Below are 57,671 nucleotides of genomic sequence, written 5' to 3' on the forward strand. Positions count from 1 at the left end.
CTCGACTTGCATGTATTAGGCACGCCGCCAGCGTTCGTCCTGAGCCAGGATCAAACTCTCCATAATAGTTTGTTTGATTGCTCATTTTCCATCTTTTTTTGAAAGGTGTATGGAACCTTTTATCTAGAGTGTTAACTCTAGGAATTACGATTGACTCGCTTGGCGTTTCGTTTAGTTTTCAAAGAACAAATTTGACGATTGCTTTAAAAGCAACTCAGTTAATATAGCACATAAGTTCATTCTTCGTCAACAACAATCTTTAATGTTTTTTTAAAGAATTATTGTTGAGTGCGATATAAATAATAATTTACCACCGATACACATATATGGTCAACTGGAAATGATAGGTAATGAACGCTGTGAATTTTAGTCATTTAATGTTTTATGTTCACGTAAAATATCTTAATGAATTAATATAGGTGGTGTTATAAATGAAAGAAGTAAACATCCCATCTTATTTATATTTACCCCTCAAAATAAGTACAAACTCAAATATTTTATTTCATTATACGAATATCGATGCAATCTTTAGTATTTTCAAACAAGAGAAACTTTGGTTTTCAAAAAGCGATTTTCTGAATGACCCATCAGAAATACATTATATTCAAGATGTATTGAATGAAGTGTGTGATCAATTACAATTAAGTATGGGCGCAAAAGAATTCAAGCGGGAAATTTCAAAATTATTCTCGAGGGAACATCCACTTCCAAAGGATGTGTATATATTATCTTTAACAGACAATAGTGATTCCTTAACGTTATGGTCCAATTACTCTGAATTTGTAGGGTACAATATCGGGTTAAACATTTCTTCTTTAATTTCATCATTGGAAAACCAACATATTTCGTACAATCACGGAAAAGTAGTCTATGATAGGAAAAATCAAAAAAGGATTATTGAGCAAGAACTTAAAATATTCTATAACTATTGGTCGATGATAGACTCTAATCAAAAACTTGAACAACTTCAATTATTAAATGCGTTATTTAATAGGATGTTCATTTACTCCATCTTTTTTAAAAAATCTCCTTTTTATCAGGAAGAAGAATATAGAGTCGCACTTCTGTTTGATAATGTAGCGACTAATAACAATTCAAATAACCACCATAAATTCCCCGTCTGTTTTAGAACATTTAACGAAGTGTTAATTCCATATATTGAAGTACCAATATTAAATAATGAAGGATTTTTACCTATTGAAAGCATCACTATTGGACCAAAAAATACAATAGACATTGCTACTGAAGGACTTAAATACTTTTTAAAAGTCAAAAAATACGACTTTGTAGATGTACAAAAATCAAACATACCATTAAGATATTAATTAGTACTAGAAGGTAAAAAATAAACTGAAATTTACTTAAACGAGGAGGCAAAGAGATGAAAAAAATCATCTTAACAGGTGGCGGTTCTGCAGGACACGTGACTCCTAACTTAGCGCTCATCTCCAAACTTAACGAAGAGAAAAAATGGGAAATTCATTACATCGGCTCTAAAAATGGTATTGAACGAGAATTAATTAACGAAACCAAAATTCCTTACCACCCCATCTCAAGTGGTAAATTACGACGATATATCGACCTCGAAAATATTAAAGATCCTTTTAAAGTGTTAGCAGGTGTTGCCCAGTCTTATCGACTTATTCGAAAATTAAAACCTCAAGTTGTTTTTTCTAAAGGTGGATTTGTTTCTGTCCCTGTTGTAATAGGGGCTTGGTTAAACAAAGTTCCTGTCTACATACATGAATCAGACTTAACGCCTGGTTTAGCTAACAAAATTGCAATGAAATTTTCGACGAAGGTTTTTACTACATTTGATGAAACAATAGCTTATTTACCAAAAGAAAAAGCCGTGCACACCGGCTCTCCTATTAGAGAAGCAATTTTGAAGGGCAACTTAAAAAGCGGTCTCTCCTTCTTGGACTTCGATAACAGTAAGCCCATCATAACAATTATGGGAGGTAGCTTAGGTTCACTGAAAATTAATGAAATAGTTCGAGCTGCATTACCTGAATTACTAAAACATTATCAAATCGTTCATCTATGCGGAAAAGGAAAAGTTGATGAAGGATTGAATAATACAGTTGGTTATCGACAATACGAGTATCTCGGAGATGAATTGCCAGACATATTAGCTGCTACAAATTATGTAATATCTCGCGCTGGATCTAATTCAATTTTTGAATTTTTAACATTAAAAAAGCCAATGTTACTCATCCCTCTGTCGCGAAATGCTAGCCGTGGTGATCAAATTTTAAATGCAGAATCTTTTAAAAAGAAAGGCTTTGCATCTGTAATTGAAGAAGAAGATTTAACAACTGAAACATTAATTAAAGAAATGAAAAACTTACATGACCAAAAAGTCACCTATATCGATCAAATGTATAAATATGCTCCATCAAATGCAATTGAAACGATTGCAAATTATTTAAATGAGAAAAATTAAATTGGAGTGCCTTATTAATAGGTACTCCAGTTTTTCTATCAGTTCCACTTAAATAAATAGCTAGCTGCAGCAAAAGAAACGATTAGCCATCCAAATAAGAAAAGGACCTCTAAACCTAGTGCTGATAATGAGCTGCCAACATTCATAACTTCTCTCATAGCTGTACTTAAATGCGAAATGGGTATTGCTTTAATAATAGGTTGAATAAATTCTGGCATATCATTAATTGGGAAAAATACCCCTCCTAAAAACATCATCGGAAAAGAGAGAAATCCTGCAATTGGCCCAGCACTTTCAGCAGTCTTAGAAATAGCAGCAATGATAAACCCAATTGACATAAAAGTTAACGTTCCTAATATCACAAAGAAAATTAACGTAAACCATGAACCTTTTACAGAAACATCAAAAACTAAATTCGCAATAAGTAAAACGATTAATGCTTGTGTTGCATTCAAAATAAGTCTAGCCGTTATTTGCGCACTAATAAAAGTTGATGCTTTTAATGGCGTACCTTGCATCCTTCTTAGTATTCCTCTTTCTCTCCATGATGCGATCTGGCCTGCCACCCCGTTCATATTATTGCTTAGAATCATTAAAGCAACAATTCCTGGTACTAAAAAGTCAATATAACGAAGCTCAATAGCTTTAATACCTATTGTATCCGTAGTGATAACAGGCTTATAGTCTACTTGTTGCTTACTAATTGAATCAATAATTCCACTTATTACAGCTAAACCAATTTGTGATACAGACATCTCAGTTTCATCATAAAAAACTACCAATTTAAACGGCTGTTTATCCTCTTCATTATGTAATAAATGTTCCTCATAGCCTTTTGGGATAACAATAACTATTTGTTGATTCCCATCCTCCAATTCAGCTACTGCCTTGCTTTCATTTTTTTCAGTTGTAATCGTTAAAGTCTCTTGCTTTTCTAAAATGTCTACTAATTGCTTAGACTCTAAAGATTTATCTTCGTCTACAATTGCTATATCTAGACTTACCCCATTTCCATCAGAAAAGATCGAGCCAAAAATCAGCATTAAAAAGATAGGAAATAACAATGTCCAAATAAGAACTTGTTTATTTCTCATGAATATTCGAAGTTGAGCTAATGTTAGCTGTTTATATCCCTTCATTCTTCACGAAGCCTCCTCCCTGTTAATGAAATAAACACATCTTCCAAAGTTGCCGCACGAATATGTAAGTCCTGAAAAATGATTGATTTTTCTTTACATATAAATAACAAGTGAGACAACGTTTCTTGGAGATTACTTGAATAGATATAGATGTAATTTGATTTTTTTGTTACTTTCGTTACATTTGGTAGTTCATTCCAATTTAATTCACCTTCTATTACTCGAAACTCAATCGCATTATCAGAGTGTAATAGTTTTACTAATTTTTCAGGCGTATCAAGCGCAATAATTTCTCCTTGATCGATAATGGCAATTCTATCGCACAACACATGCGCTTCATCCATGTAATGTGTAGTTAAAACGATGGTTTTACCATCTTCTTTAAGCTTTAAAATAATATCCCAAAGTACTCTTCTTGCTTGGGGATCCAACCCAGTTGTAGGTTCATCCAAAAAAACCACGTCAGGATCGTGTACTAGTGCTAGCGCAATGGCTAATCGCTGTTTTTGCCCACCAGAAAGATTTTTAACCCTATCTGATTTCTTTTCTAATAACATCATTGATTCTATTAAATGCTCAATATCAACTTGCTTTTTATAAAAACTCCCGTACATTTCTATTAATTCTTCAACTGTTAATAATTCAAATAAGGAAGTAGCTTGTAGTTGGACACCCATTACTTCTTTCATTTTCCCAACATCTGTTACTACATCATAGCCACCTAATGTCGCACTTCCTTCATCTGGCTTCCTTAAGCCTACTAACATTTCTATTGTAGTCGTTTTTCCAGCACCATTTGGTCCTAACAATCCAAAGATTTCACCTTTATTAACAGTAAAATTAACGCCATTAACAGCGGTCAATTTTCCATACTTCTTTATTAACCCTTTTACTTGTATCAACTTACCCTCTCCTTCTCTATTTGAAATTCATCTTATTGTTCTCTATATTCTAGGTTTTTACTAAATACCCTTTTTCGCTATCAATCTACAAAAATATACAATATTAACTTGTAATAATTCTGTAATATAGATATTTTATATATAGGGGGAATTAAAATGAATATACTAAAAAAACTATCACTTGCTGCAATTTCTTTTGTAATTTATGTTTCTGTACCGACTTTACTTTTATTAAGTGTTTTCCAAAGTGTTATTTTCGAGGATAAGGTGATTTCCAATTCGATGGAAAAAACCGGGTTATATGAACGCACAACCGAAGGGTTAGTAAGTGATTTAACTGTAACTCGTGAAAATTTCATTAATGAAGAATCAGAAGCATATAAACGTGCTCCTGAAAAAGTTAATGCTAAAGTTGACCAATATGTATCAACAATTAATGGGATTATTGAAGAAACAGTAACTACTGAATGGATGAAACAAAAGTTTTTAGGGCTTGAAGAAGAAATTCTTTTAGCTATAAAGGGCGAAGAAAATATTAATCTAACAATTAATATCGCTAATTTAAAAGAAGATATATTAGTGAAATTTGACGCTTCATTTACTGAAGAAGAGAAGAATGAAGAATTTCACCAAGAAGTAAGAGCAAGTTTATCTAAAACTCCTACAACTATTGATGTCAAAGAAGCTGGTTTAAATACTAGTGGAATTGAAATGCTTCAAACATATTATAAGGAATATAACCAAAATAATTTAATGGTAAGTGGTGCACTCATCTTATTATTTATAATTGGATCTTTCATTGCCTTTAAACTAGGAGAAACATTCCGCTGGACAGGTACTACAATTACTTCAACAGGTTTAAGCATTATTTTCTATTATTTAGGATTAAAGTACTTCCTTACAATTTTAAGTAAAATTAACATCGCTATCCCAAGTGCTGGTGGCTTATCTTCGCAGCAAATCGAGAATGTAATGTCTTATATTACAACTTCATTAGCTGACAAATTATTACCATACGGAATTGCCGTAATTGTAATTGGGTTAGTAATTCTTGTTATCAGTTTTGTCCCTAAATTTAAAAAGCAACCAATTTCAGAGAAACAAGCAGCATAGTTCAACTAGATATTTTAATTACAACATTAAATCATTTACTACAGTAAAATACATAGAGGTGACCAGAAGACACATTAGTCATCTGGCCACCTCTTTTTTTGCAAGTAAAATGCCAACCTTCTATGCGTTATTTCTTCTTCAATTTAAAAGCCCACATATTGCCATCTTTCCAGTAACTCTTACCTTTTGTGAATTTAGCAGATGAGCGTTTTCTTGAACAACGGCGTTTAATTTTTGTACGTGATGTGCATTTGCTCAATTTTCGAGATTTGCACTTGCTTGTTCTTTTCTTCGAGCGCTTACTTGACTTTCGCCATGTGCACTTACTTGATGTGCGCTTTGAGCGCTTACTAGATTTTCGTGATGTGCACTTGCTTAATCTGCGCTTCGAGCGCTTACATGTTTTTCGCGTTGTTCGTTTCTTTGATCTTCTTTTCAAATGTTTGCAAGATTTACGTTTTGAATGTTTTTTAGATTTTTTAGATGAACGTTTACTTAGCTTACGCCATGTGCACTTACTTGAAGTTCGTTTTGTGCACTTGCTTGAAGTTCGTTTTGTGCACTTACTTGAAGTTCGTTTTGTACACTTACTTGAAGTTCGTTTTGTACACTTACTTGAAGTTCGTTTTGTACACTTACTTGAAGTTCGTTTTGTACACTTGCTTGATGTGCGCTTACAACTTGAAGATGAAAGTCGATATTTTCGCGTCGAACAACGAATACCAGTTACAAAACGTTTCTTTTTGCAACTAGTAGTGTAGTGGCGTTTTGATTTGCACTTACGAGATGTTTTCTTCGACGTTCGCTTACTAGTATTCTTACATGGCTCTTGGTACATATAATATCCATCACCACGAGAAGAAACCCGTTTTGCTGCCTTTTTAATCTCTTGTTCACTGTAGTTATACATGAAGTCCCTCCTTATTATCATTTTTAGAACAGGAATGATTCGCTTCATTTATTAGACAGACTTTTCCTAGTACACTAGTAATTTTTCATTCCTAGTCTTATTAATAACGTACGGTAACCAAGCGTGTTTTGCTTTAGTCAATCGCATATTTTTAAGAAAATGGACGTTTCCATCATGTGTCAAGGTTGTCATGCTTTTCATACGATTTAATAAACATTAAACACATTTGAAAGGTGTAGCACTCATGACAAATCATAATTTACCTATATATAAAGTGTTCATCCACCCGAAAGATCTTTCTGATTTAAGAAAAGAAATATGGAGTGATGAACCAGTACCTGCATATTTAACTCCCAATCAAAGTAAGAAAAAGTACGATATTGACATTGTTTATCGAGGGTCACATATTAGAGAATTTGTAAAAAAGTCATACCATATTAAGTTTTACAAACCGGAATTCTTTCATGGTCTAAAGGAATTTCACTTAAATGCAGAATATAAAGACCCTTCGATGATCAGAAATAAATTATCATTCGATTTCTTTTCAAGCATTGGTGTATTAGCACCAACGTCTAGACATATCCTTCTCGTCATTAACGGGAAAACTGAAGGCGTTTATCTTCAATTGGAGTCCGTCGATGAGCAATTCCTGACTAAACGGAACATTCAAAATGGAGCAATTTTTTATGCTATAGACGGAGATGCTAACTTCTCTTTAATTAGCGACTATGATAAAGGTCCTAAGAAAACGTTGGATCAAGGCTATGAGATGAAATGTGGTAACGAAGAGGACTTATTAGCACTACAGGAATTAATCTTCAAAATAAATACATTAACAAAAGATGAATTCAATCAAGAAATTGGAAGTTGCGTCAACATTGAAAAGTATTTACGTTGGTTGACTGGAATCACTTGCACGCAAAATTATGATGGATTTGTTCATAATTATTCGTTATATAGAAACCACAATACAGGATTATTCGAGATAATGCCTTGGGATTACGATGCTACTTGGGGTAGAGATGTTAATGGAAAGGTAATGGATTACGATTATTTAAGAATTCAAGGATTTAATACACTTACTGCCCGAATATTAGATAACCCCATTTACCGGAAATTATATTGTAATATTCTTGAAGAAGTGTTAGACAAAAACTTTACTATTGAAAAAATGCAACCGAAAGTAGAGCGTCTTCATTCATTAATTCAACCAGCTATTATTGAAGATCCTTACAAGAAAAAAGATATAACGACTTTTAACAATGAAGTAGAATTCATCCTTACCTTTGTAAGGGATCGTAATAGTTATATAAAATCACAAATGCACAGACTAACTAACTAATTATCTAATTATTTCACCTAAAATTTAGGTATACGTTTAGTTTGTAGAAAATAGGCGCATGAAAAGGATCAATGTACCCTCAATAAACGTATAAATGCATTATATATGACCCAAAAGTTATTGAGGAGGCTATAAAATGAACAATACAGATAATATTGGACTTAAAAAGTCCCCTTTCGATGATTTTATAGATTCATTAAAAGGTAAAGTTGTAAAAATAAATAGAGGAGGTCCTGAGTCAAAAGAAGGTATATTATTAGATTATCAAGATGATTACATTGCATTATTACCAAGTGCGGAAGATGATAATAACTATGAATATGAAAAAAACGATGGTCAAAGTAAAGATGAGCAAGAGCCAGTAATTTATTATCAAATTAAACATATTAAAAGTATTATTGAAGATTCTAAAACAAACTCAATTCAAACTTTAGATAAAGAAGACTTAGAGGTTGACTTTGTTCAGGCAAGTAATTTAATAGGTATTGTATCTGAGTATAAAGATAAATATATTCAAATAAACCAAGGTGGTCCTGAATCAAAAAAGGGCTTAGTCTTAGAAGTATCCAACGACTATATAGTTCTTTTCACAGAAGATGATGGCGTTGTATACTTTAATACACAACATGTCAAAAGCATTTGTGAAAGTAAAGATATAGATAATAAAGAAGAAACGAAAACACTGCAATTCCTTAATGGTGACACCTTCCACAAATTGTTTAGTGAATTACAACATAAGTGGGTTTCCATTAATCGTGGTGGACCAGAAGCTGTAGAAGGTGTTTTAGTAGAAGTCACAAACGGTCATTTTACTCTTGTTAGTAATGAAGAAGTATTACGAATACACCCATTCCATATAAAGAGTCTTAGCAGTGGCCCTAAAGGATCATTAAAAAAAAACAAAACTAATGGCGAAGTGGTAGAATTACTAGAAAAAAGTGAGAAACAAGAACAATTAGTGAATGAAAAACAATTAGTAAAAGAAGAACTATTAGTAAAAGAAGAACTATTAGTAAAAGAAGAACTATTAGTAAAAGAAGAACTATTAGTAAAAGAAGAACTATTAGTAAAAGAAGAAACATCTCATGATGAAGATAAAGAAAATGAAACTTATCCATACAAGGATGAAATAAAAGAAGAAATTAATAAAGATAAAGATGAAAATAATAATGAAAATTTAGAAGACTATAAGTTTGATAAATCATATAGATTATGCAAAAAATCTAAGGATCCAAAGTCAAAAAACGAAAAGTGTTCAAGTAGAATTTCGAGAGAAGATGTTGTGAAGACCATTGATTATAAATGGAGTCCAAGAAATAGATGAGGTTAGTACAACAGTGCATTGATATCATTTCAATGCACTTATCACTCATGTAAAGCTGGGTACAACGGAATGGAAAAAGTGTTTTTCTCTTCATTCATGAACGCATTAATGCAACACGGTATGGATACAATTTTGCAGTCATAATTCCTTTTTTTATTGCCGGGTCATTCTCCATTATTAGTTGAGCTTCATCATCACTTTCCGCTTCAAAAATAACAATACCAAAACCTTCTTCACCAATAGACAATGTTCGGCCAGCTAATATTACAATTTTTTCTTCAGTCAATATTTGCAACCGTTTAAAATGTTCTGTAACAATATTAGAATCTTTTTTGGTCCAATTTGCTTCTTCTTGTAAACGAGGTATTACCTTTAGCTGATAAATATATTGATTTCTCTCTCTCATTTCTCTTCATCTCCCTTAAATACCTATCTTATATTCTTCTATTATTATCGTGCAAAGAAGTTAAGTTTGCCAGTTATATGTAAAAGTGGTACTATTTTTAATTAATCTAGTCAATTATACAAAATCTATGATGCTCAATTAGAATGAATTAAGAGCTTCCATTGTCTCAGAAACGTAATCAATAAAAGATACATATGAGAGAGTATTTAATGCTTATTTTCCATATAGGGAGGGAAAAAATTGAAATTCAAACAATATAACACGATTAATAATTTTTGGACAAGGTATGGTGAATTAATAAAAAAGTATGAACTAGAAAATACGTTAATGGCAGGCAACTGTATTAATATGTTAAAAGAAGAACAAGAGGATGCCTTTTATGCTTCAATTGATGATAATAAAGGAAATACTTTGTTAGCTTTAATGGTTCCTCCTTATCCAATTGTCTTATTTGCAACAGGAGAAGTTGATGAAAAAGCGTTTGACTTGTTAAGCGATTCTCTTATGACGCTCAATATCTCATTTACTTCTGTTGTTGCACCTAATCATTTGGCAGAACAATTTGTACATAAGTTACAAGAAAAAGAGTTTTATCAAGTGAAAGAGCTAACAAAAATGCAATTTTTCCGATTAGAGAAAGTTACCAACATAAAAAGAAGTAAAGGCAAATTAAGATTAGCTGAAAGAAAAGACTTATCATTTCTAAAAACTTGGGTACCCGATGCAGTAATTGAGATGCTAGGAGACGAAATTGACGGAGAGAAAAAGGCGCTTTCTATGATTGAAGAAGAGCGATTATTTTTATGGATCGATGAAAATGACATTCCTGTTTCTATGGTGGCAAAAACGAGACCAACATTCTCTGACATAACGCTAGCAATGGTTTATACTCCAAAAGTGTATCGGAAACAGGGTTACGCTTCTGCTTCAGTAGCGGCATTAAGTCAAATGCTTTTAGATGAAGGATACCGATATTGCACTCTCTTTACAGATTTGGCTAATCCTACTTCCAATAAAATTTATAAAGAAATTGGTTATGAAGCTATATTAGATTACTACGAATATGATGTTGAAAATATAGTAACCAAGTAAAAAAGAGACATGATGGTGGGTTCACCATCGTGTCTCTTTTACTTTTGTGGCATTTTTGTTGGAGTAGGATTTTTGTATCCTTTTTCCGTATAATACGTGTCAATTGTTGTTCTAATTTCATAGAGAGATTTACCTTCATTAAACATAGCAACAGAAGTTTTAGCAATTTCTAAACAAGTCATACACTTTGCACCGTGGTTATCCCAAACGATACTTCCATCTTCACGGATTTCTGAATAAAAACATGCTGAACTATCTTTATGCCCTGCAGAAATAGAACATCCACAATAACATGGCATATACCTTAATATTTCTGGATGTTTCGCTGCAGATAAATAGATTTCTTTTATACTATCATCTTTTTCGGCTAACATTGTAGGTAATGTCTCAATAGAGCTCGTCTCTTCTCTTAAGTCTCCTCCTACATGCCAATGTTTAGGTTCATCTTGAGTAGTCGATTCTGTCGTGTTACAAGCTGAAATCAATACGATCATGCAAAGGAATATAATAAAGTTAAGTAATTTAAACATAAGTATCACCCTAACTAGTATTTTAATATCTCTACTATACTAAATTTGGGCGAAGATTGATATTGTTTAATGTTGGAGATTGTTACAAAAATGTGTCCCGAAAAGCCCATATTGTACACTTTTTAAATGAAAGGAAAAGAAGTCATTTCTATAAAATGTTAAAGACGTTCAAAGAAAAAACAGCCATTCTCATTCAAGAATAGCTGTTTTTTTTGTTATTTTGATACGACCACATTACTATCAGAACTTTCATATTTGTTATTTCTATATAAAGCAATAAAAATGACGTACACTGTAGAAATCGTTCCAAAGATCAATACCATTACTTTAAATCCAATTGTATCTAAAAAAAGTCCTGTTAAAAGCATCAATACTTGGAATAAAATATTTTCTAGCATCCCCTTCATCGAGAAGAATCTTCCATGGTATTCACTCTCAATTTCAGTTTGGAAAATTGTTGTAACAACTGGGAATAGAGCACCTGCCGCAATCCCAAACATTGCAAAGGAGATGATTGATGTAACTCTCATATCCGCAAAGTATAAAGATAATTGTGAGATTGATATGACAAATGATAAGAAGATTAATGGTTTTAATGTCTTTGAGTTATTAAAGAAGCGCTTCGCTAAAAACGTACCAATAAAAACACAAGTTCCTTCAACTGTATAAATAATTCCTTTTATACTAGAATCAGCTTGAAGTTCGCTTATTTCGATCATCATTAGGTTAAACCCAGATAAAAACAAAAATGCAGGAATAATGAGCAATATCCCGCTTATTACTTTTGGTTTTCCAGTAATTATAGGTCCTAGTTTTTTTATAGATGTAAGTAAACTTTCCTTCACTTTTTGTTTATTTTCTTCTGTGAAAACTTCTTCCACTTTTAAAAATAAAGTCGTTGCAAATGTAAGGATAAAGGCAATCATCATAACAAAGTACAACATGTTTAATGTCATCATTTCTAATAAAAGGGCACCCAATGCCGTTCCTACTATTCTCGCACCTGTAAATATATTAATATTTACACCGTTTGCTGCAATTAACTCTTCTTTATTCACTACCATCGGGATTAATGTTTGGATTGTCGGGTTAATAAATGCTCCTGATATTCCCATTAAAAAGGTATATACAAGCATCCACCAAATTGAATTATATTCTATGGCAAGAAACATAAAGATAACTGCTGAAATTCGAACAGCCCAGCTAACTAATAATACATTCTTCTTAGGTTTACTATCTATGATTCGCCCCGCCCAAGGAGCTAAAAATACTCCAACAATAAAACCAGCTAAAATGATTAGCGCTTGAATAAATGACGATTCTATATTTTGTTGCAAAAATTCTAGGTTCCCAATAATTCCGACCCACATACCTGTAGCGGAAATTGCCACCCCAAGCATTAATATTATAAAGTTATTATTCTTCCACATAAGCTTTCCCCTCTTCTTTACCCTAAATCATTATACATTGGATAGCTTATCTATTAGAAGAGAAAAGTTTCGAAATCTGAAATAATTATTATAGACCTTGAAAACTTTCTAATAGTCACTTTCTCTCGGTTACTTTATCTGTTACAGAAGCTTTTGACCTCCCTAAAAACTCTTTGTTGGGAAATGTATAACAAATAAACACTGTTAAAACTGTCATTTTGCCATCATATTTCCCAATACACAATCCAGTCCTCCCCATGTTAAGATTAGTCTGAAAATTCAGTCCAATCAATGAAAGGGGTTTTAAAATGAAAAGGATTTTCGTAAGTTTATTAGCAATGACTTTAGTATTTAGTACTTCCGCAGTGTTTGCAGCAGATATGGGTGTTGCCTATATCAAATATAATGAAGCAACAGATACTCCAATACTAAAAGGAAAAAAGTTATTAAACTGGAAGGCTGGAAAAGATACACCGTCTTTTATTTATGGAGATCTTTCAACTAAGACTTATTCAGATGTATTTTCAGTAAAAGAATTTATTAAAGAAAACACAAAAACTTTTAAATTAAACCCTGCCAAAGATTTGACATTAATGGAAACTACGACAGATGAAGTCGGAATGACACATTATCGCTTTATTCAATCAGTAAAAGGCGTACCCATTGAAGGTGCAGAGTTTTTCGTTCATACAGATAAAGATGGTTATGTGAAAGCTGTAAATGGGAATCTTGTGACTAGTGCAAAACAATTTAAAATGCCTAAACAAAAGGTTTCTGAAGCAAAAGCGATTCAAAATGCTTGGAGCCATATTAATTTATCAAAAGAAGATACAATCGTGGAATCACATGGACCTAGCGTACATGGTAATCATGTTGAAAATACTGCAGAAAAATCCAAGTTAGTCGTATATGAACATGAAGGTAAGTTTTACTTAACACACAAAGTCCAACTTCAATTCATTGAGCCGTACGGTGCGAACTGGCAAGTTTTTGTAGATGCTACTAACGGAGAAATTGTAGATAGTTTTAATGCGGTAACACATGGAGCGACATCAGGATATGGCTACGGAGTTCTTGGCGATTACAAAACGCTAAATACTTATTACTATAATGGCTGGTACTATTTATATGATGTTACTAAGCCAATGAATGGCGTAATTGAAACACGCGATGCAAATAACGGCACCACTCAAGGTGGTTACTCTGTTGATAGTAATAATGCGTTTACTTCATCCGGTCAAGCAGCTGATGTTGACGCACATAAATATGCTGGAATTGTTTACGATTACTACTACAATACACATAACAGAAATAGTTTTGATAACGCAGGATCTACAATAATTTCAACTGTTCACTACAGTACAAATTACAACAATGCATTTTGGAATGGAAACCAAATGGTTTATGGTGATGGGGACGGTACAACGTTCATAGCTTTATCAGGTGCATTGGACGTAGTGGCTCATGAATTAACACATGCAGTGACAGAAAGAACTGCTGGATTAATCTATCAAGATCAGTCCGGAGCATTAAATGAATCGATGTCTGATGTATTTGGATATTTTGTTGAACCAAATGATTACCTAATGGGTGAAGATGTTTATACACCAGGTATATCTGGAGATGCATTACGTAGTATTTCAGACCCAACGGCTTATGGCCAGCCAGATCATATGAATGATTACTATTACACTTCTTCAGATAACGGTGGCGTGCATACGAACAGTGGAATTCCAAATAAAGCAGCTTACAATACAATTGTAAGCATAGGCAAAACAAAAGCTGAAAAAATTTATTATCGTGCATTAACTGTATATTTAACATCTTCGAGTGACTTTAGTGATGCTCGTGCAGCCCTTCTTTCATCAACAGCTGACCTTTATGGTTATGGAACAGAATATACAGCTGTAGAAAATGCTTGGGATGCTGTAGGTGTTTACTAACTTTTTTTGGTAAATAAGAAAAGCGTCCACTCATTTAAGAGTGGAGCGCTTTTCTTTTATTCTTGGCCAGAATGAACAACATTGCAGGCACTAATCCAGTTCCCATCTCTATCCTGAAATCCAAAACCACCTAATCCTTCAGGACCAACATTTAATGGACCTACTTCTACCCCATTATCAATTAAGAAGTTATAAAAACCTTCGAGATTTGGCGTAAAAAAATCAATTATGCTATGTACAACGCCGTTATTTGTGTTTGTAAATGAAACGCTATTAGTATCAGCTGTTTCTACAAGATACACTGTTGGAACTCCTTTACTTTCATTAAAACTAAGCATTGCAGCTTTCTCAAGCTCAACTAAACACTTCATTCCTAACATATTTCCATACCACTCAATTGAAGATTTAAGGTTAGAAACTGGAATTTCAACCGTTGCAATTCGCTTCACCAAGTCATTTTTCATCATCAATAGGCACCTCACATATATAATTGAGTACAAATGGCTATTATTATTTTCGCCATAACGCTGATAAATCCTTTTATAAATTACAAAATGAGTTGTTTATTAGTCAACCTCACTAATATCCCTTATAATAGGTAGCGTTAACATGTTTCGGGAGGAATTAATAATATGAATATTACAATTACAAAACCAGCATTACAGTGGTTTAAACGTGAGATAGATTTAACTGAAGGAGAAGGTGTACGAATTTTTGCTCGATATGGAGGGTGTGGTGATGTGCAAACAGCTTTTTCATTAGCTGTAACTAAAGCAGAGCCACTTGATGCAGTTGCTCAAACTATTGAAGATGGCATTACATTTTTCATTGAGCAACAAGACTCTTGGTATTTTGATGGGAAAAGTCTAACAATAAAGTACAGTCGAAAGTATGAAGAGATCGAATATGTTGTTGAATAAATAAGGAGGCTTTTTATGAGAATAGCCGTAATTAATGGATCAAGTCGCGAAAATGGAAATACAGAAAACTTAACGAATAAAGTTATTACAGATATAGAATTCACCAATTTCGTTCTAAGAGACTATTCAATCCAGACTATTGTAGATCAAAGGCACACTGAAACGGGATTCCAACCCGTCAATGACGATTATGATCAATTAATTGAAGCAATACTTAATCATGATATTATCATTTTTTCAACACCGATTTACTGGTATGGAATGTCTAGTCTTATGAAAACTTTCGTTGACAGATTTTCACAAAGTTTGCGTAACACCAAGTATAATTTTAAAGAACTAATGCAACAGAAAACGTTCTATGTCATTACATGTGGTGGTGATAAAGCTCGAATTAAAGGAATGCCACTAATCCAACAGTTCTCCTATATATGTCAATTTTTTGGGGCAGAACTAAATGATTATATAATCGGTGAAGCTAATGCACCTGGTGATATTGAAAGAGATGAATATGCATTAATGAAAGCGAAACAATGGAATCAATTTTTCAAACGAAATATAAATCAAAATCAAATCAATAGAAATTAGCGAAAAAACATAAATTCAATTTTATGTTTTTTCTTTTTTGTTTTTCGTTTCAACGAGATACTGAATTTCTCTATACATTTATCCATTTTTTTTATTCAAATTACGGTACGTGAAATTATGCAATTCGGATGTTTGTTCTGTTTTACAAAAAATGTGCTATAATCCTAAGAATGAGAACATGAACTTACATAAAGGATGTATCACATTGAAAGAAACTTCTAATTACCTCCAAAAAATTAAACAATTTTACTTAATTATGGTGCCTATATTTATAGCCCAAATTGGTAGTATGCTCATTATTTTTTCCGATACGGTTATGTCTGGAAGAGCTGGTGCCAGTGATTTAGCAGGTGTGGCGATTGGCTCGTCTCTCCTTTTTCCTTTCATTGCTGGTTTTACAGGTATGCTTCTTTCGATTACACCTATTATTGCTCAACATGTTGGTGCAAAGCAAAAGGATAAAATACCAGAAACCGTGCAACAAGGAATATATTTGTCGACACTTTTAGCTTTACTCGTTCTTCTATTAGGGTTTTTATTCGTCAAACCAACTTTAAATTTATTAGATTTAACAGTATCTGACTACAATATTGCTAAAGATTATTTAATTGGGATATCGTTTGGGATTATTCCTCTGTTTATTCACACGGTCTTCCGCTGTTTCTTTGATGCATTAGGTGAAACTCGTGTAACAATGATTATTACACTTATTTCATTACCGATTAATGTATTCTTTAATTACTTACTTATTTTCGGAAGCTTTGGTTTCCCAAAACTAGGTGGAGCTGGAGCGGGTTATGCCTCTGCGATTACCTATTGGATAGTCATTATAATCGCAATTTCTATCTCAAAGCGTTTTGATCCATTTAAACCATATCAAATTATGCGTAACTGGGTAAAAATTTCATTAAACGCCTGGAAGGAACAATTGAAAATCGGGGTACCGATCGGTCTATCTATTTTCTTTGAAGTGAGTATTTTTGCAGTTGTGACTTTATTTATGAGTGAATTTGATACCTTTACTATTGCAGCACATCAAGCAGCAATTAACTTTGCATCATTGTTGTTCATGATTCCTTTAAGCATTTCAATGGCATTAACGATAGCTGTTGGGCATGAAGTTGGCGCAAACAGACTTGATCATGCTCGACAGTATAGCAATATTGGTATATCAAGTGCAGCATTAATTGCTTTTCTTACAGCTATCATCCTATACTTGTTTAATGGAGAAATCGCTAGTATATATACGAATAATCCACAAGTGCTAGAGTTAATGAAACATTTTCTGTTGTATGCAATATTCTTCCAATTTGCTGACGCCATTGGCGCACCTGTTCAAGGCGTTCTTCGTGGCTATAAAGACGTTAACATTTCATTAATGATGACCTTTGTATCTTATTGGTTAATTGGAATCCCTGTTGGTTTGTTAGCAGAAAATTATACGAATTTGGGACCTTTTGGCTATTGGGTTGGGTTAATTACTGGTTTAACAGTCGGTGCTATCGGTTTAACCACACGACTAGTTATAGTTCAAAGAAAACATAAAAATTCTATACAAGTTCAGTAAAAAACAAAGCGCATTCCTTCACTTGGAATGCGCTTTTCAAATCATTATTTTTTCAAAACAAACGTACTTTTCATGTCCCTTCACTTTTTCTGCAAAGTTAACAGAACCCACCTCCTTATATCCTGCATTTTTATAAAAAGAGAGTGATTTTTCATTTCCAGAGAACGAATCTAATCGTAATGAACTATATTGACTTTCTTTCGCCATTTTGTCTGAAAACTGTAAAAGAGCCTTCCCAGCTCCAATGTTTTGCTTAGTCGGATGAATGCATAGCATATGGATGATTAAAGGATTGTCTCCATGCCAGTTAACTTCTTTCCACTCTGGAGATTGCCATTCATTTAATACAACTGCTCCATATATACCGTTTGTATCTTCTATAACAAACAATTCCTTCTCCTTTAAATGATACGAAATATGCTCTTCTGAAGGGTAATTATAATCCCATTGCATTATTTTTTTATCTAATAAGTCCGTTGTACAAGTGTAATATAATGCCTTTAATGGCTCAAAGTCATTTTCAATTGCTAACCGTATTCGCTTCATTGTCTATTTTCCTTTCAATACCTCAATTAATCTTTCTTCTAATTTAAAACGAATGATTTGATCGGTTATCCCCTCTTTTTGTAATATTTCTAATTGGTTCTCTCCTAATAAATCAAAGTGAGGATAGCCGTCTCTATTATGGATCCATTCTTCTTTAAATCCGTATTTTTTTCCCCAATTAATGAGCTTTTTAATGTCAGCACAGCCAGCTTTCGTAACAGTTTTATATTGTGGAAATCTAGAGTCATACCAAAAATGCGTTAGGAAAGCTATTTCCCCGCTAAGAACATCTCTTTTCCACTTAGTTAATTCCTCGCGTTTCACACCAAACGCCATCATTCTACCTGCTTTTCTTGTTGTTTTTTTGCATTTTCATAAGCTTCATGCCAATCAGGGTAATGTTTTCGAATAATAATTGGTCTAAATGTATCTTTTTTGACACAAATATGATGGGATTTTCCAGTCACACATAAATCGTTTTCTTCATTATAAATTCCATACCCATAAACAACACGAAATCCATCATATTTATCAATCCAAGTTTTCACAATTGCTGTATCACCATATGTTAGAGGTTTTTTGTAAGAAGCTTCTATATCAGTGACAGGTGAGACGATACCATCTTTCTCCATATCAGCATATTTAAAACCTAGTTCTTCAATTAGCGCTGTTCTTCCAAGTTCCATCCATACTAAATAATTTGCATGATAAACAACACCCATTTGATCTGTTTCTTGATAACGTACTTTCACTTTCGTTTTAGAAATTATCATCTTTATCCTCCTCAATGCTATTTTGAAGAATGTTTCGAAAATCTTCTTTGCTGAGGTCATTTATATTGTTATCGTTATTTTCAAAAATTCTTATCGCTTGTTGCTGTAATGTTTCTTCAATTAAGTTAATCGCAAACCGCCCATTTCCTTTAGGTTTTCTTTCCTCAAATGTCTTCGATAAATATTCTTTTGCATCTTCAGCAATTTCATAACCAAATTTACTAGCATGATTTTCACAGATCGTCAGTAATTCTAAAGAAGTATAGTCAGGAAAATAAAAGTGCTTTTGGAATCGTGAAGCTATCCCTGCATTTATTGTTAATAAATTGCTCATCTCATTTTCATATCCTGCTAAAACTACAACAAGGTTTTCACCATGTTTCGTCATTTCATCAACGAGTGTATCAATTGCTTCTTTCCCAAAATCTGCCTGAGTTAGTGAAGTAAGAGCATACGCTTCATCTATAAATAAAACACCACCTAGGGCTTCTCGTACCTTTTTGCGCGTTTTTAGTGCCGTCTGACCCGAATATCCCGCTACTAAATCCGCTCGGCTGGCAACTACTAAGTGTCCTCTTTTTAAATAACCTGTTTCTTTTAAGAGCTTTGCGTACAATTTAGCCACTGTTGTTTTACCAGTTCCTGCATTCCCTGTAAAAACTGCATGTAAATGGACAGGCATGGTAGGTAACTGCCGCGCTTTCCGCACCGCTTGCATAGTAATAAAGGCATGTAATTTCTTCATTTCTTGTTTTATTGTAGGAAGTCCAATTAAGTCATTTAACTCTTCTAACGCTGGCTTGTTCTTATCTAGATTTTCACTTATAAAATCGTCTTTATGTAAGATCGTAAAATCTGCAATGGAAGGTTTATTATCTTCTTTTGCAAGTTTAGCGCCTTTTTCATAAATTGCATCTAATATTATATTTTTCACCGTTCGAGCATTTCCAAATGATTCGTCTACTCTTTCTTTTTCAATCCTACTTTTAAGGGCTTCCTTCGTATCTTTTGCAAGAAAATAATCATTTTCCTCTGCTACACTTTCGGCTATTTCTAGTAATTCATTTATAGAGTAATCTTCCAAATAGATATGATTGCTTTCTGGGAAGCGGCTACGAAGTCCTGGATTAGCCCAAATAAATTGACGCATTTCTTCTGGATATCCAGCTAATATGACTGCAAACTTTCCCGTATAGTCACTACTAGTCATTGCAGACACTAATGTGTCAATTGCCGTTTGTCCATAATCATTCCCAGACTGCCCTTCTCGCTTTAAACTGTAAGCTTCATCAATAAATAGAACACCACCTTCTGCTTTATTAATGACAGCCATTGTTTTTTCCTCGGTTTGCCCTACATAGCCACCTACTAAATGCGAACGATTTACTTCAACTACATTTTCATTTTCAAGAAAGCCAAGTTCGTAATAAATCTTTGCAAAAAGACGTGCTAATGTCGTTTTTCCTGTTCCAGGGTTACCTGTTAAAATCATATGTAAACTGATATCATCTTGAAAGTGAAATCCTTCATTTTGTCTTAGCATTTGATAGCGTAAAAAGTAAAATAGCCTTCTCACTTTTTGCTTTACTTCTAATAAGCCAATCATCTTGTCCAACTCATCTAATGCAGAGCTTTTCCCCTTACCTGTTTCTTCTTTTGGTAATAAACCTACTATTTGTTCCTTCCATTCATTAATTTCTTTAATAGCATCATTGATCTCTTGTATATGAACGGAAGTATAAAATGTTCCTGTTAAAGAATCGATATAAGCTTTAGTTGCTGCATTTAACTTTGCAAACAAATGAACCCCTTGTTTTAATAAAGGCTTCATTTCTTCATTATGTAAATAACCATTAGATAGACTAACTTTTTTCTCTATTGCTACAACTCGCTCACTATATACAGAAGATAATCGCTCGATATCCTCGGCTACCTTCTTTTTCCCTGGACGATTATCCGTTTCTCGAATACGTGGAAACGAAATATCCTTAAACAAAAGCTGTACTTCTTTCTTTGAAATATTAGCTAGTAAAGCATTCGCTTGTTCATTTGAAGGATTTAATTTTATAGCTTGTTGCAACCAATTTTCTATTAATGAATCGACCCTTTTTATTCGTTTAAATCTAGCTGTAGCAATTACACTTAATATACTTCCCTCAATTTTTTTCCACTGCTTTAGGGATTCTTCATCCATTACTGCCACTCTAACTTGTTGTACTTCCTGTAAATATTGCAATGCTTCGGTTTCAATTGACTTTCTTTCAGGTGAATGTTGCCAATATAAAATTTTTTCATTTACTCCATTAATTGTAAGTTTTTCTTGTTGCAAGCTTCTGACACCACCTATACTTACATCCTTTTTTTACAGTTTATCACAAGCATCCCATTGATTAATAAAATTTAGTATTACCAAAATGACAAAAATGTACAGTTTCAACCATATACATTAATGTTTGACATTATCTTTGAGGGGGATTAATTATGCAAAATGAGTATGCAGGTTTTTGGATTAGGCTTATCGCTTATATTATTGACTCGATAATCATTTACGCTATTTTTATACCAATAGCTTTTATCGTAGGACTTTTAGTAGGTTTAATTGGCTCGTTGTCAGGCTTTAACCATCATAGTATTATCCAATTAAGTGAATTTTTAGGTACTCTTATAGGAATATTAGGATTTGTCTCATATTTTACATTTCTTGAGAAATCTAAAGCTCAAGCAACATTCGGAAAGCGATTATGTAGCCTCCAAGTAACAGATATAACTGGCAATCGGCTAACAACTCGAACTGCACTTTTTAGGACCCTTGGAAAATATTTATCAGCATTTATTTTCTTAATAGGATTTATCATGGCAGCATTCACTAAAAAGAAACAATCACTGCACGATTTAATTGCAAAGACGTATGTTATAAAAAAACAAAAAGTAAATTAAGAAAAAATTATTGACAGACAACCCTTTGGTGTTTTATTGTATTAAAGAGTTACATTATAAAAATAAATTTTCATATATTTCTTCTTATTCAGAGAGGTGGAGGGACTGGCCCTTCGAAGCCTCGGCAGCGGATTCTTTTTATTTAAGAACACCGTGCTAACTCCTGCGGCATAATTGCCGGAAAATAAGAAGAGGAAACATTGAATTCGTTCAAGACGCCTCTTCATTGAAGAGGCGTCTTTTGTTTCCTACTTCAAACCTTTCGAAGCCTGAATAACGAAGACAATCATGAGGAGGTTTCTAAAGTGGGGAAATTTGAAATTGCAACATTTGGTGCAGGGTGTTTTTGGGAAGTTGAATTTTTCTTAAAGCAAATTAATGGCGTTCAATCAACAGAAGTAGGATACTTAGGTGGAAATTATGACAATCCTACGTATGAAATGGTAAAAAAAGGAGTAACAGGCCATGCAGAAGTAGTTCAAGTTGTCTTTGATCCAACGCTAGTAACGTACTCTGACTTATTAAACGTCTTTTGGGATAACCATAATCCAACAACATTGAACCGCCAAGGTGACGACGTTGGAACGCAATATCGTTCGGCTATCTTCTACCATTCAGCAGAACAGCAATTCGTTGCGCAAGCATCAAAACTTGCACTTGAACAATCAAAGCGTTTTTCAAAACCTATCGTTACAGAAATTACGCCTGTATCTACCTTTTACCGTGCAGAAGAGTATCACCAAAATTACTTTGAAAAAAACGGCTTGTCTTCTTGCCAAATTTAGTACTTAATTTTTAAGATCACATTCATAATTTGAATGTGATCTTCTTTAGTTCCTTTACGTATTAGCTTTACTATACTAGAGGATTAAAGGCATGATTTATGCTTTTTCCGCATAAAACAATAAAACATACCTTATAAGGAGAGATGGAGATGAAAGGTGAAAACCTAAAAGAAAAAGAAACAATTTTTAACGAATACAGTCAAATGATTCAAAATAATAAACCTATCAAAAAACGATATACGAAAAAAGTTTTCAAAGAAATAGAGAAAAAATGGAAAAACACTCCTTACTCGATCAAGGATGTTTGTCTCATTCATCAGTCAAATTCAATGATCTTCGAAGCTGAAATCCACGTAGTTAGCCAACTATTCCGCCAAGCTAAGACACCTCTAAATACAAATGAAAAGAAAAGTGGCAGAAGAGTAATATTCGATAAATTCAAAAAAAATTTTCATAAACCTGCATTTAAACAGTTTTTTGAAGATTATTATGACTCGATCTTTAAAGACTTATCGATCACTATGCACGCCACACCTTCGCTGGATACATTTAAGTCATCCTTACTTCAATATGATTTTGTCACTATCCTCTACCTCGCAGAAAAATCTCTAGAACGTGCAAAATGGATAAAATTCATCAAGAAAAACGCCTTCCAAACTTACACGAAAACCTTAATTGACCTTTATTTTTTCTCACTAGAAGAACATGTTGAAAGCACATTACGGAAACAACCGAAGTTAAAAGATCAAAAAAAGGATATGAAAAGTTTAAAAAAGGAACTCGATAATATTAAGCATGAACTTAGAATAGCTGAAAAGTCGGAAAGAAAAATACGCGAGGAGAGAACAAAATTAAAAAATGAAATTAACCAACTAAAACAAGCGAATGAAAAACTAAACAAGCAGTTAGAAAAGGCACTAAAAGAGGCTGATGAAGAACTTACAGCTTTTATTAAGGAAAACGAAGATCAACTAACAAAAGAAAAATTAGAAAAGGAGCAAGAAATAAAGTCGTTGAAGGAGAAAATAGAAGATGAATTAGAGTTTTATAATGAACAAATTACACTATTAGTTAATGAACTAGAGTACGCAAGAAGACAATCCTTCAATGAAAATTCCGAAAATAGTGAAATGGAACATGAAATTTCTCTTGATTTATGTGGTAAGAAAGTTGCATTAATTGGTGGGAATCATTCGAAAAAGTATATAAGTAAAGTAAAAGAATACAATGGAGAACTGTCATTCGTCCCGGTAGACGATTATTATTTAATACCTGGGGCAATAAGTAACTCAGACGTCGTATTCTTTTTAACAGATGTTGCCGGTCATAAACATTTTCGATGTATTAAAAAAGAAAGTAAACGAAATGGTATCCCTTTACGTTACATTAACTCTAGAGGGTTAGCTACATTTGAACGAGAATTAAAGGATTATATTATGGCTGTCAGTTCTGAGCAATTAGCTGGAAACCAATAATTATGTAATGGAGCTTTTGTCTTAAGGTGGCCCATCATACAAAAGTACTAAAATTATGCAAACTATGCTAATAATTGGCGTCAATAGTGACTTATTTTCCACTCTGACAAAAAATTATTATAATGCGGTTGCGAATATTTTTTTTGTCTGTTATACTAAGGTTAATTATTTTTGTTCGGTATTTATAGATGAGAAAAATCTTTTCCAAGAAGTTTCCTCTAGTAAAATATTTCGACAAAGTAATAATAAATTGTGGTTAAGAGCCACTACAGGAGGAAACACACATGAATCAAGGTACAGTAAAATGGTTTAACGCAGAAAAAGGTTTCGGTTTCATCGAAGTTGAAGGTGGAGACGACGTATTCGTACACTTCTCAGCTATCCAAGGTGAAGGATTCAAATCTTTAGAAGAAGGTCAAACAGTTACTTTTGATATCGAGCAAGGTCAACGTGGACCTCAAGCTACTAACGTTATCAAAGGATAATTAATCCTTTAAGAAAAAAGACTCCATTATGGAGTCTTTTTTTATTGCTGATCTTTCGCTGAAAAATTAAATCTAAAATTAGATCGTTATCCCAATTAAGTTTCGAGTTTGTGTTTCAGCTGCAATAACGGTATGTTTCAGTAACATTGCTATCGTGACAGGTCCTACTCCAGCTGGCACAGGCGTTATTGCACTAGCTCTAACTTTACATTGTATAAAGTCAACATCTCCAACATTCCCTTTGTTATAACCAGCATCGATAATGACTGCTCCCTCTTTAATCCAATCACCCTTAATAAAGTGAGGCTTACCTACAGCTGCAACTACAATATCTGCTTTTGAAACGATATCTTCTAATTGTTTTGTTTTCGAATGACAGATGGTTACTGTCGCATTTCTATTAAGTAGCATCATCGCAACAGGCTTTCCTAAAATAGGACTTCTTCCTACGACTACCGTATTTTTTCCTTCTAGATTTAAATTGTAGTAATCTATCATTTCAAGAATCGCTGCTGGGGTACAACTTGGAAAAGTACCTAGTTGAAACGCTGTTTGCCCAAATCCATTTGTTGTAACGCCATCAACATCCTTTTCCAAAGCAATTGCATCAAAAGCTAACCTTTCATCTATATGAGAAGGGACAGGATGTTGAAGTAAAATGCCATGGACTTTTTCATCTCTGTTTAGTTTATGGATCAATGCTATTAAATCTTCTGTTGTAATATTACTTGGTAGGTGTACTTTCAATGATTCTAATCCTAATTTTTTACAGGCATTCCCCTTCATTCTTACATAAGTCTCGGAAGCAGGATCATCTCCAACTAAAATAGTGGCTAGACATGGTGTAATGCCCTTCTCTCCTAACTTGTTAATCCTCGAAGATAATAATTCCTTAATATGGTTAGCGACTTTCTTTCCGTCCAGAATCAGTTGATTTTTCAAGTTAATCCCTCCTGAATATTCAAAGACACGAATTCTGCTCGTATCTCTGCCCAGACGACCGGCTAAAATTAGAGCGTAGCTCCCTTATGGTTTATTCCATCTTGTCGTCAGTCACTACGCTTATTTTCTTTTATTAAATGTTTACTTTTAGAGCTTTTGAAGCAATATCATGACGATAAAATACATCATCGCTTTGTAAATTCACTAGTTCCTTGTAGACGTTTGACCTGGCTTCACTAATTGTCTTTGCTAAAGAGCCAACTAGGAGCACACGTCCCCCATTTGTAACAAAACCTTGATTTGTTAGCTTTGTACCAGCATGAAAGATAAGTGTATCTTTCCTTACTTGTTCCAATCCTTTTATCGAAGCATTTTTATCGTAGTGATTTGGATAGCCTTTGCTAGCAAGCACGACACCAACACAAACATCTTCTGACCATTCAATGTTACAAGGTTCACCTTTCAACACGGAGCCAATCGTAGTGATAATATCGCTCTTCATCCTTGGTAATAATACTTGTGCTTCTGGATCGCCGAATCTAGCATTGAACTCAATTACTTTTGGACCTTCTTCTGTTGCAATCATTCCAGCATACAATACACCTGTGAATGATCGCCCTTCTTCCTTTAAGGCTTTCGCCACTTTTCTTATTGTGTTTTCTAATACATCTTCATATACGGTACGTGAAATTTGCGGTACCGGAGAATAAGCTCCCATCCCCCCTGTATTTGGTCCTTCATCAAAATCAAAAGCACGTTTATGGTCTTGTGATAATGCTAGAGGATATACATGTGCGCCATTTACAAAAGCAATAAAAGAAAACTCTTCACCTTCAAGAAACTCCTCAATTACAACTTTGCTACTAGACTTTCCGAACTTTTCATCTCGCATCATTTCGTCAAGAGCCGCATAAGCTTCCTCCATTGTTTTAGCAACGACAACACCTTTTCCTGCAGCTAAGCCATCTGCTTTTATGACGAGAGGAGTTCCTTGTTGGCTTACATAACTTTTCGCTTTTTCAAGTTCAGTGAATATTTCACACTTTGCTGTTGGAATGTTATACTTTTGCATCACACGTTTGGCGAATGCTTTACTGCCTTCAATCTCAGCTGCTGCTTTCGTAGGTCCAAAAATGGTTAACCCATTTTCTTGGAAGCAATCTACAATTCCTTCTAACAGAGGTAATTCTGAACCAACAATAGTTAAATCAATACGTTCCTTTTTCACAAATGCAATCAAATGCTTCTGTTGATGTTCGAAAATTGGTACACATGTTGCGATATCTGCCATCCCATCATTTCCAGGAGCTACAAAAACATCTGTAACTATTTTATTTTGCGCAACTTTCCAAGCTAAAGCATGTTCTCTGCCACCACGACCAATAATTAAAACTTTCACCGCCAAACCTCCTCTTAATGTTTGAAATGACGAACACCCGTGAACACCATTGCTATTCCGTACTCATTACATTTTTTTATGGAGTCTTCATCTCTAATTGATCCACCGGGCTGAATAATTGCAGTTATACCAGCTTTTGCTGCAACTTCCACTGTGTCATCCATTGGGAAAAATGCATCTGATGCAAGTGAAGCACCATGACAATGTTGACCAGCTTGCTTAATAGCAATTTCAGCTGCGCCTACACGGTTCATTTGTCCTGCCCCTACGCCAACAGTCATTTTCTCTTTCGCAATTACTATGGCATTTGATTTGACATGCTTGACAATTTTCCAGGCTAGCTTAAGGTCTTCCCATTCTTTTTCTGTTGGCTTGCGCTTTGTTGCAATAGTGAATTGCGCATCGTCAAAAGTATAATAATCATCATCTTGAACTAGTAAACCTCCATGAATAGAAGTAAGGTTTATTTCTGTCCTTTTGTCTTCGTGCATGTTTACTTGTAATAATCGTAAATTTTTCTTTTGTGATAAAATTTCTAACGCGTCATTTGTATAGGACGGAGCTATGATTATTTCTAAAAAGATTTCCTTCATTTTTAACGCGGTCATCGCATCAACTTCTCTATTTACGGCAATAATTCCACCAAAAATGGAAACTGAATCTGCTGCATATGCTCTGTCAAAAGCTGCTTCTATTCCATTTCCTAAACCTACACCACATGGATTCATATGTTTAACAGCAACTACTGCTGGCTCAGAAAATTCCTTGACTATTTTCAGAGCGGCATTGGCGTCATTAATGTTATTATAAGAAAGCTCTTTGCCATTAAGCTGCCTAGCTTTGGCTAATGATGATTGGAGTGGAATAGCTTTTTTATAAAAGGCTGCTTGTTGATGAGGATTTTCGCCATATCGTAAATCTTGGCTTTTCTCAAAAGTAACAGTATAGGTTTCGGGAAATTTTTCATTAACTTCTTCACTTAAGTAGTTTGCAACCATGGCATCGTATGCAGCGGTATGACGATATACTTTTGCAGCTAAACGTTTACGTGTCAAAACCGTTGTTTCTCCACTTTTAACCTCTTCAATAACTGAACGGTAATCTTCGGGATCAACAACGACTGTTACGTCATTGTAATTTTTTGCAGCAGAACGGAGCATTGTCGGACCACCGATATCAATATTTTCAATCGCTTCTCCGATTGAAAAATGTTGCTTACTAATCGTCTCTTTAAATGGATATAAATTAACAACAACGAGGTCAATAGCTTCAATGTTATGATTACGTAATTGCTCCAGATGTTTTTCGTTAGTTCTAACCGCTAAAATTCCGGCATGGACAGATGGGTGGAGCGTTTTTACACGACCGTTTAAAATCTCCGGAAAATTTGTCACTTCTGAAATTCCTGTCACATTAATGTTATTTTCTTTAAGCAGTTTCATCGTTCCACCAGTTGAGATTACTTCTACACCTAGAGCAACAAGATTTTTAGCAAACTCTACTATTCCATCTTTATTTGAAACACTTATTAATGCACGTTTGATTGCCATTCTATCACTCTCTCCTTTTCACCGATTGCACAAATAGTATGTATCACTTTCGGGTATAACACAGTTTCTATATTATTAATCTTGCGTCTTAACGTTTCTTTCGTCTCACCTAGGGAAATTTTAACAACTTCTTGAGCAATGATTGGTCCTGTATCAATTCCTTCATCAATAAAATGAATAGTAACTCCAGTTATACAGACTCCTTTTGCGAGCGCCTGCTCAATTGCATCTTTCCCTTGAAATGCCGGTAATAATGACGGATGAATATTAATAATCTTTCCTTCGTATATATCTAACATCGTTTTTCCGATAATTCTCATGTAACCAGCAAGGGCAATAAACTCAACTTCAAAGCGATGCAATTGTTTTACAATGACTTTCTCATAGTCTTCCTTACTATTATAATCTTTTGCAGCAAAACAAAAGATTGGAATATTAGCAAACGTTGCCCTCTCCATCACTTTAGCTTCTTTATTATCACAAACAAGTAACACAATTTCATAATTGCTTTGGTCTTGGGCATCAAGCAGCGCTTGAAAATTAGAGCCATTTCCTGAAGCAAATACAGCAATTTTTCTTTTCTGACCATTATTCAAAAGAAACACCACTTTCAGCTGTTACTTTTCCAATAATAAATGCTGTTTCACCTAATTGATTTAGTAGTCTTACAGCTTTCTCCGCATCTTCTTTCGCTACCGTTAAAGCAAATCCAATCCCCATGTTAAAAACAGATCGCATCTCACAATCTGCTAAGTTACCAATCTTTTGAATTAGGTTAAATATTTCCGGCACTTTCCAAGCATTACTATTAATCTTTGCCCCTAAGCCTAGTGGAAGCATCCGAGGGATATTTTCAGCAAAACCTCCGCCTGTAATATGAGCCATCCCTTTTATGTCCATCGTTTTAATGAGCGAGAGTACTTGGTTTGCATAAATTTTTGTTGGCGTTAAAAGTTCCTCTCCAAGTGTCTTCCCTAAAGATGCTACATAGTCATCTAATGATAATTTAGCTTCTTCTAGTAAAACCTTTCTGACAAGGGAAAACCCATTGCTATGAATGCCACTTGAAGAAATTCCAACGATGACATCCCCTGATTGAATTGTTTCGCCTGAAATGATATTCCTTTTTTCAACTGCACCTACAGCAAAGCCACCGATATCATATTCATCCTCTTTATACATTCCTGGCATTTCCGCTGTTTCTCCGCCAATTAAGGAACAACCTGCTTGCTGGCACCCTTCTGCAACTCCTTTTACAATTTGTTCTACTTTTTCTGGAATTGCCTTTCCTAAGGCAAGGTAATCAAGAAAATAAAGCGGTTCTGCTCCTTGGACGATAATGTCATTGACACACATGGCAACTGCATCAATTCCAATTGTGTCATGGCGATTCATTTGGAAGGTGATCATAAGCTTCGTACCAACTCCATCAGCACCAGATATGAGTACAGGCTCCTTCATTTTTAATTGGGAAAGGTCAAACATTCCGCCAAATCCGCCTAATGAACCAATTACTTCAGGTCGCAATGTTTTTTGTACATGCTTTTTCATTAAGGAAACACTTTTATAGCCGGCTTTTATATCAACTCCAGCCTGTTTATATGCATTTACCATGCTCTACTTCCTCCAATAACTGTAGGTTGTAAATCACTATCCTTTGACACATCTGTCGGATATTCACCTGTAAAACAAGCAAGACATTGCCCGCAATTTTTTTGTTGTTTTGAACGCCCAATAGCTTCCAACATTCCTTCAACAGATAAAAACGATAACGTATCTGCACCAATCATTTTTCTAATTTCTTCAACCGACCTTGTCGAAGCAATTAATTCCTCAAATGACGATGTATCAATTCCGTAATAGCATGGGTGCGTTATCGGCGGAGAACTAATTCGCACATGAACTTCTTTAGCACCTGCTTCTTTTAACATTTTCACTATCCTTCTTGAGGTTGTTCCACGGACGATAGAATCATCAATCATAATCACTTTTTTTCCTTCGACAATTTTTCTAACAGGAGAAAGTTTCATTTGCACGCCTTGCTCCCGTAATTGTTGCGATGGGGTGATAAAAGTGCGCCCAATATAGCGATTTTTTATTAATCCTAATTCATAAGGAATACCAGCTTGTTCAGCATATCCAATTGCAGCAGAAATGCTCGAGTCAGGTACACCAGTGACAACATCCGCTTCAATAAAGGCTTCTAGCGCTAGCTGTTTCCCTAGTTTTTTTCTGGCAGAATGAATATTCTCACCATCTACATTACTATCTGGTCTTGCAAAATACACGTATTCCATCGTACATATTGCTCGATCTGTTTTTTTACTAAAAAACTCTGACCGAATGCCATCTTCATCGATGATTACCATTTCACCAGGTAACACTTCTCGGACATATTCGGCCCCGGTCACATCAAATGCGCACGTTTCTGAAGCAACAACCCAAGCATCTTCTATTTTCCCAAGAGATAGTGGTCGCATGCCTAGCGGATCGAGTGCTGCGATTAGCTGATTTTCTGTCATCAATAAAAAAGCAAAAGCTCCTTTTAATTGTGCTAGCGACTTTTTGACACTTTGTGTAAATGGGAGGTCGTTATATTTTTTAATTAAATGTGCAAGCACTTCTGTATCTGACGACGTTTGAAAAATACTACCTGTATCCTCTAGTTTTCTTCTAAGTGACGTCGCATTAGTCAAATTACCATTGTGTGCTAATGCTAATGATCCTTTTTGTGAATGAAATAAAAAGGGCTGAACATTGAGTAATCCTCCGCCTCCAGCTGTTGAATAACGGACGTGCCCAATAGCAAGTGTTCCAGCGAGATGTTGAAATGCAGTATCTTTAAAAACTTCTGTAACTAAACCTAAACCCTTAACTTGTTCTAATGATTCACTATTCGAAATGACCATCCCTGCACCTTCTTGCCCGCGATGCTGAAGACTATGGAGTCCGTAATATGTTAATTGTGCTGCATTGTCATGGCCCCAAATTCCATAAATACCACACTCTTCATTTAAGCCTTTTATTTCAGGAAACATGGGATAGCTCCCTTCCAAACGCTTGTCATTTCTTTAACTGAGGTAGAAAGTAGTACTTCTTTACTTGTTTGAATGTGCATCATTCCATCGTCTGTTACCGAACCAATTTCCACAGCTTCTGGCAATAGTTCCTCTACTCTTTTCTTGTTGGCCTTTGTAGCAGAAATGATAAAGCGTGATTGTGTTTCACTAAAGAGAGCAGAGACTACATCACCTGACACGGTAACTTTTGCGCCAAGCTGTTTTTGACCCATGAAGCATTCGGCAAGTGCAATGGCAAATCCACCTTCAGATATATCATGTGCAGAAGCTACTACACCGCTCTGTATTGCAGTTAATAATTGTTTTTGCCTTATTGCTTCCACTGTTAAATCTATTGATGGTGCATTTCCGTGATATTTTCCATCAAGCACGTTTTGCAATTCACTTCCACCAAATTCTTCTTTCGCATCGCCAATTACATAAATGATGTCACCAGATGATTTAAATTGCTGCGTCGTTATATGATTGATATCGTGAATTAACCCGACCATTCCGACAATCGGAGTTGGGAAAATAGCTTTTCCATTCGTTTCGTTATATAGTGATACATTTCCACCAATGACTGGTGTTTTTAATTTGTCACAAGCTTCACTCATCCCATCAATTGCTTTTTCTAGTTGCCAAAATATTTCGGGCTTTTCAGGGTTTCCGAAGTTTATTCCATCTGTAATCGCTAATGGCTCCGCTCCGGAGCAGACGATATTCCGTGCCGCTTCAGCAACTGCAATTTTTCCACCTGTTTCTGGATCTAACGACAAATAGCGCGAATTACAATCTGTCGTCATCGCTAATGCTTTTCTCGTACCACGAATACGAATTACTGCTGCATCTGACCCTGGAGTGACTACCGTATTTGTACGGACCATATAATCGTATTGGTCATAGATCCATTCTTTACTTGCAATCGTTGGTTGCGCTAACAACTTCATTAAGGTTTCTTTGTAATTAGTTATATTAGGGACTATTTGCTTTACTTTTTGATTTTCACGGTATCTTCTCGGCTCTTTTGAAGGCATATTATATACTGGAGAATCTTCTGCAAGCGCATCCACTGGAATATCAGCAACTACGTTACCTTTATGGAAAAGTCGGAAACGTTTGTCATCTGTCACTTTTCCGATAGCCTTTACTTCAAGGTTGTATTTGTTGAAAAGGTTAACTACTTCATTTTCACGACCTTTTTTAATAACGACTAACATCCGTTCTTGCGATTCAGAAAGCATCATTTCATAAGGTGTCATATTTGGCTCGCGCTGCGGAACATCATCTAGATAAAGTTCAATACCAGTACCAGCCTTGCTTGCCATTTCACTTGCTGAAGAAGTTAATCCAGCAGCTCCCATATCTTGAATCCCTACAAGTGCATCTGATTTTATTAATTCTAAACAACCTTCCATTAATAGTTTTTCCATGAATGGATCACCTACTTGTACTGCAGGTCTATCTTTTCCCGATTCATCTGTTAACTCCGCCGAAGCAAAAGAAGCACCGTGTATTCCATCGCGTCCAGTAGCTGCTCCTATGTACATCACTGTATTTCCGATTCCTTTTGCTTGACCTTTTTGGATTTCGTCATGATTAATCAGTCCGACACACATCGCATTAACTAAAGGGTTATCTTGATAACAATCGTCAAACTGTATTTCCCCACCAACTGTCGGAATTCCAATACAGTTACCATAACCAGCGATGCCTGCTACTACTTCTTCAAACAAATATTTTGTCCGTGCTGAATCAAGGTTGCCAAATCGGAGAGAATTTAGTAAAGCGATAGGTCTTGCCCCCATTGAAAAGACATCACGAATGATTCCTCCAACACCTGTCGCTGCTCCTTGGTACGGTTCAATTGCCGAAGGATGGTTATGACTTTCAATTTTAAAAACTACCGCTTGCCCATCCCCAATATCAACAATTCCAGCTCCTTCACCAGGGCCTTGAAGTACTCTTTCCCCTTCAGTTGGAAACTTTTTTAACAATGGCTTGGAAGTTTTATAACTACAATGTTCTGACCACATTACTGAAAAGATGCCTGTTTCTGTATAATTTGGAATTCTGCCGAGAATCTTCTCTATTTTTAAAAACTCATCATCCTTTAAACCCATTTGACGATAAAGCAATTCTTCCTTTATTTGCAGTTCATTTGGTTCAAGAAGTAACGACATAGTTTTCCCTCCAGCTCTTGACGATTGACTTGAATAGTCTTATTCCATCTGCACTTCCTAAGAGGTCATTTACAGCACGCTCTGGATGTGGCATCATTCCGAGAACGTTCCCAATTTCATTTGTAATCCCTGCGATACTAGCAACCGAGCCATTTGGATTGTTTGTATAGCGAAAGACAATTTGTTTATTTTCCATTAATCGTTGAAGTGTAAGTTCATCACATTCATAGTTACCTTCCCCATGGGCAATTGGTATGTTTATTTTCTCGCCATCAGCGTAAAGTGAGGTAAACATTGTTTCGTTATTAACTACTTCTAACTCCACTTGTCGGCACATAAACTTTAACTTTTCATTGCGCTTCATCGCCCCTGGCAAAATGCCGCTTTCAAGTAACATTTGAAAACCGTTACAAATACCTAAAACTGCTTTTCCTTCTGCAGCAGCCTGTTTCACTGCTCTCATTGCCGGAGAAAAACTAGCAATTGCTCCTGAGCGAAGATAATCTCCATATGAGAAACCACCAGGTAAAAGAATTCCGTCATAGTATGATAAGTCACTTTCTGTGTACGGCACATAGTGTACTTCTTCATCTAACACTTCACGTATCGCTTCATACATATCAACATCACAATTAGAGCCAGGAAAGACAATGACTGCAAATTTCATCGCTGCAGTGCCTCCTCAATTTCATAATGGTATTCTTCGATAACCGGATTGGCTAACAATTTTTCACACATTTCTTGTACTCTTTCTTTGATGTTTACATTTTCCTCTAAGGTAAGTTCCATATATTTACCAATCGTTACATCAGAAACTTCGAAATAATCCATGCTATGTAGTGCACCTTTGACCGCTTTTCCTTGCGGATCCAATACCCCTTCTTTTAACGTTACAAACACTTTTACTTTAACCATGTTTTCTCCCCCTTTAACCTAGTTAAAACTTTGTCGTAAGCTCCTATTAAACTACCAGTATCTTTACGGAAGACATCTTTATCAAGGCGTTCGTTCGTATCCATATCCCATAACCTACACGTATCAGGAGAAATTTCATCGGCTAAGATAATGTTATTTTCATTATTTTTACCAAACTCGAGTTTGAAGTCTATTAATCTAATCCCACATGATGCAAAATAATCTTTTAAAAAATTATTTACAAAAAGAGCTTTCTCTCTTATTTCTTCAAGTTCTTTCTTCGTTGCTAACTGTAAAATTTCAATATGGTCTTCATTGATGAGCGGATCTCCAAGTGCATCGTCCTTATAGTAAAATTCTACGATTGGCTTAGGAATCACTGTCCCTTCTTCCTTTCCTAATCGTGCAGCTAAACTTCCCGCATAAACGTTACGAACGACAACTTCAATCGGAATAATTGATGTTTTAGTCACGATTTGCTCTGTTTCAGAAACTTGCATAATGAAATGGTTATCTACTCCAATATCTTTCAGCATTGTAAAAATGATAGAAGAAATTTCATTATTGTATTTACCTTTGCCTTTAATACTTTCTTTTTTCGCTGCATTAAATGCTGTTGCTTGGTCTTTGTATTCAACTAGAAGGAAGTCTTCATTTTCCATTTTAAAAAGTCGCTTTGCTTTACCTTCATATAATGGCTCTTGGTTCATCACTGATAATTCAATCCTTTCTACTTTTAGGCATTTACTAGACTTTCAGAAAGTTGCCATATACCGAGGGATTCTATTTCCATTCTAATTTTCTCTATATCCTCACCAATAAAATTAAGGTGACCCATTTTCCTATTTGGTTTTATCTCTTCTTTTCCATATAAATGGAGCTTGGAGGTTTGAAGTTTTGGGATGTGCTGCATTATCTGATCTAGATGTTCTCCTAAAATGTTCATCATAATTGTTGGCTTTAGTAATTCCGTATTACCGAGCGGCCAATTGCATATTGCCCTAATGTGTTGTTCAAATTGTGATGTTGCACAACCATCCAACGTAAAATGCCCGGAATTATGAGGTCTTGGGGCTAGTTCATTCACGAAAATTTCACCGTTTTTACAGACAAACATTTCCACCGCTAATGTTCCAGTCACATCTAAATGTTCCATAACAGTTAAGGCAATTGCTTTTGCCTTTGCTTCGATCTCTTTTTCTATTCTAGCTGGGACGATCGATTGCAATAATATATGATTGACATGCTTATTTTCACTAACGGGAAAACATGTAACATCTCCATTTTTATTTCTATTTACAATTACAGATATTTCTTTCTCAAACGAGATAAATGCTTCTAAAATGCAATCGCCCGACTGTAAAAGTTCCTTGGCATTCTCAATGTCTTCCATTGAATTTATTAAGCATTGTCCTTTTCCATCATAGCCACCTTGTCGAGTCTTAAGAACTGCTGGTAGGCCAACTAATTCTATTGCTTCAAAAAGCGTATCTTCACTGTTCACACTTTGATATGGAGCAACTTTTACCCCACTTTTCACGATTTCTTCTTTTTCATAAAAACGATCTTGGGTTACTTTAATGAGCCTACTTCCTTGAGGAAGGTAGGAATTTTCTTCTAGCCATTCCAATACATCCGGGCAAACATTTTCAAATTCATATGTAATTACATCACAATGTTGTGCGAGCTTTCTAACCGCTCGAAAGTTAGAATAATTGGCGACAATTTCAACATTCGCTATCTGTCCTGTCGGTGAGTTTTTCTTTGGATCGAGAACTGCAATTTTATAGCCCATTTGTTTCGCTGCGATTGCCATCATTCTTCCTAACTGACCACCACCAATAATGCCAATCGTACTACCTGGAAGAATAACTTTATTTGATAAATTATTTTTACTCACCAATGATCAACTCCTCGCTACTTCGTTCAGATTTTATTCTTGCTTCATCTCTAAACGCATCAAGTTTTAATGAAAGTTCCTCGTTTTCAGTTGCTAACATTTGGCTTGCTAAAATAGCTGCATTTTTTGCACCAGCATTTCCTATCGCGACAGTAGCAACTGGTACTCCTGCAGGCATTTGAACGATCGAAAGTAGTGAATCCATTCCGTTAAGCGCCTTTGATTGAATAGGTACACCAATTACAGGAAGTGTTGTATTCGCTGCAATCATACCTGGCAAGTGCGCTGCTCCACCTGCACCGGCAATAATTACTTTCAACCCGCGTTTTTTTGCCTCAAGTGCATAGGTAGTCATTAATTCCGGTGAACGATGAGCGGAAACCACCTTTTTTTCAAAAGGAATCTCAAATTGCTGTAAAAATGCACAAGTGTGTTGCATCGTGCTCCAATCTGAAGTACTTCCCATAATCACGCCAACAACTGGCTTTAAATGATTCAAACGATCATCTCCTTAATTAAATAAAAAAGTACAGACTACATTCTCTCAATCTTGCAAATGAGAGAAAGCAGCCTGTACTTGAAATAATAGATTTTACCTATTACTGCACACGACAGTACTTCCTCTCATAGTCTAGTCATTTACGGTAACTAGGTAGAAACTTTTGGGCCATATCCCCAATATTATATGAGAGGTTTTTCATTATTTAGTTTTAAATTACTTTCACTATACCATAACATTATGTGATAAAACATAAATAATGCACAAAATACGAACTTTGTACTATTTAATTTATTTATTGTTCGTTTTTCACGCCAATAAAATACACTAAGACCATTACAATACTACATCCCTTGCTGCTCAAGAAAACATATAAATGCGTGCCAAAGAATAAAGATATGAATAAATCCAATGGAATATTATTGTTTTGTAATTGAGAATAGGGGGACTTTTATTGCATAGACAATTGTTAAGAAAGCGAATAGCCGTTGCTTCCGGTAGTGAACTTGCAGATACTGTAGTAAGAAATGGGAAAATTATAAATGTATTTACAGGTAACATTTCTTTTGGGGATCTCGCGATTGTCGATGGCTTTTTCGCAGGAATTGGTAGCTTTAAAGGTCATGAGGAAATTGATGCAAAAGGGAAATATATTTGTCCTACTTTCATTGACGGACATGTGCATATTGAATCTAGTATGGCAACACCCGTTGAATTTGCGAAAGTCCTCCTCCCTCATGGCGTTACTTCAGTCATTGCTGATCCCCATGAAATAGCAAACGTGCTCGGAACAGCTGGCATTGACTTCATGTTAAACGCATCAAAGGGAATACCATTTGATTGCTTCTTTATGCTACCGTCATGTGTGCCAGCAACTCCGTTTGAAACTTCAGGTGCAACACTTGAAAATGAAGATATCGCTCTTTATTACAACCACCCAAAAGTATTAGGTCTAGCAGAAGTTATGAATGCCCCTGCTGTTAGATCAAATGACCCAAAAATGCTTGAAAAATTACTAACCGCACAAAAAGCAGGAGTAAAAATTGATGGGCATGCAGCAGGTCTTGATATAAAAGACATAAATACTTACATGGCAGCTTCCATTAAAACAGATCATGAATGCATTTCTGTTGCTGAGGCAAAAGAACGACTGGAACGTGGCATGTATGTGATGATTCGCGAAGGTACTGTAGCCAAAAACCTACTTGACCTTATACCTTTAGTAAACGATAAAAATTCCCGTCGCTTTTTATTTGTTTCTGATGATAAACATTTAGATGATTTAATAAAAAAAGGCAGTGTAAACTATAATGTCGCATTAGCAATAAAAGCTGGCCTTCCCCCTGTTACGGCTATTCAAATGGCTTCTTTAAATGTAGCAGAATGCTTTGGACTATCAACAAAAGGAGCAGTCGCACCAGGTTACGAAGCAGATTTCATGTTTTTTGAGTCTTTTGATGATATGAATATATCCCACGTTTTTAAGAGCGGGAAGTTAGTAGCTATTAATGGAAAAGTCGAAGAGCGTTGTTTTACTAATTCACCTAAATTACAAAAAGAAATTACCAATTCCGTTAATCATTCTTGCTTAACAGAAATTAAGTTAGAAATCCCCTTAAAAAATAAGAACGCTAATATAATAGAGATAATCCCCAACAGCTTAGTGACAAATCATGTCATTGAGTCTGTAAAGTTAGAAAACGGAAAATTCACCCCATGTAAAATTAAAGACCAATTAAAATTAGCAGTTATTGAGCGCCATAAACAAACTGATAATATTGGCTTAGGCATAGTTAAAGGACTACAACTAAAAAGCGGGGCTTTAGCGACAACGATCGCTCATGATTCTCACAACTTAATCATTGCAGGAACAAACGATAAAGATATGCTTCTTGCCGCAGATGAAATCGAGCGGATACAAGGAGGGCTAGTTGTAGTAAAAGGCGGAGAAATATTAGCTTCATTAGCTTTACCTATCGCAGGACTTATGTCGAATGAACCTTACGAAGTCATAAATGAAAAGCTAAACAAAATCCACGAAGCACTGTCTTTATTAGAAGCAAATCCAACATTTAATCCATTTTTAACCCTTTCATTTCTAGCTTTGCCTGTTATTCCCCATTTAAAATTAACTGATAAAGGATTATTTGATGTTACAAAGTTTAAACATATTGATATTAGTGTTAATAAGGAAAGTTGATAGAATGCAGTGCGAGGAATAAGTTGAGAGTGGTATTAGAGGAACAATGAAAAAAACAGCCGCAGTGGCTGTTTTTTCATTTTTTCAAGTCTATTCTCTGGACGAGTCATGTTCATTTCTACATCAAGGGCGGAGATACAAAAGAAAACGCCCAATACGTGTTAATACTCTGGACGAGTCATGTTCATTTCTACGTCACGTTTCGATTTCGTGATGACAGACACGACGATGTCATGTGTTAATACTCTGGACGAGTCATGTTCATTTCTACGAAGGTAAAAGAAAAGTAACATTGCTATCTCCAAGTGTGTTAATACTCTGGACGAGTCATGTTCATTTCTACAGATACCACGTGCACAAAGCACAAGGCGTATCAAGAGATGTGTTAATACTCTGGACGAGTCATGTTCATTTCTACAACTTTGACGGAGAAACAATCACAGCTCTTACACAAGAAGGTGTTAATACTCTGGACGAGTCATGTTCATTTCTACAGATAAAAAGCCGTCTAGTTATGGAGGCGGAGGCTCGTGTTAATACTCTGGACGAGTCATGTTCATTTCTACTCGTTTATGACGTCAAAACAAGTAAGTGGGGCATTACGGCGTGTTAATACTCTGGACGAGTCATGTTCATTTCTACAATTGCAGCAAACTCTCACCTTTTGCACTCGTTGAAGTGTGTTAATACTCTGGACGAGTCATGTTCATTTCTACAAAATACCTCCACGCTGTTGTCCAACTTGCTCGTGAGGGCAAGTGTTAATACTCTGGACGAGTCATGTTCATTTCTACAGAAAAGAGTGAAAAATTGCAAGGAAAAAATATTGAAGTGTGTTAATACTCTGGACGAGTCATGTTCATTTCTACGTGGTATAAAAGACAGTACCCTGGGTACTGGTTCGTCGTGTGTTAATACTCTGGACGAGTCATGTTCATTTCTACACAGTCTTATGCACTTGAGAGTACGAAAGTTTATAAATGTGTTAATACTCTGGACGAGTCATGTTCATTTCTACTTCATTTCCTCAACTGATAAAGGTGTGTCTATAATGTGTTAATACTCTGGACGAGTCATGTTCATTTCTACGACGGCACTGTACTCTGTACTATTCGGAGGGTTAACGGTGTGTTAATACTCTGGACGAGTCATGTTCATTTCTACGGTCAGAGACCAACGTTTATCACAGAAGGCGGAACGTGTGTTAATACTCTGGACGAGTCATGTTCATTTCTACATTTAACCATTATGAAGTGTTTATTCGGATTGATAATGTGTTAATACTCTGGACGAGTCATGTTCATTTCTACATCCAAGTAAAAGTAAAAGGGAGAAGTTTCTACGTCGAAGTGTTAATACTCTGGACGAGTCATGTTCATTTCTACGACGGAGTAGAAAGCGGATATTGGCCATCGTACGATGTGTTAATACTCTGGACGAGTCATGTTCATTTCTACGGAACTCGCGTATACAAGGCGCTTGGCGTCTTAATGAACCGTGTTAATACTCTGGACGAGTCATGTTCATTTCTACGTTGTTGGATGAAAACGATGAATGCATTTTTTTGGAAAGTGTTAATACTCTGGACGAGTCATGTTCATTTCTACAAAGGAGTTATGATTATGGCAACGATTATAGCAACGATTATTGTGTTAATACTCTGGACGAGTCATGTTCATTTCTACTGTACCCATATTTTACCTTACTGTCCCAAGGCTTTCAAGTCCTAAATTACATGGTGCAGAATTTTTTTATTTCGCAAAAATATATTATGTAAACTAAAATTCTGCAACATGCATATTTCGTTCATTTTCGACATGATTCTACTGTTTTCTACCATAAAATGCCGTCATTTTTCTCTTTTTCTAATTACATGGTACACCCCTAAAATGGGCTTTTTTTTCACCATGTAAATATTAACAATGGGCTGCTTCTATATTATTATGTCCTTTAATGGCAAATAATTGTATTGGTTTCCAACAATAGTCTTACTATTATAGCTGGAATTCGTGAGAGGATATATCCTAATAGAATCATTTTCAGTTGCAAAAGGTGAAACTAATTCTACCATTTCTTTGTATTTATCTTCCGTTAAAAACGCCTCAAATACGCTTTTCTGTACTCTAACACCAAAATCCTTAAGTTTTTTTGCCAATTTTGTTCTTTTCTTAGATTCACAAATGTCATAACAAATAAGGTAATACTTTCTCGGCTCCTTGTTTAATGCCATCCACTTTACCCTCCATATAAGATTTTTCTAATCCTTTCACATAAATTTCTATTAACTTGTTTGCTTCAATTTGGTTTATCCACTTTTGATATTGAGCAAGGAACATTTTTAATCCTTCATTAGTAAACCGGATGCCATTTTCTTCATTATTAGAAAATATGTTCTTTGTTAATTTTCTTTCTCTAAACATTTGAATTACCCATTGATCAATTAATATCGGTCTAAATAATTCCATTACATCCAATGTTAAACTTATCCTGCCATATTTTAAACTATGATAATAGCCGAAGAGAACATCAAATCCGTAAGAGTTTAAAATACCTGTAATTTCGTTTAATAATAATGTATAAGAAAAATTAAGAACACTATTAACTTCATTTAATGCAGGTCGCCTAGATCTCTTCTCAAAAGGGAATTCCTCAGGTAAAATATAGTCCCAACAAGAAAAATAATTCTTAGAGGATATTCCTTCTACTCCTCGTAATTTTGATAAATCAGTTTGCTTAAATACTTCTTCCCTATACTTTTGAAGTTTTTTTATACTATCTGCAATAGGAGAATCTGTGATATTAATACCATTTCTTCTTTTCATTAATACTTTTTGTTGCCCTAAAATTTTATATGCTATCGTTTCCTTTGCAAGCGATAGCGAAAACTCTTTATCATTCCAATAAGTTAACTGAGAAAGTTTTGTATAGATATTTTTACTGTTTTGTCCAACTAACCTGCCTTTATATTTACCAAACATACTAAAGAATGAGACATCAATGCCTTCTTGTAACACAGATGAAATTAGTTGAGTAGATAATTGAATATTACCAAATAGTAATATTCTTGCTACATCCGAAAAGTGTCTTTCAAGTATTACTTTTTTATCCTTAGTGATGAGTATTCTTCTACCACTTTTCTTCAGGAGAGCCCCTTGTTCAGTTACAAAAATTGTACTCAAATGTGAATCACCCAGTTGTTCTCATTTTCTTTCTGCTTACGCACCAAAAAACCTATATCAATTTCAACTTTATCTACTTTCTTTTCATCAAATATTCTCGTGAGCTCCTCTTCAATATGACTCAACCTCTTAGAAAGACCTCTTTTATGTTTACGTAATTCAATAAGCTTATTTGCTAAATCATTTATTTCCTTTTGATTCACTCTGACGTTTGTGTTTGTACTAGTAGTAGGTTTAGTTGGTGTTTGCTTAGGTACTAATTGACTCTTGGGTGTAACTAGAGAAGTGTTCTTTTTATTATGAAGTACAGGTGATGGATATTGTCCTTTTGATATTGGAAATTTACAATTACAAGGTAAATTAGCTGTTACCTTTGGATAGTGTTCTCTAATTCTGTGGCAACTGATTGGTTTACTATAGCTTCTCTTAATAAACTTATTAGTTATTGCTTCATCATAATTCATCGTATGTCCGATTACTTGATGAATATACTTCTTACCTTCACTTCCTAAAGGACCAAATACATTTAAAATCAAAAGCCTTTCTTGATGATTTAAATAGTTAGTCGTTTTAGCCTTGTTAATAAAGTGCTGTATAATCGGGCACCCAGCAATAATTAGTTGAATAGAGTGAGGTATTAAATAAGCATCCTCATTTAACCTTTCTACTAAATTAGAGCTACCATTTATAAATTCTCTTAATTGTTTTCTTGAGATTTTCTTTACACTTTCAATAGGAGATAACTGGTCTTGGAGGATATGTCCTTCTTCATCTATAAAGTACCCCTGTTTTTTTGTTACTGAATGTCTTCCCCAAGGCAATTTAATTTTTTGCCCTACTTTATCTGGCTTTAATTTTCTTTGATGAGGAAATCGCTCCCAAACTATCCCTTCAGTAGGTGTTAAGTCTTCTATTAGTTTATTTAGAAAATCATAAGCTTCAGGTAAAGGGACAGGTTCATCAAAGAAAAACCATACATGATAACCTCTATTTCCACTTTCAACTAAAAGACTAGGAAGAGAGTTTTCCTTTGCTTTTGTATATATTTTGCTCATATCCTTAAAAGCTTTTCTTAAGAGACTTTGAAATTCTTCTTCATTTCCTTTGATTTTTTGAAGTTGGTAAGATTGAATGTCAATATCTATGAGGGCATAAGTAACTGTTTTGTTTGATCTAACCATTGGTTGAACTATCGTAATCTCGCCACAAAAATGTTTTTCAACATCTTCAACAGTCCAAGGTCTATGAATAGGCTTGGAAACTCTCTTACCCTCTTCAAGTACTTCTACATAAAAGGAGCCTTCTTTCCCGTTAAAGAGGTGATAAAATTCCGTAAAAGCATTATTTTTATCAAGACTAACTACAGTTTTTTTCTCTTCACTATTATCATTACATATATCAAATCCTGGATTCGGATCATGAAGTAACTTCGCGATTGCAAACATTCGATTTTCTATTAACCAATCCACAAACTCTTCATTTTTACTGTCTTCTTTGTGGAAATATAAACTATTTAGTCGCTCTAATAGATCTTCCAAGAGACTTTCTTTAACGGTGTAGTTATATTTTAGCCACCCCTTCATTTCTTCTGTTAAAGATAAGTTCTTATTAAAGATTAGTGCCAGCCAATAAAATGAGTCTTTTGTTTTATCGAGTTGAAGACTGAGAGAAAATAATGTCTCACAATGCCACCGCTCAATCGGTTTCCCATAAAGGTTGTTAGTAATTTTAAGATAGCAATTCTCTATTATTTGTTTATCTGTTGTAAAATCGCGGGATAATAATAGGACTTCATAGTTGGCAATTTCTTGCCATGGTATAATAGAGAAATATTGTTTCCACCCATTTAATATTTGTTTATATTTGACAATCCTTTCTTCAATGAGCGATTTATTATCTTTTGATATTTCATTCAATTTCATAATTAAAGATTTTGTTCCTTTTTCACTTACTACCCTACCAGTTTGTGTGAACGTGAAGCCTAGAAAGGTAAATTGTTCGGTTATATGTTTAACTGCAGTTTTGTCTAAGTTACAATTAAGCTTAAGCGCTTGTAAAGCCTCTTGCATCTTAGCTAATCGAAGTTTAACCTCATCTTTAGAGTGATCAGCAATTATTATATCGTCTGCAAATCTTATGTATGGTTTTCCACTACTTGTCAAGTATTCATCAAAGGTATACAAATAAATATTTGCTAATAATGGGGATAAAGGACTTCCTTGAACAACCCCTTTTTGTTGCTTACTGAACAAATACATCACAAAGTCAATCTTTTCCTTTTCTTTTATAAATGTTTCTAAAACTTTCCTAAGGATAGAATGGTCGATTGTATCAAAAAAATCTGCAATATCAGTTTCACCAATCCAATCATAGCCATCATCATAAATCCACTTTTCCAGTTGTTCGAGTGCTTGAGCTGACGACTTCCCTTGCTGATAAGCATAACTTTGAGGGTGATGTAGCTCCTTACATTGTGGTTCTAACCAACACTTAACAATCATATGAACTAACCTATCCTCAACTGTAAGAATACCAATGTTTCTTTCTTTTCCATTAGCTTTAGTAATGCTTAATTCTTTAACCGGTGATGGCTCATATGTACCAACTAGTATCTTTTCATAGACCCCTTTCACAAAATCTTCTTCATCTTTAATAGAACTAAAGCGTTTACCGTCTATACCTGCTGCATCACTACCCTTTTTTGCCTTTTCCCATGCTTCCCATAGATACTTCTCAGAAAAAATAGTAAGTGGTTGCAATAAATACACATCCTCTCAATATATATTTTCTGATTATTTCGACAACAAAATCGAAATTCCTTCCTTATTATGTAAATATTACTTTATTTTGCATTTAAGTTATTTAATATATGTAAATATGAATTTATAAAAAAACTAGAGCTACTAAAAATAGAGTAGCTCTAGTACTATTTATTCTCTGTTACTGTTGGATTTTGTCATACATTTCTTGATTACCTACTAATGTTCGATACAAATGGATTGTCCTTTTTGCTTGTTCTTCAGCGTTATTTATATTATAAAGTGAATTATTTTGAAAACCTCTTAGGAAGTTGGTCACTCTTGCTACATTGCCTGATTTGGCAACTAGAATTAGACACAAATAATGTAATCCTACTCCAACGGGCAGTGTATTAGCATTTTCCATTTTGATAACTTTTGAGAAATTAACAATAAGTGTATACGTAGGCTGCATTACTTCAATTAAATATCCAAAGTTATAGATTTTAAAGTGGTGAAGTTGTTTTAATAAACTTTGAATAAATGCTTGGTCTTTGATTATCCCCTTATTACAATTATTAGCAATATTTTTATCTAATGATTTAATTAATTCATCCTTACTTAAATACTGGGTTAATGATGCTTCATCAATTATTACAGAGAAAGGGTCTGAATTAATTTTAGCAATTATATCTTCTTCAAACTTGCCTAACTCACTCCGCAACTTTACAAATTCTAGATCTGCAATTTCTAGTAGTCCAGCAATTCTTGAAAAACTCCTTCTTAAATTCTTAGGAATTTGAGATTTAGATTTATACCCTAAGTCATGTTCAATCTCAGCCCATGTGTGCTGAAGTATTGACCTTATTTGTATTTCTGCTTTTAAGCCCTTATATTTACGATATTCAGTAAATTTTAGGCGGTCGTCTTTGAAGCTAATTACGTAATGGAGTGACATATACCCAAATCTATCAGGGTCATGTGTCAACCTTTTATCGATTGAGTTCGCTTGATCAATCTTGAATTCATTCTCAATAATGTTAGCTATGCGATCAACATCTTCAGAAAAATAAGTAATTATACGTAACCCTACTAAATCTGTCACATCCTCTAATAATTTATAACTTTTATCCGAACGATTAATTTTTTTAAATAAACTATCAGAGCTCTTTACTCTACTTGGAACTGAATGAAAATGAATATTATATTCATACAAAATATCTTCAATAATAGATCTTAATTCCTTAGCAAAATCTTCATAAAGGTCCTCATTTTTTTCAAACTTTTCTATAATATCTTTAGCTAGTTCCTCCTTCATTATCTCTTCTCCTTTGAAACTTGCATTTGTAAATTAATTAAATGTTCGGAGTTGTTTAATGAACGAACTATAATCCTATCAGGACCCATTACAAAATGGTGAATAGAAGTATCATCTGCTTCAACTCTAAAATCCTCGCCTACTGGCAAATGTAATACTTCCTTTAATATGGCACCAATTGCTCGACCGTGTGTTACAATTGCTACTGTCTGCCCCGGATGGGAATAATAAATCTCGTAAAAAGCTTCTATTACTCTGTTAGAGAACTCAAACTGCGATTCTCTCCCCCACTGTTTATTCGAAGGGAAGTCTACATCTGCTGAATTTGGATACCTAACCTTTGCCTCTTGTTTAGTTAATCCGCCTGCTAAACCATAATCAATTGCACGCAAATCATCCATAGTAGTAGCTTCTATATTTAATTCCTTTCCAATAATTTCAGCGGTTTGTCTCGCCCTATTTAAAGAACTAGAGTAAATTGCATTAATGTTATAGTTTTGTCTTAATTTATTAGCAAGTGTTAAAGATTGGTTGCGGCCATAATCCGTTAAATCAAAATCTGCCCAACCTTCAATTCTATTCTCTTTTTCTCCATTATGCTGACCATGCCTAATTAGAATAAATTCAACAGTCCCAGGTTTTGGTGTTTCTATAGTTGGAGAGAAACGCAGTTGAAGATCTACACAAGCAGCATTTAATTTTATGATATCATTGGCAGTTGTTTTAATATGATAAATCCACGTATGAACACCATCAGAGAAAAAACCCTCAATAATTCCTTCCTGAATATTAATTGGTTTAAATCGAATATTGCTAGGCATCTTTTCTTTTTTCTCAATCAGTTCGATATTTGTTACATACTTTAATGTAATCATACTTTGCAGATCTGTAATAAAAGATAATGGTAATTCTTCTATCGGAAAAGAGAGTTGTGTATTACTAGATTGTGAGTCTCTTTTTGGCAAATATAAAGATGCCTCATCATTAAATCGCTTGAGTAAAGTTTCATGAATTAATAAACCAACTGAAGTAAGTCGATATTGACCGCCATATTCATTTAAAAAATCAATTATCTCTTCTGAGTCTATGTCCTTTTGCAAAACCTCTGCTGGAATAGAACCTTTGCGATATATTCTATCAAAAATTGCAAAATGTTTTAGCCATAATGAATAATCCATTGCGATTGGAAGCTTCGGAATAGGTAAAATATTCTCACTTTCGATCGAATAATAAACTGGCACCTTAAGAAGTTGGCCAATCGTACCCATAAAAGAGGATACAATTAAGTCTCCTCCGCTAGCGTTGATAATGCATTCTTCACCTTTTTTTTGCTTCATGTACACTATTTGTGATGTGTTCTGAAAAAGGTTTCGCAATCCCTCATTTTTATATTCGGATATATTTTCTTCATTCAATCCATCTATTGTAATTGTATGTATGTTTTGAAATTCGTTTTTGAAATAAAGCTTTAATATTTCACCAGTTAGTTTTCCTTCTTTGGTGTCTGGGAGCATGAGGTAGAGGTCAGTTTTTTCGTTCAATAAGTCATTATCTAATGATAATTTAATGGTGGATACTTCGTTTATTTGATTATATTTTTCAGTTTTTATCATTTCTACTACTTTTTTTAGGTTATTCTGGTATATATGAATCCCATTAATAGGAAGTTCCTTTAATAGTGAATTCCCAACAGTAGCTATTAAAGAAGTTTTCATAACACAAAAAATCCTCCTTCTTCTTATTAAACTAGCTCCTATCAAATTGATAGGAGCCGTTGTTAAAATTAATTCTTAAGTAAGAAATCTTTTTCTTCACTCGGAAATGGTAGTACTTCGTTATATCTTGATTTTTTTCCTCTAGAGTTATTTACAAACCAATCAAAAATTTTACTAGATTTAAAAGGGACAGGATATTGAATTGGTGACCTTTTCTCACTTGGAGTTAAAATAGCTACCATATCTACTACTTGTATAATATTTTCAAATGTACAATTAAATGCTTTTTGCATTTCTTGTTTAAATAATTCAATATAGTTATCTAGTTCTATCTTACTGTAGCTTTTTCGTTTTTCTTCCCAAGTAGTGTATAGAGATGTAATATTCGTTTCTTCAAATCCATCAATATCTACACTAATTTGGCCAAATCCAAATGGCTTGCCGTATCCTAATCTATGATGCATACCTTTTTCAAGACTTAAAGACCATAATAAAGCACCAAATTCTACGTCAGTAAGTCCTTCTACTTTTATTTCAAAAGTAAATTGATTTCCTTTAGACATTGCATCATTTATAGTTCTGTTTAGATTGGACTTTTCTATATTTCTGTCTAAAGAAGGGTTTTGATTACCATGCGATAAATACATCTTTCTCCCTCGAATGGTTACCTCTTGGTGGTCATAGCCATTATCAAAATATTTCCCTTTGAGACTACTAGCACTCAAATCCTTTGATCTTAAATACATGGCAACTGCAGTAGGTTTAGGTGTACCTAGAATTCCAAGTGTTTGCTGTATAGTTCCATTTTCTTTCGTTAATATTGCATCACTGACTCTCACTTTTCCTTTATATGCATGCCTCTTATCATCATTTTTAATATCACCTACATCCCCTTGTACCCAGCCAAACAGACGAGATGCAGGGCAAAGATCCTCATAATTAGTTGGATGCTTAATGTGATTTGGTAACATGTCAAGAATTGAAGTATTATATTGTCTTCGAGAGATCATTACCGGGTACATTCCTTCAACATTTTCATCCGAATCTAATTGAACATAGAGAAGTTCTCCTCCCTTAACTTTTTTATTATCATAAAGATGTCGGCTTAATTTATTCTGATTATTAGTGTCTTTCTTAAGCTTAATTTCGTCTTCATTTACCTCTTGGTAGTTTGTTATTAATTGATTATATTTTTTCACAATATTATTTGGGACACTTTTTAACATATTTTCAAATTGGTATTCACCATCTAAATCTTGTTCATCCATTCGATAAAAAAACCTTTCATCATGCTTGTTAAACATGTTTTCCCCCGAATGATAATACCAACCTCTAATGGCTCTTGAAGGATCAGATAAATTATTTTTTTCATCGCTAATTTCTAGTACTGACCTTAAGAAGAAAGGCCTTTTATGGTGTTTGATATCACTAGATAATATAGCATATACCTCAGATCCATGTTTAATATTTCCAGAAACATTTGGGATAGGCCTTTGATGATATGGTGTATTACCTATAGCTGCCCATTTATATCTTGGAAACCACGCTGCATACATTAAGTTTCTTGACTTGTTATGCACATGTCCAGTGAGTAACTCTACTTTAAACTGTTCACCATCTTTAATAAGCCTTGCAGGAACTAAGTCTTTTGCCATTCCTGTGTCGCCACGGTAAAAGAGTGGGATATCTTCCTCATTTTCATTTAAAATAGAATAGCTTGAGTTAGTAACTGCTTCATAAACACTTCGGATCATTCCTCGTAATGAACTTCCAGGGATTGTATACTTACCATCCTTTTTGTGAAATTCATATTCCTCATGACCATTAGCATGAGTTTTTACCTTATTACCACTAACAAATAACGGACTTTCTGTAGTTACATTAACTTTAACCACACCTGAAATTCCTTCGTTACTCCAATGGTTTTCTGGAGATTTTCTTACGAATTCAGTGCCATCATTTGCAGGTTCTGACCACCTTACAAAATTGTAAGGATTGTAGAATTTATCCATTTGATTATTGACTGAATTATTAGTATGACTGGTATTAATAGCATTTTTTAACACTCTTACTTTAATGGCTTGAGGACCTTTAGTGCCATTACTTCTTTCATACTGTACCTCTTCACCTTTAGTTAATAAAGATGCATTTGTTACATTTTTTATATGAATAAAAAGACCATCACGAGATCCATCATCAATAAATCCAAAACCTCTATCTTCTAAATATTTTTTTATTTTTCCTTTAGGCAATTATTAACCCTCCTTCTATAATGGTTGTGTTATCGGTTTGTCTTCCCAAACAGCTTGCAAAACTATTCCTAGTATAAAGCTACATGAGGATTGAAATAAAATATAACTTGGCGGCAAACCTAAGATCTCTCCATAAAAATAAAAAACCTTTGTATCAACAATGCCATTTAAAAATGAGTGTAATGTATAAGAACTAAATGATGAACTAATCCAACATAATCCTAAGGACACAAAATTACCAAATAAATAGATGTGCATTACTCTACTTAATTTTAAAAAGCCTAGGTAATTTTTTATTTCAACTGATAAATATGAAAATATGATTCCCTGGCACAAAAAGCTAAAAAGTATTAAATAAATATTTTTTAGTATTGTATCTTTACCAACAAAGATATTAACGTACCAATCATAAATTTCTCCTGTGATGAGAATTGGTAAAAAGCCAATTATAATAGATGCAGTTAATCTAGGAATAAACAAACTATTAATATTACTATTTTTTCTTTTAATAGCGTTAAAAAGATTATATCTTGGCACATAGAAACCATTAATTATTTTTGAAACAAACTTATCTAACCCATTTAGTAATGCATAGTTTTTTTGTAAGTCTTTAACAATAAGGTCAACAACATCATCTAATTCAATATCACTCTCACCTTGCTGAGTAGAACCCAGATATCTCCCAAATACATCTTTAAAATGAGTAGGTAATACATATAATGAAAAAGATTCAACATATAAATAATCTGCAAACCTTATAAATTCTATTTTATAGGCTTGTTCTACCAATTTTCTTAAACTTGAAGTGACTCTATCGTTATCAATAATTAACTTAAGTGTATGCAACCTTGTTAAGTAGCAAAACAATAAAATATCTTTTTTATCAGTTTGAGAAATCCCTTTAACTACTGATGGATCTGCCAAAATGTGTGCAGTTTGTAAAAATCTCTGCAATAATAAAAGTCCTAAAATATTATTGGAATTTTCATCTAAAAATTGATGAACTTCGTTGCTTAACACCTTTCTCCACTTCACATCAAATAGTATTCCTTGTTGATTTTTGTTAAATTCATAAATTTTTTCTTCTTGGTTTTCATTTAATTGAATGTCTAAATCTTTTTCACTTGCAAATAATTGAGAAGTAAAATCATCTAGCATTTCTTCATTAGTTGTTATTTCATCAAGTGTCAATGAACCTTTGGAGGTAAAATATTTATTAAAAACAGGTATCCTTTTGTTTACACTAAACCTATAAGTCAAGCTGTCTTCTAAATCCATTTTAATTTCACTATGTTGCTCAGGACTAAAAAAGCCGACGGACCCATCTTTATTTATTGCCCATTTCATATGTAAGCCCCTTATTAAATAAAATTAAGTACACTTTCCCAATCATTGATAATTCCACTTTTTGGTCATTTACTACTAAGAAATCCTCAATAAATTGTAAGTACTCTTTCAGGATAAATTTATTAATAGAAAGTTTTATTGATAATATTCTATCAATTTCTTCTAATGCTTCATCTATATCTGTATAGCCCGTCTTATCAATTTTATTAAGAATAAGATTCATTATATTCGTGTCTTCTTTATCAGACGTAAACAATCTATTTAATGTAGGTATTTTAGGAATCTTTACTAATGAATTTTCTTTACTAGCAGCCGCTTCTTCAAATACGTAGTACATGTCTTTTCGATGGAAAGAAGCGATATGGGTAACCAGTGGGATAAAATTCTTATAACCACCTGTTATATTAAAAATTTGTTTTTCATTGCTTTTTTCTTCATCTGTCATATATTCATTTATAGTTTGCACGAAATTAGGTAAACCAAGACTACTAAATCGCTCAATATCTTCCATTTGGAATCCTTCTATTTCTCTCATGTTTTCTTCTTTTATTGTGAAACCAAGTTTAGTAAAGATACTTTGAATGATAATAGCACTTACATATGAATGACCTGTGTCTGAAATAGCTAAGACAATTTCAGTATTTTCAGGATCAAGTTCCAGTTTCTGAATTAAACGAAGAGTACTCGCCACTTCTGCAGGACATAGCCTCCATCTAGAGATATTGTTATTACCATCCCAATTCTCCCAGTGTTCTTTAGCAAGCTCAGTTATATATAGATTGGAAATATCTCTAAGGTATGGTTCAAAAGATATTCTCGGTTCTATAGCTTTCATTCTATTAAACGTATACCGTTTACAAAGGGAATCTAATAGTTCAAACTTTTTATTTACTACTCCGTTATAAAAAACCGGGTTACTTTTATTCGTACCTTTTATCCAATGAAGATTTTTTAATTTTATTTTTTCCAGCGTTGATGTACCAACTGTACAAATGATTGTTGTTTTCATAGAATCCCCCTTTATAATACTCCACAAAGTCGGTAGCCTAATCCACCATATTCATCATTAAATTTGTACTCTTTAATAAGTATTTTGGCTACTTCATCTTTAAAAACAGTTTCACTTTTAACAATTGCACCCAAACTTTCTACAATATACGCTTTTGCTCTTGGGTTTAACTCTTCTAAATTTTGGTTATTAAACTCTATTCCTTCAAGATTTTCTTCCATTTCTTGTTCAGAAACTAATAAACAATTAAAATAATCACCATTTCTTTGATAACGCAGTTCCCAAGATTCTGTGAAGAGCCTACCATCGCGATCAAATTCTGTTAATTGATGCATCTTGTTATAAAATCCAATCTCTTTCGTTTCTAGAGAATTGCGTAACCAAAATGTGTCGTGATTCTGTATACTACTTATGAGTTGAAGAAATTTTTCCTCTGAAGCTAAAAAGGCATATCCAATCATACTTCTACCTCCTCTCTATCACTAACTTGCTTAAGGAAATCGGTCCAATTAGTTTCTAAATAATTTGCAAGAGTATCTAGAGTTTCAAATGAGTACGTGTTATAAACACCTTCTTTTTTACTTTGAGCTTTTTCCAACAAAGTTCCCCATTTACTCTGTAGATTTTGGTTATAAACATTGATAGAAATGTCATTACAACCTACATTAACTTCTCCAAAGCCTATACTAGATTTTGCCCCTATTGATAGATTCCCTTTTTGAAGATCCCTTATTAAGAAACAAAGCCAAACAATTTGCCACTCCTCCGGGTTCTTTAAGTGAACTGTAGTTGATGCATCGCCTTTTGTTATACACTCTGTCTCAAAAAGAGCACCATTTTTACTTCCACCTCTAAAACGGTCAATTGCTATATTTGTCCTTGTGTCAGTAGATACAGTATTAGAATTAAACATCGCATCTTCTACAGTTAGTCTGCCACGAAATACCGAATGGCCAAATAGTTGATTAATAGGGTTTAACTTATCATAAAATTCAATAGATTCGTATTTATCCTTTTCTTTCTTTTGATATACTTTCTTTTTATTATCATCTGAAGAAGGCTCCACATTTATTAAATGATAAAAAATCTTTTCAGTATGAGAACGAAATACACCTTTTATACTACTGCCTGGAATATAATATTTACCATTTGAAGTAAGGCAGTAAAGTTTATTGTTCTTTTCCTTTTTACCAACCGTCTCTTCCTTGGGAGCTTGAATTAGTAAAGGAGATCTAGGACTTAGTGTTAATTTCATAACTACTTCACTGTTTAATTTTCTCCATCGACCATCAAATACCATTGTTCATCACCTCTCTTAAACTAATTCAAATATAATGTTAAATTTATTATCATCTACTTTAATTGCGCCTTCGTGTTTTTTATTTATTAATGATTTTAAATAAGCTTTTTTATCGTCAGAATGATCAAAGTGATAAGTTTTAACTTTAGCATCTACTAATTGAACCGAACCTAATCCTCGAGAGATTTTACCCCCAAGTTGAATATTCCCATTAACAAGCTCATGAATTGCTAAGTATAGAAGCTTTTCATCTTGCGTAGATAGATTTTCTCCTTCAATCATAAAGTCAAATTCCTCCCCGGCATGTACAACTTCATAATCAAACTTTGCTCCATCTTTCGCTGCTCCTGTATCGCGATCAATTTTAACACTATGACGTACAGTGCTATGGATTTTAGAATCATTATTTTTCGTTAGAGTTCCATCATGTACTACTATTTTTGAGGCGCGGAAAGTTGATCCATAAAGTTGACAAATTGGGCAAATATTTTGATCAATTTCATTATTAACTTCATTTTCTTTCCCGTCACGAATCAGCGGTTGTAATTTTTCTTGTAGTTCTTTGCTCGCTTCCCCTTGATTACAATCATTTTCAGCTAAAAAGCAAACAGGTACAGAATTATTTGTTAAAACTAAATGATGCAATCGTTCTGATACAGCTCGTAAGACACCTTTCAAACTAGAACCTGGTATATACGGTTTATCAAACGCATCTTTCATCACTGTTGCATCCGTTTCCAATGACATTTTTCCTGACCCAATGTGCAATCCCGAAAGTAATTTGATTTTCCCAGTGAATATTGTTTTGTTCTTAATTTTTACCATTTTTCTTCTCCTCCAATACGATAAAATCTGCGATAAAGAGAAAAACGTTTTTTGCTAATTCAAGATAGTAAATACTATACTGAGGTGAATTTTCTCTTGTCTCTATATCATAATCCATTGATAAAGTAATTAGGTCTAATTTAAATCTTTCAGAAAACAATTCATCCATTAATTGTAATAATGTAAGACCATCTATATTTTTCGTCTCCCAATATTTAGCTACACTCCCTCTAATACTTTCTTCTACTAATTTTTTTCTGGATACTGAAATTCCATCTTCTAAAAACTCTTTAACTCGTCTAGAAAGGGAATTAAAATATGATGCACTACCATATTTGCACTCAAATGAATCATCTAATTCCTTTGCAATATGATAAGCTAACTTTTGTATTTCTTTTTTAATAAACTGGCTTTCCCATTTGATAGTTAAATCCATTTATTACACCTCCTCCATTTGTAAGTGGAAGGGGTGACAAACAAATACAGTTCCAAATCCGTCATAGGTTCGCTCACCTATTGGCATGTTTTCGATCTTTCCTAGTAGATCAATCCACTCTTCATCCGATCCTTCTTTAGATTTGAATAAATAGCTACTACCAACCTTGATACCGACTTCATCATCTAGAGCAGTTTTCCACATTTGATTCCATCCTGAAATTTGCTTTGTACTAACTTGTGAATATTCTAGGGTGAAGTCTGGTATTGTTAAGTTTGTATAATTTTCTAGTAAGTCCTTTGTTAAGTCTGTTCGATATCGGAACCAGTTATCTTTCAAAATTGCATCAGACATACATGTTATAGAAAAGGCAAATTCATCTTGTTTAATCACATTCTTTTCTCTACATAATGATTGAAAGTCTTTCCATCTTTCTTCCAAACTTTTATTTAATGATGGATTACCTTCCGTTGGTATTCTCTCATTAACTTCTTGGCAATTAGTCACATTTAACATTCCAAATCCCGATGTTCTTTTACTACCAACTCGAAGGGTAGCATTAATATTCATTACATTTTCAAAAACTGCTTTATGTTCCCTAGGTACTTCTATAATTCCCTCAAATATTTCTTCAATATCAATTGTATTTTCAAAAAATATATGACCTTTTTTATTCGTCTGTGTAATTGGGTCAATTGCTATATGACCTGTTTGTAATTTATTTACTAGTCGTGCATCTTGATAAAGAAAACCTTCCAATTGATAATCCTCAAGTGCTGTTATAGGTCGATCATAAGGTAATAAAGGTGACTGGCAAACTTTACCACCTTCTGTTTCATGGTTACATTCAAATGAAGCTGAATTATATTCTTTCGTATTAAGATAGTTATCTAGCAAGCTATCTCTAACTCCGTGATTTTTTTCGAAATCTTCGCTTACAAAACCAGGGAATTGTTTACAAGAGACTGCTGTTAAAGGTAATAATGAAGAGTTCGCCGGGTGAAAGTTTCCAAAACGGTATCCTTCTTCAACAAATAAATCTTTAACTTCTTTCGTTACGGCAACCTCATCTTGATATTTATCTAACTGTTTCATTAATTGTATAAAAGCCCCTCTAATTGATGCTCCTGGTATGTATTCTAATGAATGAAAGACAGATGAATCTCCGCTAGAAGGCCGATTAGATAATACCAAAGGTGAAGCAGTCTCGAGAGTTATTAAATAATATGTTTTATCCATTATTCACTACCTCCTCAACAAGATTAGCTATGTTATTTTCTAATAATTGATTAATTTGTCTTTCAGAAAATAACTTTCCATCTATTTCAACCTTTTTTATTAATAGGCTCAAATGACCTAAGCCAGCCCTTCTCCTACCTCCAACTCGTTTTAAACTATAGAGACTAAGGAGTAGGTAATAGATTGGTTTAGGAATTCCATTTAATGTTATTTCTTCTTTTATAATTCCATTAATAATTCCTTTAAACACTAAGTTATTTTGAACAACTTCATGTGTGTATAGATGTTCTGATTTTGCTACTCTACGACCACGGACTATTTGATTTCCTGACTTCACTTCATAAAGCATGTTCGCTTTATCTCTTAGATTTTCTTTAATTTCATCATTAAGTTCCCAATGTGAGAAGTAAAGTCCACCTTGTTTCTTTTCAGAACCAAATAAGCTCTCCACTATATCCAAACTACTGTTGCCTGTTAGACTTAATAACTTTCGGTATTCGTCTCTAAGCATACCTTTAACAGTATGACCAAAGACGATTGGATAACGTTCGTTTTCTTTAATTCTTGATAAGGTTTTCCTATCAATAATCCCAGCAAATCCTTCCCCAGTTCCTACGTGGAGCATACTTTGCAAGTTAACATTATATTCTATCATGATGTTTGCCATTGACGATTACCTCCTTCCAAATAACGATAAATTTCAAAAGCATCAATTAAGGGGCTACTATCATAATCATTTTCATTTACCCATAGTGATTCTGCTGATTGCCCTTCATATAAAATTTTATATAATTCTTTAAAATCTTCACGTAAATCATCACTTAAATTCCCAATGTATTTTCCATAATAGTAATTAGCCTCCCACTCCTCTAAGAAATGCAAGTGGTAGAACGCTTTTATTTTACTACTAGGTAATTTATGCTCTTTCATAGACTCAATAACATTCTGTAATTGCTGCCACTGAGTCAATGTATAAGGTCTTTTAGTTAGTAAATACTCACCATCTTTTGTGCTTC

General features: G+C 34.1%; 54 protein-coding genes, 1 rRNA gene, 1 CRISPR repeat array and 3 riboswitches (1 of these 59 running past the window's edge). Of the genes, 16 read left to right on the forward strand and 39 right to left on the reverse strand.

What is annotated here, in order from left to right:
• Positions 1–66, reverse strand: a 16S ribosomal RNA gene (locus tag CIB95_RS12320); the annotation flags it as partial.
• Between the two features lie 365 nt (positions 67–431).
• Between CIB95_RS12320 and CIB95_RS12325 the strand changes: the two genes are divergently transcribed.
• Positions 432–1,325: a DUF2971 domain-containing protein gene (locus CIB95_RS12325; protein WP_094925622.1), complete on the forward strand. Its 894-nt coding sequence runs from the start codon at positions 432–434 to the stop codon at positions 1,323–1,325.
• 56 nt (positions 1,326–1,381) lie between these two features.
• The gene (locus CIB95_RS12330) at positions 1,382–2,446 is read left to right on the forward strand and encodes an undecaprenyldiphospho-muramoylpentapeptide beta-N-acetylglucosaminyltransferase (protein WP_094925624.1); all 1,065 of its coding nucleotides are present in this window, start codon (positions 1,382–1,384) and stop codon (positions 2,444–2,446) included.
• 38 nt (positions 2,447–2,484) lie between these two features.
• On the opposite strand, the gene CIB95_RS12335 is transcribed toward CIB95_RS12330, so the two are convergent.
• Positions 2,485–3,585 (reverse strand): ABC transporter permease, encoded by a 1,101-nt coding sequence (locus CIB95_RS12335; protein WP_094925626.1) that lies wholly within the window; start codon positions 3,583–3,585, stop codon positions 2,485–2,487.
• Positions 3,582–4,487: an ABC transporter ATP-binding protein gene (locus CIB95_RS12340; RefSeq protein ID WP_233144134.1), complete on the reverse strand. Its 906-nt coding sequence runs from the start codon at positions 4,485–4,487 to the stop codon at positions 3,582–3,584. The genes CIB95_RS12335 and CIB95_RS12340 overlap by 4 nt, the downstream gene beginning before the upstream one ends.
• A gap of 156 nt (positions 4,488–4,643) precedes the next feature.
• Between CIB95_RS12340 and CIB95_RS12345 the strand changes: the two genes are divergently transcribed.
• The 4 genes from CIB95_RS12345 to CIB95_RS12360 all read left to right on the forward strand — a co-directional run bounded on the left by CIB95_RS12345 (position 4,644) and on the right by CIB95_RS12360 (position 9,176).
• A complete protein-coding gene (locus CIB95_RS12345) occupies positions 4,644–5,600 on the forward strand; it encodes a hypothetical protein (RefSeq protein ID WP_094925629.1) in 957 nt (318 codons plus the stop codon).
• Between the two features lie 251 nt (positions 5,601–5,851).
• Entirely contained in the window at positions 5,852–6,361 is a 510-nt protein-coding gene (locus CIB95_RS12350; RefSeq protein ID WP_142296511.1) for a hypothetical protein, read from the forward strand.
• Positions 6,362–6,754: 393 nt separating this feature from the next.
• Positions 6,755–7,852 (forward strand): CotH kinase family protein, encoded by a 1,098-nt coding sequence (locus tag CIB95_RS12355; RefSeq protein WP_094925631.1) that lies wholly within the window; start codon positions 6,755–6,757, stop codon positions 7,850–7,852.
• Between the two features lie 136 nt (positions 7,853–7,988).
• The gene (locus CIB95_RS12360) at positions 7,989–9,176 is read left to right on the forward strand and encodes a hypothetical protein (protein WP_094925632.1); all 1,188 of its coding nucleotides are present in this window, start codon (positions 7,989–7,991) and stop codon (positions 9,174–9,176) included.
• A gap of 94 nt (positions 9,177–9,270) precedes the next feature.
• On the opposite strand, the gene CIB95_RS12365 is transcribed toward CIB95_RS12360, so the two are convergent.
• Complete coding sequence (locus tag CIB95_RS12365) at positions 9,271–9,582, reverse strand: YciI family protein (RefSeq protein ID WP_094925633.1); 312 nt, start codon at positions 9,580–9,582, stop codon at positions 9,271–9,273.
• 240 nt (positions 9,583–9,822) lie between these two features.
• Between CIB95_RS12365 and CIB95_RS12370 the strand changes: the two genes are divergently transcribed.
• Positions 9,823–10,674 carry a GNAT family N-acetyltransferase gene (locus CIB95_RS12370; RefSeq protein WP_094925635.1) on the forward strand — a complete coding sequence of 284 codons (852 nt, stop codon included), beginning with the start codon at positions 9,823–9,825 and terminating at the stop codon, positions 10,672–10,674.
• A gap of 38 nt (positions 10,675–10,712) precedes the next feature.
• On the opposite strand, the gene CIB95_RS12375 is transcribed toward CIB95_RS12370, so the two are convergent.
• The 3 genes from CIB95_RS12375 to CIB95_RS16535 all read right to left on the reverse strand — a co-directional run bounded on the left by CIB95_RS12375 (position 10,713) and on the right by CIB95_RS16535 (position 12,878).
• Positions 10,713–11,204, reverse strand: coding sequence for a PCYCGC motif-containing (lipo)protein (locus CIB95_RS12375; protein WP_094925637.1), 492 nt, complete (start codon positions 11,202–11,204; stop codon positions 10,713–10,715).
• Positions 11,205–11,419: 215 nt separating this feature from the next.
• Positions 11,420–12,634, reverse strand: coding sequence for an MFS transporter (locus tag CIB95_RS12380; RefSeq protein WP_094925639.1), 1,215 nt, complete (start codon positions 12,632–12,634; stop codon positions 11,420–11,422).
• Between the two features lie 115 nt (positions 12,635–12,749).
• The gene (locus CIB95_RS16535) at positions 12,750–12,878 is read right to left on the reverse strand and encodes a hypothetical protein (protein WP_269845012.1); all 129 of its coding nucleotides are present in this window, start codon (positions 12,876–12,878) and stop codon (positions 12,750–12,752) included.
• A 64-nt stretch (positions 12,879–12,942) separates the two neighbouring features.
• Here CIB95_RS16535 and CIB95_RS12385 point away from each other — a divergent pair, with 64 nt between their 5' ends.
• On the forward strand, positions 12,943–14,577 hold the full coding sequence (locus CIB95_RS12385) for a M4 family metallopeptidase (protein WP_094925640.1): 1,635 nt from the start codon (positions 12,943–12,945) through the stop codon (positions 14,575–14,577).
• Between the two features lie 56 nt (positions 14,578–14,633).
• Here the strand turns inward: CIB95_RS12385 and CIB95_RS12390 are convergent, their stop codons facing one another.
• The gene (locus tag CIB95_RS12390) at positions 14,634–15,044 is read right to left on the reverse strand and encodes a VOC family protein (protein WP_233144135.1); all 411 of its coding nucleotides are present in this window, start codon (positions 15,042–15,044) and stop codon (positions 14,634–14,636) included.
• Positions 15,045–15,209: 165 nt separating this feature from the next.
• Here CIB95_RS12390 and CIB95_RS12395 point away from each other — a divergent pair, with 165 nt between their 5' ends.
• The 3 genes from CIB95_RS12395 (at position 15,210) to CIB95_RS12405 (ending at position 17,649) form a co-directional block, all read left to right on the forward strand.
• Entirely contained in the window at positions 15,210–15,497 is a 288-nt protein-coding gene (locus CIB95_RS12395; protein ID WP_094925642.1) for a HesB/YadR/YfhF family protein, read from the forward strand.
• 15 nt (positions 15,498–15,512) lie between these two features.
• Positions 15,513–16,082, forward strand: a complete 570-nt coding sequence (locus tag CIB95_RS12400) for a flavodoxin family protein (RefSeq protein ID WP_408607228.1) — start codon at positions 15,513–15,515, stop codon at positions 16,080–16,082.
• A 205-nt stretch (positions 16,083–16,287) separates the two neighbouring features.
• On the forward strand, positions 16,288–17,649 hold the full coding sequence (locus CIB95_RS12405; protein WP_094925644.1) for an MATE family efflux transporter: 1,362 nt from the start codon (positions 16,288–16,290) through the stop codon (positions 17,647–17,649).
• Between the two features lie 36 nt (positions 17,650–17,685).
• Here CIB95_RS12405 and CIB95_RS12410 read toward each other — a convergent pair whose 3' ends face one another.
• Genes CIB95_RS12410 through CIB95_RS12425 form a run of 4 tightly spaced genes read right to left on the reverse strand, consistent with a single transcriptional unit; the run spans position 17,686 to position 21,297 of the window.
• On the reverse strand, positions 17,686–18,195 hold the full coding sequence (locus CIB95_RS12410; protein WP_094925646.1) for a GNAT family N-acetyltransferase: 510 nt from the start codon (positions 18,193–18,195) through the stop codon (positions 17,686–17,688).
• A 3-nt stretch (positions 18,196–18,198) separates the two neighbouring features.
• Complete coding sequence (locus CIB95_RS12415) at positions 18,199–18,531, reverse strand: hypothetical protein (RefSeq protein ID WP_094925648.1); 333 nt, start codon at positions 18,529–18,531, stop codon at positions 18,199–18,201.
• A complete protein-coding gene (locus tag CIB95_RS12420) occupies positions 18,531–18,968 on the reverse strand; it encodes an acyl-CoA thioesterase (RefSeq protein WP_094925650.1) in 438 nt (145 codons plus the stop codon). The genes CIB95_RS12415 and CIB95_RS12420 overlap by 1 nt, the downstream gene beginning before the upstream one ends.
• Complete coding sequence (locus tag CIB95_RS12425; RefSeq protein WP_094925652.1) at positions 18,955–21,297, reverse strand: AAA family ATPase; 2,343 nt, start codon at positions 21,295–21,297, stop codon at positions 18,955–18,957. Before CIB95_RS12425 ends, CIB95_RS12420 begins: the two co-directional genes overlap by 14 nt.
• A gap of 152 nt (positions 21,298–21,449) precedes the next feature.
• Here CIB95_RS12425 and CIB95_RS12430 point away from each other — a divergent pair, with 152 nt between their 5' ends.
• From CIB95_RS12430 to CIB95_RS12450, 4 genes are all read left to right on the forward strand, one after another.
• Positions 21,450–21,905 carry an RDD family protein gene (locus tag CIB95_RS12430; RefSeq protein WP_094925654.1) on the forward strand — a complete coding sequence of 152 codons (456 nt, stop codon included), beginning with the start codon at positions 21,450–21,452 and terminating at the stop codon, positions 21,903–21,905.
• A gap of 81 nt (positions 21,906–21,986) precedes the next feature.
• A riboswitch (SAM riboswitch) is annotated at positions 21,987–22,096 on the forward strand.
• Positions 22,097–22,210: 114 nt separating this feature from the next.
• On the forward strand, positions 22,211–22,690 hold the full coding sequence (gene msrA, locus CIB95_RS12435) for a peptide-methionine (S)-S-oxide reductase MsrA (protein ID WP_094925656.1): 480 nt from the start codon (positions 22,211–22,213) through the stop codon (positions 22,688–22,690).
• Between the two features lie 149 nt (positions 22,691–22,839).
• The gene (locus CIB95_RS12440; protein ID WP_158217632.1) at positions 22,840–24,165 is read left to right on the forward strand and encodes a DUF2325 domain-containing protein; all 1,326 of its coding nucleotides are present in this window, start codon (positions 22,840–22,842) and stop codon (positions 24,163–24,165) included.
• A gap of 284 nt (positions 24,166–24,449) precedes the next feature.
• On the forward strand, positions 24,450–24,650 hold the full coding sequence (locus CIB95_RS12450) for a cold-shock protein (RefSeq protein ID WP_094925661.1): 201 nt from the start codon (positions 24,450–24,452) through the stop codon (positions 24,648–24,650).
• A 78-nt stretch (positions 24,651–24,728) separates the two neighbouring features.
• Here the strand turns inward: CIB95_RS12450 and CIB95_RS12455 are convergent, their stop codons facing one another.
• From CIB95_RS12455 to purE, 12 genes are all read right to left on the reverse strand, one after another.
• Positions 24,729–25,592 (reverse strand): bifunctional 5,10-methylenetetrahydrofolate dehydrogenase/5,10-methenyltetrahydrofolate cyclohydrolase, encoded by an 864-nt coding sequence (locus tag CIB95_RS12455; RefSeq protein WP_094925662.1) that lies wholly within the window; start codon positions 25,590–25,592, stop codon positions 24,729–24,731.
• 41 nt (positions 25,593–25,633) lie between these two features.
• Positions 25,634–25,717: riboswitch (ZMP/ZTP riboswitch) on the reverse strand.
• A gap of 8 nt (positions 25,718–25,725) precedes the next feature.
• Entirely contained in the window at positions 25,726–26,991 is a 1,266-nt protein-coding gene (purD, locus tag CIB95_RS12460; RefSeq protein ID WP_094925663.1) for a phosphoribosylamine--glycine ligase, read from the reverse strand.
• Positions 26,992–27,005: 14 nt separating this feature from the next.
• Positions 27,006–28,541 (reverse strand): bifunctional phosphoribosylaminoimidazolecarboxamide formyltransferase/IMP cyclohydrolase, encoded by a 1,536-nt coding sequence (purH, locus tag CIB95_RS12465; protein ID WP_094925665.1) that lies wholly within the window; start codon positions 28,539–28,541, stop codon positions 27,006–27,008.
• The gene (gene purN / locus CIB95_RS12470; RefSeq protein WP_094925686.1) at positions 28,520–29,137 is read right to left on the reverse strand and encodes a phosphoribosylglycinamide formyltransferase; all 618 of its coding nucleotides are present in this window, start codon (positions 29,135–29,137) and stop codon (positions 28,520–28,522) included. Before purN ends, purH begins: the two co-directional genes overlap by 22 nt.
• A complete protein-coding gene (purM, locus tag CIB95_RS12475; protein WP_094925688.1) occupies positions 29,130–30,155 on the reverse strand; it encodes a phosphoribosylformylglycinamidine cyclo-ligase in 1,026 nt (341 codons plus the stop codon). The genes purN and purM overlap by 8 nt, the downstream gene beginning before the upstream one ends.
• On the reverse strand, positions 30,149–31,579 hold the full coding sequence (gene purF / locus CIB95_RS12480; protein WP_094925689.1) for an amidophosphoribosyltransferase: 1,431 nt from the start codon (positions 31,577–31,579) through the stop codon (positions 30,149–30,151). Before purF ends, purM begins: the two co-directional genes overlap by 7 nt.
• A complete protein-coding gene (gene purL / locus CIB95_RS12485) occupies positions 31,564–33,783 on the reverse strand; it encodes a phosphoribosylformylglycinamidine synthase subunit PurL (RefSeq protein ID WP_094925690.1) in 2,220 nt (739 codons plus the stop codon). Before purL ends, purF begins: the two co-directional genes overlap by 16 nt.
• Positions 33,767–34,450 carry a phosphoribosylformylglycinamidine synthase subunit PurQ gene (purQ, locus tag CIB95_RS12490; RefSeq protein ID WP_094925691.1) on the reverse strand — a complete coding sequence of 228 codons (684 nt, stop codon included), beginning with the start codon at positions 34,448–34,450 and terminating at the stop codon, positions 33,767–33,769. Before purQ ends, purL begins: the two co-directional genes overlap by 17 nt.
• Entirely contained in the window at positions 34,447–34,698 is a 252-nt protein-coding gene (purS, locus tag CIB95_RS12495) for a phosphoribosylformylglycinamidine synthase subunit PurS (protein ID WP_094925692.1), read from the reverse strand. Before purS ends, purQ begins: the two co-directional genes overlap by 4 nt.
• Positions 34,686–35,411: a phosphoribosylaminoimidazolesuccinocarboxamide synthase gene (gene purC, locus CIB95_RS12500; RefSeq protein ID WP_094925693.1), complete on the reverse strand. Its 726-nt coding sequence runs from the start codon at positions 35,409–35,411 to the stop codon at positions 34,686–34,688. The genes purS and purC overlap by 13 nt, the downstream gene beginning before the upstream one ends.
• 23 nt (positions 35,412–35,434) lie before the next feature.
• The gene (gene purK, locus CIB95_RS12505; protein ID WP_198949199.1) at positions 35,435–36,598 is read right to left on the reverse strand and encodes a 5-(carboxyamino)imidazole ribonucleotide synthase; all 1,164 of its coding nucleotides are present in this window, start codon (positions 36,596–36,598) and stop codon (positions 35,435–35,437) included.
• Positions 36,591–37,064, reverse strand: coding sequence for a 5-(carboxyamino)imidazole ribonucleotide mutase (gene purE, locus CIB95_RS12510; protein WP_094925878.1), 474 nt, complete (start codon positions 37,062–37,064; stop codon positions 36,591–36,593). The genes purK and purE overlap by 8 nt, the downstream gene beginning before the upstream one ends.
• A 141-nt stretch (positions 37,065–37,205) precedes the next feature.
• Positions 37,206–37,307: riboswitch (purine riboswitch) on the reverse strand.
• Positions 37,308–37,551: 244 nt separating this feature from the next.
• Here purE and ade point away from each other — a divergent pair.
• Entirely contained in the window at positions 37,552–39,297 is a 1,746-nt protein-coding gene (ade, locus tag CIB95_RS12515; protein WP_094925694.1) for an adenine deaminase, read from the forward strand.
• 86 nt (positions 39,298–39,383) lie between these two features.
• Positions 39,384–40,982: direct repeats of the CRISPR family, unit length 36 nt; unit sequence GTGTTAATACTCTGGACGAGTCATGTTCATTTCTAC.
• Between the two features lie 248 nt (positions 40,983–41,230).
• Here ade and cas2 read toward each other — a convergent pair.
• The 15 genes from cas2 to CIB95_RS12590 all read right to left on the reverse strand — a co-directional run.
• Positions 41,231–41,527, reverse strand: coding sequence for a CRISPR-associated endonuclease Cas2 (cas2, locus tag CIB95_RS12520; protein WP_094925695.1), 297 nt, complete (start codon positions 41,525–41,527; stop codon positions 41,231–41,233).
• Positions 41,481–42,476, reverse strand: coding sequence for a CRISPR-associated endonuclease Cas1 (cas1, locus tag CIB95_RS12525; protein ID WP_158217633.1), 996 nt, complete (start codon positions 42,474–42,476; stop codon positions 41,481–41,483). Before cas1 ends, cas2 begins: the two co-directional genes overlap by 47 nt.
• A complete protein-coding gene (locus CIB95_RS12530; RefSeq protein WP_158217634.1) occupies positions 42,473–45,235 on the reverse strand; it encodes a CRISPR-associated primase-polymerase type A1 in 2,763 nt (920 codons plus the stop codon). The genes cas1 and CIB95_RS12530 overlap by 4 nt, the downstream gene beginning before the upstream one ends.
• Before the next feature lie 181 nt (positions 45,236–45,416).
• The gene (locus tag CIB95_RS12535) at positions 45,417–46,532 is read right to left on the reverse strand and encodes a GTP pyrophosphokinase (protein ID WP_094925698.1); all 1,116 of its coding nucleotides are present in this window, start codon (positions 46,530–46,532) and stop codon (positions 45,417–45,419) included.
• Entirely contained in the window at positions 46,532–48,247 is a 1,716-nt protein-coding gene (locus CIB95_RS12540) for a histidine phosphatase family protein (protein ID WP_094925699.1), read from the reverse strand. Before CIB95_RS12540 ends, CIB95_RS12535 begins: the two co-directional genes overlap by 1 nt.
• A 68-nt stretch (positions 48,248–48,315) precedes the next feature.
• Positions 48,316–50,499, reverse strand: a complete 2,184-nt coding sequence (locus CIB95_RS12545) for a TIGR03986 family type III CRISPR-associated RAMP protein (protein ID WP_094925700.1) — start codon at positions 50,497–50,499, stop codon at positions 48,316–48,318.
• 15 nt (positions 50,500–50,514) lie between these two features.
• On the reverse strand, positions 50,515–51,846 hold the full coding sequence (locus CIB95_RS12550) for a hypothetical protein (protein ID WP_094925701.1): 1,332 nt from the start codon (positions 51,844–51,846) through the stop codon (positions 50,515–50,517).
• Positions 51,827–52,855, reverse strand: coding sequence for a hypothetical protein (locus CIB95_RS12555; protein WP_094925702.1), 1,029 nt, complete (start codon positions 52,853–52,855; stop codon positions 51,827–51,829). Before CIB95_RS12555 ends, CIB95_RS12550 begins: the two co-directional genes overlap by 20 nt.
• A gap of 11 nt (positions 52,856–52,866) precedes the next feature.
• On the reverse strand, positions 52,867–53,316 hold the full coding sequence (locus CIB95_RS12560; protein WP_094925703.1) for a hypothetical protein: 450 nt from the start codon (positions 53,314–53,316) through the stop codon (positions 52,867–52,869).
• Positions 53,313–54,155 carry an RAMP superfamily CRISPR-associated protein gene (locus tag CIB95_RS12565; protein WP_094925704.1) on the reverse strand — a complete coding sequence of 281 codons (843 nt, stop codon included), beginning with the start codon at positions 54,153–54,155 and terminating at the stop codon, positions 53,313–53,315. The genes CIB95_RS12560 and CIB95_RS12565 overlap by 4 nt, the downstream gene beginning before the upstream one ends.
• Before the next feature lie 15 nt (positions 54,156–54,170).
• Positions 54,171–54,980 (reverse strand): type III CRISPR-associated RAMP protein Csx7, encoded by an 810-nt coding sequence (gene csx7, locus CIB95_RS12570; protein ID WP_094925705.1) that lies wholly within the window; start codon positions 54,978–54,980, stop codon positions 54,171–54,173.
• A complete protein-coding gene (locus CIB95_RS12575; protein ID WP_094925706.1) occupies positions 54,967–55,416 on the reverse strand; it encodes a hypothetical protein in 450 nt (149 codons plus the stop codon). Before CIB95_RS12575 ends, csx7 begins: the two co-directional genes overlap by 14 nt.
• 3 nt (positions 55,417–55,419) lie before the next feature.
• Positions 55,420–56,655 (reverse strand): RAMP superfamily CRISPR-associated protein, encoded by a 1,236-nt coding sequence (locus tag CIB95_RS12580; protein WP_094925707.1) that lies wholly within the window; start codon positions 56,653–56,655, stop codon positions 55,420–55,422.
• Positions 56,648–57,322 (reverse strand): RAMP superfamily CRISPR-associated protein, encoded by a 675-nt coding sequence (locus CIB95_RS12585; RefSeq protein WP_094925708.1) that lies wholly within the window; start codon positions 57,320–57,322, stop codon positions 56,648–56,650. The genes CIB95_RS12580 and CIB95_RS12585 overlap by 8 nt, the downstream gene beginning before the upstream one ends.
• Positions 57,307–57,671: the final stretch of a Cas10/Cmr2 second palm domain-containing protein gene (locus tag CIB95_RS12590; protein WP_094925709.1), read on the reverse strand. It continues 1,309 nt past the right edge of the window; 365 of the gene's 1,674 nt are visible here — the last part of the coding sequence; its start codon lies beyond the right edge, outside the window; its stop codon occupies positions 57,307–57,309. Before CIB95_RS12590 ends, CIB95_RS12585 begins: the two co-directional genes overlap by 16 nt.

Origin of the sequence: Lottiidibacillus patelloidae, assembly GCF_002262935.1 — a bacterium.
GTDB lineage: Bacteria > Bacillota > Bacilli > Bacillales > SA5d-4 > Lottiidibacillus > Lottiidibacillus patelloidae.

Excerpts from the sequence above, each read along its gene's own strand:
- CIB95_RS12325 (WP_094925622.1), top strand. The coding sequence starts at position 432 with ATGAAAGAAGTAAACATCCCATCTTATTTATATTTACCCCTCAAAATA.
- CIB95_RS12330 (WP_094925624.1), top strand. The coding sequence starts at position 1,382 with ATGAAAAAAATCATCTTAACAGGTGGCGGTTCTGCAGGACACGTGACT.
- CIB95_RS12335 (WP_094925626.1), bottom strand. The coding sequence starts at position 3,585 with ATGAAGGGATATAAACAGCTAACATTAGCTCAACTTCGAATATTCATG.
- CIB95_RS12345 (WP_094925629.1), top strand. The coding sequence starts at position 4,644 with ATGAATATACTAAAAAAACTATCACTTGCTGCAATTTCTTTTGTAATT.
- CIB95_RS12355 (WP_094925631.1), top strand. The coding sequence starts at position 6,755 with ATGACAAATCATAATTTACCTATATATAAAGTGTTCATCCACCCGAAA.
- CIB95_RS12360 (WP_094925632.1), top strand. The coding sequence starts at position 7,989 with ATGAACAATACAGATAATATTGGACTTAAAAAGTCCCCTTTCGATGAT.
- CIB95_RS12365 (WP_094925633.1), bottom strand. The coding sequence starts at position 9,582 with ATGAGAGAGAGAAATCAATATATTTATCAGCTAAAGGTAATACCTCGT.
- CIB95_RS12375 (WP_094925637.1), bottom strand. The coding sequence starts at position 11,204 with ATGTTTAAATTACTTAACTTTATTATATTCCTTTGCATGATCGTATTG.
- CIB95_RS12380 (WP_094925639.1), bottom strand. The coding sequence starts at position 12,634 with ATGTGGAAGAATAATAACTTTATAATATTAATGCTTGGGGTGGCAATT.
- CIB95_RS12385 (WP_094925640.1), top strand. The coding sequence starts at position 12,943 with ATGAAAAGGATTTTCGTAAGTTTATTAGCAATGACTTTAGTATTTAGT.
- CIB95_RS12390 (WP_233144135.1), bottom strand. The coding sequence starts at position 15,044 with ATGATGAAAAATGACTTGGTGAAGCGAATTGCAACGGTTGAAATTCCA.
- CIB95_RS12395 (WP_094925642.1), top strand. The coding sequence starts at position 15,210 with ATGAATATTACAATTACAAAACCAGCATTACAGTGGTTTAAACGTGAG.
- CIB95_RS12400 (WP_408607228.1), top strand. The coding sequence starts at position 15,513 with ATGAGAATAGCCGTAATTAATGGATCAAGTCGCGAAAATGGAAATACA.
- CIB95_RS12410 (WP_094925646.1), bottom strand. The coding sequence starts at position 18,195 with ATGAAGCGAATACGGTTAGCAATTGAAAATGACTTTGAGCCATTAAAG.
- CIB95_RS12415 (WP_094925648.1), bottom strand. The coding sequence starts at position 18,531 with ATGGCGTTTGGTGTGAAACGCGAGGAATTAACTAAGTGGAAAAGAGAT.
- CIB95_RS12420 (WP_094925650.1), bottom strand. The coding sequence starts at position 18,968 with ATGATAATTTCTAAAACGAAAGTGAAAGTACGTTATCAAGAAACAGAT.
- CIB95_RS12430 (WP_094925654.1), top strand. The coding sequence starts at position 21,450 with ATGCAAAATGAGTATGCAGGTTTTTGGATTAGGCTTATCGCTTATATT.
- CIB95_RS12440 (WP_158217632.1), top strand. The coding sequence starts at position 22,840 with ATGAAAGGTGAAAACCTAAAAGAAAAAGAAACAATTTTTAACGAATAC.
- CIB95_RS12450 (WP_094925661.1), top strand. The coding sequence starts at position 24,450 with ATGAATCAAGGTACAGTAAAATGGTTTAACGCAGAAAAAGGTTTCGGT.
- purH (WP_094925665.1), bottom strand. The coding sequence starts at position 28,541 with ATGGCAATCAAACGTGCATTAATAAGTGTTTCAAATAAAGATGGAATA.
- purM (WP_094925688.1), bottom strand. The coding sequence starts at position 30,155 with ATGGTAAATGCATATAAACAGGCTGGAGTTGATATAAAAGCCGGCTAT.
- purF (WP_094925689.1), bottom strand. The coding sequence starts at position 31,579 with ATGTTTCCTGAAATAAAAGGCTTAAATGAAGAGTGTGGTATTTATGGA.
- purL (WP_094925690.1), bottom strand. The coding sequence starts at position 33,783 with ATGTCGTTACTTCTTGAACCAAATGAACTGCAAATAAAGGAAGAATTG.
- purQ (WP_094925691.1), bottom strand. The coding sequence starts at position 34,450 with ATGAAATTTGCAGTCATTGTCTTTCCTGGCTCTAATTGTGATGTTGAT.
- purS (WP_094925692.1), bottom strand. The coding sequence starts at position 34,698 with ATGGTTAAAGTAAAAGTGTTTGTAACGTTAAAAGAAGGGGTATTGGAT.
- purE (WP_094925878.1), bottom strand. The coding sequence starts at position 37,064 with ATGGGAAGTACTTCAGATTGGAGCACGATGCAACACACTTGTGCATTT.
- cas2 (WP_094925695.1), bottom strand. The coding sequence starts at position 41,527 with ATGGCATTAAACAAGGAGCCGAGAAAGTATTACCTTATTTGTTATGAC.
- CIB95_RS12535 (WP_094925698.1), bottom strand. The coding sequence starts at position 46,532 with ATGAAGGAGGAACTAGCTAAAGATATTATAGAAAAGTTTGAAAAAAAT.
- CIB95_RS12540 (WP_094925699.1), bottom strand. The coding sequence starts at position 48,247 with ATGAAAACTTCTTTAATAGCTACTGTTGGGAATTCACTATTAAAGGAA.
- CIB95_RS12550 (WP_094925701.1), bottom strand. The coding sequence starts at position 51,846 with ATGAAATGGGCAATAAATAAAGATGGGTCCGTCGGCTTTTTTAGTCCT.
- CIB95_RS12555 (WP_094925702.1), bottom strand. The coding sequence starts at position 52,855 with ATGAAAACAACAATCATTTGTACAGTTGGTACATCAACGCTGGAAAAA.
- CIB95_RS12560 (WP_094925703.1), bottom strand. The coding sequence starts at position 53,316 with ATGATTGGATATGCCTTTTTAGCTTCAGAGGAAAAATTTCTTCAACTC.
- CIB95_RS12565 (WP_094925704.1), bottom strand. The coding sequence starts at position 54,155 with ATGGTATTTGATGGTCGATGGAGAAAATTAAACAGTGAAGTAGTTATG.
- csx7 (WP_094925705.1), bottom strand. The coding sequence starts at position 54,980 with ATGGTAAAAATTAAGAACAAAACAATATTCACTGGGAAAATCAAATTA.
- CIB95_RS12575 (WP_094925706.1), bottom strand. The coding sequence starts at position 55,416 with ATGGATTTAACTATCAAATGGGAAAGCCAGTTTATTAAAAAAGAAATA.
- CIB95_RS12580 (WP_094925707.1), bottom strand. The coding sequence starts at position 56,655 with ATGGATAAAACATATTATTTAATAACTCTCGAGACTGCTTCACCTTTG.
- CIB95_RS12585 (WP_094925708.1), bottom strand. The coding sequence starts at position 57,322 with ATGGCAAACATCATGATAGAATATAATGTTAACTTGCAAAGTATGCTC.